The organism is Streptomyces sp. NPDC030798 (assembly GCF_055572275.1).
This window is the reverse complement of the sequence record NZ_JBVIDR010000009.1, coordinates 1-56,069: the sequence shown is the minus strand read 5'-3', so window position 1 is coordinate 56,069 and position 56,069 is coordinate 1. Positions and strand designations below refer to the sequence as shown.

Below are 56,069 nucleotides of genomic sequence, written 5' to 3'. Positions count from 1 at the left end.
CGCCTACCCGGTCGCGCTCACCGAGAGCCTCACGCTGACCTTCGCCGACGGCGACGCCCAGTACAACCGGATCGACCTGGTCGTGCTGCGGGTCTACGACGACTTCTACGACGGCTCCGGCCGCACCGAGGCCGTCATCGAGATCGTCCGCGGCACTCCGGCGGCCACCCCCGCCGCGCCGGCCACGCCCGCCCTCGCGCTGCCGCTGTACGAGGCGCTCATCCCGAAGGGCGCGAGCGCCGCGCAGGCGCCGAACTGGAATACGGCGCTGACCGGCCGCCGTACCGCCACCGTGGCGCTCGGCGGCATCCTGCCGGTCACCACCGACACGACGAACGGCGCCTACCCGGGCCAGTACCGCGACCTGAGCGGTGTGCTCCAGCGCTGGACCGGCACCGCCTGGGCCGACTACCAGACCCCGGTGGCGGTGGAGACCGCCACGACCGGTGTCACCGCGGCCACCGACTGGTCGGTGAACGCCTACGCCGCGCGCCGCACGCACGGGGTGTGCTCCTTCACTCTGGGACTCACCCGCACCGGCGCCACCATCACCGCCACCGCCGCCGGCACCACCAACCCGGGCAATGTGACCGACCAGCTGGTCGCCACCCTGCCGGCGGGCTGGCGGCCGGCCGGCGACACCTACGCGACCGTCACCGACGGATTCGCCGACGGCTCCGTCCGCATCCTCGCCGACGGCTCGGTCTACCTGCTCACCTGGTCCACCAGCGGTGTCATCCAGTCCGGCAACAGCCTGCGGATCTCCGCCTGCTTCGTGCTGTGACGACCGCGCCGAGGAGCTGACCGCCGCATGACCACGACCACTCCCTACCGCGCGATCTTCTGCGATCTGCGCACCGACACCACCATCGACATCCTGCCGCTGCGGGACGTCACCGTGGACGACTACATCGGCAAGGCCGGATCCCTCTCCGGCACCGTCCCCGTGCCCGACGCGGAGGTGGCCGCCCGGGTCCGCCGCATCGAGGAGGGCCGCACCTCCGTCTACCTCCAGCGCGGCACCGACCTGTGGTGGGGCGGCATCGTCTGGACGGCCACCCTGCAGAGCGACGACCGGGGCGTGCTCACGCTCGGCATCCAGGCGGCGACCTTCGAGTCGTACGCGGGACGCCGCCGCATCCGGGCCGACCTGTCGTACCCCGCCCGCCAGTCGGATCCCCCGCCGGACCAGCTGCAGATCGCCCGCGCCCTGTGGCAGCACCTGCAGACCTCGCTGCCCGGCGGGGACATCGGCGTCAGCTACGGCACCGAGACCTCGGGGCAGTACCGATACGTCTCCTACCGCGACGGCGACGAGACCGTCTACCAGGAGGCCATCGAGGCGCTCGCCGCCGTGGACGGCGGGTTCGAACAGCGCATCTCCGTCTACCGCGACCCGGCCACCGGCCGGCGGGTGCGCCGGCTCCAGCTCGGCAGCCCGAAGATCCTGATCGGCACCACCGACCTGGTCCTGGACCGCCCGGGCACGATCCTGTCGTACTCCTTCCCGCGCGACGCCACCCGCGGCGGCACCACCGCCCGCACCCGCGGGGCCTCCGTCAACGACAACCAGGCCGCCGAGTCCCGGCCCCAGTGCTCCGACGAGCAGGTCGCCACGGACCTGATCGACGCGGGCTACCCGCGCCTCGACCTGTCCTCCGACCACACCGACGTCACCGACAGGCCCACCCTGAACTCCCTGGCCCGGGCGGACCTGGCGGAGGCCACCGGGGCGGTGGTGGTCCCGGAGATCACCATCCGCCTCGACGACCTGGTGCCGCCCGCGCTGCTCGGCCGGACCGTACGGCTGCGCATCACCGACGAGTGGTGGACCGAGGGCCTCGACGCCCGCTACCGCATCGTCGGCGTCAAGGTCAGCCCGGCCCAGCGCGGCCGCCCGGACACCGCCGACCTGTATCTGGAGGAGCTCTGATGCCCCAGCTTCCCGAGGACATCATCGACCGGCTGACCCGGATGGAACGCCGGATCCAGCAGCTGTCCACCGCCGTCAACGGCCTGCCGGCCCTCAACAAGGGCTCCGGCCAGAGCGGTTACCTGTCCGTGCGGGCACCGGACAACGGGCCCGAGGTGTTCCGGGTCGGCAAGTGGAGCGGCAGCGAGTTCGGACTCGCGATCCGCCGCCAGACCGGCTCCTACGCCCTCAGCCTCTACAACGGCGACGGCACCAGCACCTCGCAGCAGCCACTGCGGCTGTACGACTCCGCGAACCGGGAGATCTTCTCCGACGACATCGCCACCGGCGGCCTCGCCCGGCCCTGGCTGACCATGCTGCCCCCGCAGGACACCAACACCGCGCGCTGGCCGCAGACCAGCGCGACCACGTGGACCACGATCGCGATGTCGTACAACGTGGTCTGGCAGCCGTACATGCGTCTGCTGGTGAACACCCGGGCCAGTTCCGGCGCCACCGGCTATGTCCGGGTGCTGGTCAACGGCGCCCCGTGGGGCAACACCGTCACCGTCCCGGCGGACTTCAACTTCACCGGACCGGTCGCCTCCGACTTCGCCTCCGTCTTCAGCACGCAGATCAAGGTCGAGGTCCAGGCGTACGTCTCCAGCAGCTCCGGGACCGTCTACGCCAACCCCGTGCTGATGCACGGCAGCCAGACGACCTGACGACCCGAGGAAGGTGCCTATCCATGGACATCGACACCAGCCAGCCCTGGGGGCTCGCCATCGACTACGCCGGCCGCGCGACCATCACGGAGGCCGGCCACACGATCCACGTCAACGTCTCCGACACCAGCCTGAGCAGCGTGATCGGGCCGGACTCGATCACCGGCACCTACTCCCCGGTCACCGTCGACGCCCAGTTCACCGAGACCGGCGCGGACGGTGCCGTGCTGCGCGGCTGGGGGCGGGTGACGGTGATGCCGGTCGGCGCCGACCCGGTCGTCCCGGACCAGACCGCCGTCCAGCGGGCGGTCGCCGCCGCCCTGGACGACTTCGCCGCCCACACCGCCGCGTACGCCGCCCTGTGCGCCCAGTGGCCGCCGGCCCCCGCCGACCCGGGCACCACCACGGAGTCCGACACCGCCGCCTGACCCCCGCCTCCCACAGCAGCCCCCGAGCCGACCGGCCCGGGGTTTTTTCATGTCTGGAGTTCCCATGGCCACACCCCTGTCCGCCGACGCCCTCGTCTCCGCGCTGCGGGCCGAGGGCGTCACCGTCGTCGAAGAGCCCGGCTGGCGCACCAACAACCGCAATCACAAGGGGAGTTGGGGGCCGGTCCACGGAGTTGTCATCCACCACACCGTCACCTCCGGCACCGGCTCCAGCGTCAGCCTGTGCTTCCGGGGCGACGCGGCCCTGCCCGGCCCGCTCTGCCACGGCGTGATCGCCAAGGACGGCACGGTCCACCTCGTCGGCAACGGCCGCGCCAACCACGCCGGCGGCGGCGACCCGTCGGTCCTGCAGGCCGTGATCACCGAGACGTACGGCGACCGGCCCCCGGCCCCGCACCAGCACGAGGGCAGCCCGGGCGCCGTGGACGGCAACTCCCGCTTCTACGGCTTCGAGTGCGTCAACCTCGGCGACGGCCACGACCCCTGGCCCGCCGCCCAGCTCGACGCCATCGAGCGGGTCGCGGCGGCGCTGTGCCGGGCCCACGGCTGGGGCGCCCGGTCCGTCATCGGGCACCTGGAGTGGTCGGACTGGAAGAGCGATCCGCGCGGCTTCTCCATGACCGGCATGCGCCGGCGGGTCGAGGCCCGGCTGTCCGCCGGCACCGGCGGCGGCGGGCAGACCCCCGCGCCCCCGCGAACGCCCCGCCACCAGCCGTTCCCGGGGGTCTCCTTCTTCAAGGACGGCCCTGACTCCCCGATCGTCACGGCGATGGGCCGCCGCCTGGTGGCCGAGGGCTGCGGGCACTACCGCCTGGGCCCCGGGCCGCGCTGGTCCGAGGCCGACCGCGCCTCGTACGCCGCCTGGCAGCGCAAGCTCGGCTACCACGGCGCGGACGCCGACGGCTGGCCCGGCCCGGTGTCCTGGGCCGCGCTGAAGGTCCCCTACAGCTCCTGAACCACCGAGAAGCGAGGTCCACCATGTCAGAGGCCGCCAAGCGCACCCTCCGTACCGCTGTGCAGACCGCTCTCGGCCTGTGCGTCCTGCTGCCGGCGGTCGTCGACGCCGCCGGCATCCCCCGCACGCTCCCCTGGGCCGCCGGGGCGCTGGCCGTCGCCGCGGGCGTGGCCCGGGTGATGGCCGTGCCCGGAGTCCAGGCCCTGCTCCCGGCCTGGCTGCGGACGGACGCCCCGGCCGCCGCGGACGCCGAGCTGCTGTCCCTGGCCCGGCGGCGGCCGGCCCCGAGCACGGAGCGGAGAGACGTATGAGCGAACCCTCCTCCGCCTCCTCCCTCTCCGACCCGACCGCCGTCGCCGTGGAGCTGGAACGGCTGCGCGGGACCGTCGAGGCCGGCTTCGCCCGGGTCGACGGCTCGCTCGCGCTGCTGGTGCAGCGCAGCGACCAGACCGACAAGCAGCTCGCCGACCACGAACAGCGGCTCGACGCCCTGGAGCGCTCCCGCTGGCCGCTGGCGAGCGTCGGCGCGCTCGCCGCCCTGGCGACGGCCGCCGTCACGGCCTGGCAGCTCACCGCCCGTTGACACGCCGAAGGGCGGCCACCCCGGCTCGGGGTGACCGCCCTTCGGATCAAGCGGACGCTCGCTTACTGGTTGTACGGACCGTAGTCGTAGTCCTCCAGCGGGACGGCCTGGCCGGAGCCGGTGCCGAACGGCGAGTAGTCGATGTCGTCGTAGCCGACGGCCGAGTACATCGCGGCCTTGGCCTCCTCGGTCGGCTCCACCCGGATGTTGCGGTAGCGGGACAGACCCGTACCGGCCGGGATGAGCTTACCGATGATGACGTTCTCCTTCAGGCCGATGAGGCTGTCGGACTTGGCGTTGATCGCCGCGTCCGTCAGGACTCGGGTCGTCTCCTGGAAGGAGGCGGCCGACAGCCAGGACTCCGTCGCCAGCGAGGCCTTGGTGATACCCATCAGCTGCGGACGACCGGAGGCCGGGTGACCGCCCTCCTGGACCACACGACGGTTCTCGTGCTCGAACTTCGAGCGCTCGACCAGCTCACCGGGCAGCAGCTCGGCGTCGCCGGACTCGATGATCGTCACGCGGCGCAGCATCTGCCGGATGATGATCTCGATGTGCTTGTCGTGGATCGACACGCCCTGCGAGTTGTAGACCTTCTGGACCTCGCCGACCAGGTGGACCTGGACGGCACGCTGGCCCAGGATGCGCAGCACGTCGTGCGGGTTGGTGGCACCCACGGTGAGCTGCTGGCCCACCTCGACGTGCTCGCCCTCCTTCACCAGGACCTTGGCACGCTTCGAGATCGGGTACGCCGTCTCGTCACTGCCGTCGTCCGGGGTGACCACGAGCTTCTTGGTCTTCTCGGTCTCCTCGATCCGCACGCGGCCGGAGGCCTCGGAGATCGGGGCGACACCCTTCGGGGTACGGGCCTCGAAGAGCTCGACGACACGGGGCAGACCCTGGGTGATGTCGTCACCGGCCACACCACCGGTGTGGAAGGTACGCATCGTCAGCTGGGTACCGGGCTCACCGATGGACTGGGCGGCGATGATGCCGACCGCCTCACCGATGTCGACCAGCTTGCCGGTGGCGAGCGAACGGCCGTAGCACATCGCGCAGGTGCCGACGGCGGACTCGCAGGTCAGGACCGAGCGGGTCTTGACCTCCTCGACGCCTCGGGCGACCAGGTCCTCGATGAGGACGTCACCCAGGTCGGTGCCGGCCGGGGCCAGCACCTGGCCGTCGACCACGATGTCCTCGGCGAGGCAGCGCGCGTACACGGACGTCTCGACGTTGTCCGCCTTGCGCAGCACGCCGTCCGCGCCCCGCTCCGCGATGTGCAGCTTGAGGCCGCGGTCGGTGCCGCAGTCCTCCTCGCGGATGATGACGTCCTGGGAGACGTCGACCAGACGACGGGTGAGGTAACCCGAGTCGGCGGTACGCAGAGCGGTGTCGGCCAGACCCTTACGGGCACCGTGCGTGGAGATGAAGTACTCCAGCACGGACAGACCCTCACGGAACGACGCCTTGATGGGCCGCGGGATGGTCTCGTTCTTGGCGTTCGACACCAGACCACGCATACCGGCGATCTGCCGCATCTGCATCATGTTTCCTCGGGCACCCGAGTCAACCATCATGAAGATGGGGTTCGTCTTGGGGAAGTTCTCGTTCATCGCCTCGGCGACCTCGTTGGTCGCCTTGGTCCAGATCGCGATGAGCTCCTGAGTGCGCTCTTCCTTGGTGATCAGACCGCGCTCGTACTGCTTCTGGACCTTCTCGTCCTGCGCCTCGTAGCCGCGGACGATCTCCTTCTTCGCCTCGGGAACGACGACGTCGGAGATGGCGACGGTGACACCGGAACGGGTCGCCCAGTAGAAGCCGGCCGCCTTCAGGTTGTCGAGCGTCGCCGCCACGATGACCTTGGGGTAGCGCTCGGCGAGGTCGTTGACGATCTCGGAGAGCTGCTTCTTGCCCACGGAGTAGTCGACGAACGGGTAGTCCTCGGGCAGCAGCTCGTTGAAGAGCGCGCGGCCCAGCGTGGTGCGCAGGCGGAACGAGTCGCCCTGCTGCCACTCCGGCTCGCCCTCCTCGCGGGCCGGCGGGGTCCAGCCGCGCGGCGGGATGGTGCCCACCGGGAAGCGGATGTCGATCTGCGACTGCAGCGCCAGCTCGCCGGCGTCGAACGCCATGATCGCCTCGGCCGTGGAGCCGAACGCGCGGCCCTCGCCCTTGGTGTCCCGCAGCTCGCCGTCGGTGGTGAGGAAGAACAGACCGAGGACCATGTCCTGGGTCGGCATCGTCACCGGACGGCCGTCGGCCGGCTTGAGGATGTTGTTCGAGGACAGCATCAGGATGCGGGCCTCGGCCTGCGCCTCCGCGGACAGCGGCAGGTGCACGGCCATCTGGTCACCGTCGAAGTCCGCGTTGAACGCGGTGCAGACGAGCGGGTGGATCTGGATGGCCTTGCCCTCGACCAGCTGCGGCTCGAAGGCCTGGATGCCGAGGCGGTGCAGGGTCGGCGCACGGTTCAGCAGCACCGGGTGCTCGGCGATGACCTCTTCGAGGACGTCGTACACCACGGTGCGGCCGCGCTCGACCATGCGCTTGGCCGACTTGATGTTCTGCGCGTGGTTCAGGTCGACCAGGCGCTTCATCACGAACGGCTTGAACAGCTCCAGCGCCATCGCCTTCGGCAGACCGCACTGGTGCAGCTTCAGCTGCGGGCCGACGACGATCACGGAACGCGCCGAGTAGTCGACTCGCTTGCCGAGCAGGTTCTGACGGAAGCGGCCCTGCTTGCCCTTGAGCATGTCGGACAGCGACTTCAGCGGACGGTTGCCGGGGCCCGTGACCGGGCGGCCGCGGCGGCCGTTGTCGAAGAGCGCGTCGACGGCCTCCTGGAGCATGCGCTTCTCGTTGTTCACGATGATCTCGGGCGCGCCGAGGTCGAGAAGCCGCTTCAGGCGGTTGTTGCGGTTGATGACACGGCGGTACAGGTCGTTCAGGTCGGAGGTCGCGAAGCGGCCACCGTCCAGCTGCACCATCGGACGCAGGTCCGGCGGGATGACCGGGACGCAGTCCAGGACCATGCCCTTGGGGCTGTTGGAGGTCTGCAGGAACGCGGAGACGACCTTCAGCCGCTTCAGGGCACGGGTCTTCTTCTGGCCCTTGCCGGTGCGGATGATCTCGCGGAGGCGCTCGGCCTCCTCCTCCAGGTCGAAGGACTCCAGGCGCTTCTGCAGCGCCGCGGCACCCATCGAGCCGTCGAAGTACGTGCCGAAGCGGTCACGCAGCTCGCGGTAGAGCAGCTCGTCGCCCTCGAGGTCCTGGACCTTGAGGTTCTTGAACCGGGTCCACACCTCGTCCAGGCGGTCGATCTCGCGCTGCGCGCGGTCGCGCAGCTGCTTCATCTCGCGCTCGGCACCCTCGCGCACCTTGCGGCGCACGTCGGCCTTGGCACCCTCGGCCTCGAGCTCGGCGAGGTCCGCCTCGAGCTTCTTGGCGCGGGCCTCCAGGTCGGCGTCGCGGCGGTTCTCGATCTGCTGGCGCTCGACCGAGACGTGCGCCTCCAGGGAGGGCAGGTCGCGGGTACGGCGCTCCTCGTCGACGTACGTGATCATGTACGCCGCGAAGTAGATGACCTTCTCGAGGTCCTTCGGCGCCAGGTCGAGCAGGTAGCCCAGGCGGCTCGGGACACCCTTGAAGTACCAGATGTGCGTGACGGGAGCGGCCAGCTCGATGTGGCCCATCCGCTCACGGCGCACCTTGGCGCGGGTGACCTCGACGCCACAGCGCTCGCAGATGATGCCCTTGAAGCGGACGCGCTTGTACTTGCCGCAGTAGCACTCCCAGTCCCGGGTCGGGCCGAAGATCTTCTCGCAGAAGAGTCCGTCCTTTTCGGGCTTCAGGGTGCGGTAGTTGATGGTCTCGGGCTTCTTGACCTCACCGTGGCTCCACTGACGGATGTCGTCAGCGGTGGCCAGGCCGATCCGGAGCTCGTCGAAGAAGTTGACGTCGAGCACTATGCGTCAATCCCTCTCAGGGTCGAAAGTCTGTGGTCTGAAACGGGGGCCTGGGGGTCGGCGGGGCCCTGTGGGTGAGGGCCCCGCCGGACTCCCGTCAGACCTCTTCGACGCTGCTCGGCTCGCGCCGGGACAGGTCGATACCGAGCTCCTCCGCAGCGCGGAAGACGTCCTCGTCGGTGTCGCGCATCTCGATGGACATGCCGTCCGAGGACAGCACCTCCACGTTGAGGCACAGGGACTGCATTTCCTTGATGAGCACCTTGAAGGACTCGGGAATGCCGGGCTCAGGGATGTTCTCGCCCTTGACGATGGCCTCGTAGACCTTCACGCGGCCGGTGACGTCGTCGGACTTGATGGTCAGCAGCTCCTGGAGGGCGTACGCGGCGCCGTACGCCTCGAGGGCCCACACCTCCATCTCACCGAACCGCTGGCCACCGAACTGGGCCTTACCACCCAGCGGCTGCTGGGTGATCATCGAGTACGGACCGGTCGACCGGGCGTGCAGCTTGTCGTCGACCAGGTGGTGCAGCTTCAGGATGTACATGTAGCCGACCGAGATCGGGTCCGGGAACGGCTCACCGCTGCGGCCGTCGAACAGCCGCGCCTTGCCGGTCGGGAGCACCATGCGCTCGCCGTCCCGGTTCGGGATGGTGTGCTGCAGCAGACCCGCCAGCTCGTCCTCACGCGCACCGTCGAACACCGGGGTGGCGACGTTGGTGCCGGGGGCGACCTGGTCGGCGCCGATGGCCTGCAGGCGCTGGGCCCACTCGTCGGCCAGGCCGGAGACGTCCCAGCCGCGGCTGGCGAGCCAGCCGAGGTGGATCTCCAGGACCTGTCCCGGGTTCATTCGGGACGGCACACCCAGCGGGTTGAGGATGATGTCGACCGGGGTCCCGTCCTCGAGGAACGGCATGTCCTCGATGGGCAGGATCTTGGAGATGACACCCTTGTTGCCGTGACGGCCGGCGAGCTTGTCACCGTCGGTGATCTTGCGCTTCTGCGCGACGTAGACGCGGACCAGCTGGTTCACGCCCGGCGGCAGCTCGTCGCCCTCCTCGCGGTCGAAGACGCGCACGCCGATGACCTTGCCGGTCTCGCCGTGCGGCACCTTCAGCGAGGTGTCACGGACCTCACGGGCCTTCTCACCGAAGATCGCGCGCAGCAGGCGCTCCTCCGGGGTCAGCTCGGTCTCACCCTTCGGGGTGACCTTGCCGACCAGGATGTCACCGGCGATGACCTCGGCACCGATGCGGATGATGCCGCGCTCGTCGAGGTCGGCGAGGACCTCCTCGGAGACGTTCGGGATGTCCCGGGTGATCTCCTCGGGGCCGAGCTTGGTGTCACGGGCGTCGACCTCGTGCTCCTCGATGTGGATCGAGGAGAGGACGTCGTCCTGCACGAGGCGCTGCGACAGGATGATCGCGTCCTCGTAGTTGTGACCCTCCCACGGCATGAACGCCACGAGCAGGTTCTTGCCCAGGGCCATCTCGCCGTTCTGGGTGGCCGGACCGTCGGCGAGGACCTGGCCCTCGATGATCCGGTCGCCCTCGTTGACGATGACCTTCTGGTTGACCGAGGTGCCCTGGTTGGAGCGGGCGAACTTGGCCAGGCGGTACGTGATGTACGTGCCGTCGTCGTTGGCCGTGGTGATGTAGTCCGCGGAGACCTCCTGGACCACACCGGCCTTCTCGGCCTTGACGACGTCGCCGGCGTCGACGGCGGAGCGGTACTCCATGCCGGTGCCGACGAGCGGGGCCTCGGACTTAATCAGCGGCACGGCCTGGCGCATCATGTTCGCGCCCATGAGGGCACGGTTGGCGTCGTCGTGCTCGAGGAAGGGGATCATGGCGGTCGCGACCGACACCATCTGGCGCGGCGAGACGTCCATGTAGTCCACGTCCTCGGGGCCGACGTAGTCGACCTCGCCGCCGCGGCGGCGGACGAGCACGCGGCTCTCCTCGAACCGGAGGTCGCTGGTCAGCGGCGCGTTGGCCTGCGCGATGACGAAGCGGTCCTCCTCGTCGGCGGTCAGGTAGTCCACCTCGTCGGTGACCTGGCCGTCGATGACCTTGCGGTACGGGGTCTCGACGAAACCGAACGCGTTGACCCGGCCGTAGGAGGCGAGCGAGCCGATCAGACCGATGTTCGGGCCTTCCGGCGTTTCGATCGGGCACATACGGCCGTAGTGCGACGGGTGCACGTCACGGACCTCGAAGCCGGCCCGCTCACGGGAGAGACCACCCGGGCCAAGGGCCGACAGGCGGCGCTTGTGGGTGAGACCCGACAGCGGGTTGTTCTGGTCCATGAACTGCGACAGCTGGCTGGTGCCGAAGAACTCCTTGATGGAGGCGACGACCGGCCGGATGTTGATCAGGGTCTGCGGCGTGATCGCCTCGACGTCCTGGGTGGTCATGCGCTCGCGCACGACGCGCTCCATACGGGCGAGACCCGTACGGACCTGGTTCTGGATCAGCTCGCCGACGCTGCGCAGGCGGCGGTTGCCGAAGTGGTCGATGTCGTCGGTCTCGACGACGACCGTCTCGCCGTTGTCACCCGTGGTCTCGGTCTCGCCGGCGTGCAGCTGCACCAGGTACTTGATCGTCGAGATGATGTCCTCGACGGTCAGGATGCCCGCGTCCAGCGGGGTGTCCGTACCCAGCTTCTTGTTGACCTTGTAGCGGCCGACCTTGGCGAGGTCGTAGCGCTTGGGGTTGAAGTACAGGTTCTCCAGAAGCGTCTGCGCGGCCTCGCGCGTGGGGGGCTCGCCCGGACGCAGCTTGCGGTAGATGTCGAGCAGCGCGTCGTCCTGGCCCTGGGTGTGGTCCTTCTCCAGGGTGGCGCGCATCGACTCGTAGTCGCCGAACTCCTCGAGGATCTGCTCGGTGGTCCAGCCGAGCGCCTTCAGCAGCACGGTGACCGACTGCTTGCGCTTGCGGTCGATGCGGACGCCGACCATGTCGCGCTTGTCGATCTCCATCTCCAGCCAGGCACCCCGGGACGGGATGATCTTGGCGGAGAAGATGTCCTTGTCGGACGTCTTGTCGATGGTGGAGTCGAAGTAGACACCGGGGGAACGGACCAGCTGCGACACCACGACACGCTCGGTGCCGTTGATGACGAAAGTGCCCTTGTTCGTCATGAGCGGGAAGTCGCCCATGAAGACGGTCTGGGACTTGATCTCACCGGTCTCGTTGTTGGTGAACTCGGCGGTGACGAAGAGCGGGGCGGCGTACGTGAAGTCGCGCTCCTTGCACTCGTCGATGGAGTTCTTCGGCGGCTCGAAGCGGTGGTCCCGGAACGTCAGCGACATCGACCCGGAGAAGTCCTCGATCGGGGAGATCTCCTCGAAGATCTCCTCGAGGCCGGACTTGGTGGGGACGTCCTGACCGTTCTCAAGAGCCTCCTCGACCCGAGTCTGCCAGGCGGTGTTGCCGAGCAGCCAGTCAAAGCTCTCGGTCTGCAGCGCGAGCAGGTTCGGAACCTCGAGGGGCTCCTTGATCTTTGCAAAGGAGATGCGCAGCGGGGCGGTGCTGGCGCCGTTGTTCGTATTCGCGGTCGAGGCAGTGCGCGAGGCGGCCAAGAGGGGGTCCTTCCGAGGGCTCGGACTCACTACGCGCGTACCGGCCCCTCTCCCGCACACAGAGACAGAAACCCCAGGTCAGAGAGGCTCGGTCATCGGTGCTCGAGTGAGGGCAGACCCCTGGTGACGGGCAGGGGACAGCTAACAGGCAGCGCAAAGGGTCAGTGTAGCCACTTGGCACACTGATGTCCAGCGCGGGCTTTTCGAGACCCTCGTTGTGCTCACCGCTCTCGTCAACGCCCTCGGCATACCTGCCCTCAACGCACGTTGATACTGCCCTCTTCGTCGCCGATCCATGCCTCGGATTCGGATCCTTGTGACGACGCGTCCTGAGAATTGCGCGCTGCGTGCGGTTCGTCAAGGCCCCACAGCCCAAACGAGGCCGTCCGGAGACACGACGAAGATCACCATACCCCTCGCCGTCGCGAGTGCAAGGCAACCGCGGACGCACCCCCGGACAAGCCGAAGAGCGACCACCCGGATGGATGATCGCTCTTCGGTGCGTTCGCGTTACAGCCCTGGAGAGCTGTTCCCGCAGCGCGGCCGGACTCGGGGAGCCCGGAAGGTCTTACTTGACCTCGACGGAGGCGCCGGCGCCCTTGAGGGCCTCGGCGGCCTTCTCGGCCTGCTCCTTGTTGACCTTCTCGAGGACCGGCTTCGGGGTGCCGTCGACGAGGTCCTTGGCCTCCTTCAGACCCAGCGAGGTCAGCTCACGCACGACCTTGATGACCTGGATCTTCTTGTCGCCGGCGCCGGTGAGGACGACGTCGAACTCGTCCTTCTCCTCCTCGGCAGCGGCCTCGGCGCCACCGGCGGCACCGCCGGCAACGACGACCGGGGCAGCGGCGGCAGCGGTGACGTCGAACTTGTCCTCGAAGGCCTTCACGAACTCGGAGAGCTCGATGAGGGTCATCTCCTCGAACTGGGCAAGCAGCTCGTCCTGGGTGAGCTTCGCCATGATGGCGGTCCTTCCACTCAATCGGCAGGTGCCGGATGTACTGGGTGAGGCGGGCGTACGTCGGCCCGCTGCGACCCGTGCCGCCTCATGCGGCGCGGATCAGAAAGCGAGCCGAATTACTCGGCACCGCCCTGCTCGGCCTGCTTGGCGCGCAGCGCGTCCACGGTGCGGACGAGCTTCGACGGCAGCGCCTGGAAGACGGAGGCAGCCTGGGACTGCTTCGCCTTGAAGGCACCGGCCAGCTTGCTGAGCAGAACCTCGCGGGACTCGAGGTCCGCAAGCTTCTTGATCTCGTCGGCGGACAGCGCCTTGCCGTCAAGGACACCGCCCTTGATGACGAGATTCGGGTTGTCCTTGGCGAAGTCACGGAGACCCTTCGCCGACTCCACCGGGTCACCGGTGACGAAGGCGACAGCCGTCGGACCAGCGAAGAGCTGGTCGTCCAGCGTGATCCCGGCCTCGTTGGCCGCAATCTTGGTCAGCGTGTTCTTCACCACGGCGTACTGGGCGTTCTCACCGAGCGACCGGCGCAGCGTCTTGAGCTGCGCCACGGTGAGACCGCGGTACTCGGTCAGCACGGCGGCGTTGGAGCTGCGGAACTTGTCCGTCAGCTCGGCAACCGCGGCAGCCTTGTCGGGCCTCGCCATAGAGCCTCGGCCTCCTTCCGGGTGATTCTGACCGCGCGGACCCGAAGGAGGACTGGGTAAACGAAACGCCCCGGGCGCAGGCGCACGGGGCGGACTCGACCGGCCGCACACGCCACCAGGGCGCGTGTTCCGGGAGTTCTTCCACAGTCACCTGCGCGGGTCGCCCACTTGTCAGCGGATCCTTCGGCCACCGCGCCCTCGTACAAGCGCGCGGCAACGACCAGCGGTCTTTGGCTTCTGCAAGAGAGTACGGGACCGGGGCGCTGTCGAGCAAATCGGGCTCCGCGGCCCGACAGGGCTCAGCCCCGGTCCGTCCGGTTCACGGTGTCAGGAGCTGATCCCGGAGCCGCTCGCCGCGTCACCGCCGGCGGACTTCATCAGGTCCTTGAAGTCCTTGGTGTCACCGGCCGGGGGCGCCACGGCGGTGACCTTCACGCCGTAGTCGCTGTAGTACGCCGTGCTGGTCATGGCGCCGGTCGCCATCTGGGCCTTCTCGACCTTCTTGACCAGCAGGTCCTGGTCGTTGATCCAGATGTCGACGGTCTCGGTGGTGACGCCCGCCTGGCTGAGCTGCTTCTTCAGGTCGGAGAGCTGGCTCGCGCTGAGGTCGCTGTTCTTGCCGGCGAGGTCCGCGACGTCGACCGTGCCGGAGTAGTGGGTGGCGTGGACGCCGGAGACCGTCTCCTCGCCGACCTTCTTCACGTCCCCGGACGCCAGCAGCAGCTTCACCGACTGGTTGGGCGTGGTGTTCTGCATCTGGTCCTTCATGTACGCCCCGGAGCCGCCGCCGAGCTTGGCGAGGTCGTCGTAGCCGTACCGGATCCAGTGCTTGCCGCCGGACTGCTCGGCGAACTGCTCGCTCATCTTGGCGTAGTAGGCGTCCGGCAGATACCGGGCCTGCATGGACGCCGTGCCGGCCTTGCGCATCGCCTCGGCCAGCTTGCCGCCGGTGTAGGTGATGGTCAGGTTGCCCTTGAGGCCGTCGCCCCAGGTGAGGGCGCCGTTCGCCGTCATCGACATGGTGTCGCCGATGGTCGTGCTGGAACGGACCTTCGCGGACTCCGCCTTGTCGGTGGACTGCTCGGCCGAGCGCAGGGCGGCCAGGGGGCTCACGTGCGTGACGCTCTTGCCGACCGCCTTGTCGGCCTTCCCCTCGGAGCCGCAGGCTGCCACGCCGCCCAGCGCGGCCACCAGCGTGACGGAAAGGGTCACCCGGCGTGCGGTCGTGCTCTTCATGTCGTCATACCCCCATACGAGTCCTGTGCCTGCACCGTAGCCCAGGCCACTGACAGTGGTGCGAAAAGCCGCACAAAGAAAGGACGGGCCCGGCAACCGGAAGGTTGCAGGGCCCGTCCTCTGCTTGCGCGCAGGACGCGGCTACCGGGGTGAGCGCGGGGCTCAGACGGCGGCCGGGTCCTCCTCGACGAGGAGGTTGCGGGTGCGGTTCGGGTCGACCGGGATGCCGGGGCCCATCGTGGTGCTGATGGCGGCCTTCTTGATGTAGCGACCCTTCGCGGCGGACGGCTTGAGACGCGTGATCTCCTCGAGCGCCGCGGCGTAGTTCTCCACCAGCTTGCTGTCGTCGAACGACGTCTTGCCGATGATGAAGTGCAGGTTCGAGTGCTTGTCGACGCGGAACTCGATCTTGCCGCCCTTGATCTCGGTGACGGCCTTGGCGGTGTCCGGGGTCACGGTGCCGGTCTTGGGGTTCGGCATCAGACCACGGGGACCGAGCACGCGGCCGAGGCGGCCGACCTTGCCCATGAGGTCCGGGGTGGCGACGACGGCGTCGAAGTCCAGACGCCCCTTCGACACCTCGTCGATCAGCTCGTCGGCACCGACGATGTCGGCGCCCGCGGCACGCGCGGCCTCGGCACGGTCACCGGTCGCGAAGACCAGGACCCGGGCGGTCTTACCGGTGCCGTGCGGAAGGTTCACGGTGCCACGGACCATCTGGTCGGCCTTGCGCGGGTCGACACCCAGACGGAAGGCGACCTCGACGGTGCCGTCGAACTTGGTCGTGGAGGTCTCCTTGGCGAGACGGACGGCCTCGAGCGGGGCGTAGAGCTTCTCCCGGTCGACCTTGGCGTCCGCAGCGCGGAGAGCCTTGCTGCGCTTGCTCACAACTGCTCCTGTGTGTTCTTGATAAGGAGTCGTGGTACGGGCCGAGCAGGCCCTGCCACGGTGTTCTTGCCTACGGGGGTGGAGGTCAGCCCTCGACCGTGACGCCCATGGAACGCGCGGTGCCGGCGATGATCTTCGCGGCGGCGTCCAGGTCGTTCGCGTTCAGGTCGGGCATCTTGGTCTGGGCGATCTCGCGGACCTGCGCCTCGGTGATCTTGGCGACCTTGGTCTTGTGCGGCTCGCCGGAGCCCTTCTCGATGCCCGCGGCCTTGAGGATCATCTTGGCGGCCGGCGGCGTCTTGGTGATGAAGGTGAAGGAGCGGTCCTCGTAGACCGTGATCTCCACCGGGATGACCCAACCGCGCTGCGACTCGGTCGCGGCGTTGTAGGCCTTGCAGAACTCCATGATGTTGACGCCGTGCTGGCCCAGCGCCGGGCCGACCGGCGGGGCCGGGTTGGCGGCGCCGGCCTGGATCTGGAGCTTGATGAGCCCCGTGACCTTCTTCTTCTTGGGAGGCATAGCTCTCCGGGTCCTTTCCATTCGGGTCCTGCCGGCATCCGGGGGCCACCCGGACGCAGGCATACCGCACAACGATAACGGGTATAGATGCGCGGCCAAAAACCGTGCAGGTCAGGCGGACGCTCGCGAGCGATCGCCTGACCTGCGCGGAAGCGATACGGCCAGAACCTTCTAGTTCTTCTGGATCTGGTCGAAGGACAGCTCGACCGGCGTCTCCCGGCCGAAGATCTCCACGAGGCCCTTGACCTTCTTCGAGTCGGGGTTGATCTCGTTGATGGTCGCCTGCAGCGTGGCGAACGGGCCGTCGGTGACGGTGACCGAGTCGCCCACCTCGAAGTCCAGGACCTGGACCTCGACCTTGCGCTGCGGAGCCGGCTTGCCCTCGGCCTCAGCGGCCTCGCGGGCGGCCTTCTCCTCGGCCTCCGGGGCGAGCATCTTGACGATCTCGTCCAGGGTCAGCGGGTACGGGTCGTAGGCGTTGCCCACGAAGCCGGTGACGCCCGGGGTGTTGCGGACGACGCCCCAGGACTCGTTCGTCAGGTCCATGCGGACCAGGACGTAACCCGGCAGCTTGTTCTGCTTGATCGTCTTGCGGTCGCCGTTCTTGATCTGGACGACCTCCTCCTGCGGCACCTCGGCCTGGAAGATGTAGTCCTCGACGTTCAGCGAGACGGCGCGCTGCTCCAGGTTGGTCTTCACGCGGTTCTCGTAACCGGCGTAGGTGTGAATGACGTACCACTCGCCGGGCAGCGTGCGCAGTTCCTCGCGCAGGGCCTGGACCGGGTCCACCGGCTCGGCCGGCTCCTCCTCGGCGGCTTCCTCCGCCTCGGCGGCCTCGTCCCGGGCCTCGGTGTCCTCGTCCTCGTCCTCGACGTGCAGGGCGGCCTCCTCGGCCGGCTCCCCCGCCTCGGCCTCGGCAGCCTCGAACTCGTCCTGCTCGTCCGCGCCCTCGACGATGTCGAGCTCGTCGTCCACCGTCTCGGCGGCATTCTCGCGAGGCTCGGTGGCGTCGTTCAGGTTCGGGTCAGACACGATGGCTGCTTCTTCCTGGATACATAGGGGTGGAACATGCGAAAACGGGCGCCGGTACCACGGCGCCCTTCGCTCTTGGCTCAGCCGAAGACGTACTTGGCCGCGTGGTTGAGCCCATAGTCAATCACGGTCACCAGCGCGATCATGATGACGACGAAGAAGATCACCACGGTGGTGTACGACGTCAGCTGGTTGCGAGTCGGCCAGACGACCTTGCGGAGCTCCGCGATGATCTGGCGGTAGAAGGTGGCCAGGCGCTTCAGCGGGCCCTTCTTGGCGCGCTTACCACCCTTGCGGGCCTTCTTCTTGGGCTCGGACAGCTCATCCTGGGCGTCAGGCGTGTCGATGGAGCCCACGGCGTCCGTCATTCGTCCTCACCTGGTCCCGGGTCGTGGCCGTGCCGCGCCCGGTTTCTGAGCCGCACGGCGGTGCATTGCTGTACGTACATGCGCACACATCCTGGCGGTGTGTGTAGCAGGGCCGGAGGGACTTGAACCCCCAACCGCTGGTTTTGGAGACCAGTGCTCTACCAATTGAGCTACGACCCTTTGTGTGTCCCCAACGTACCGCATCCGGCCGGGTGCTCGGTGTGCACCGGCTGGGCAGCGGCCGCCGAAGGCCAACGAGGTGAGAGTGTACGTGGTCCACGGCCCGGCGTCGAACAGAAAGTGCCCGCACGGGGCGACGGCCCCGAAGATCGTCCTGGCCGGGGGCCGGATTCGGACACAGGTTCACGCCTCGCCCGCAGGGGTGCGGTCCGCCGTCCGCACATCGGCCGCGCCCGCCCGGCCGGTGACGGACCGTCGCACCGTCCGCCGCCGCCCGCCGCGCCGGCGTCGTCCGCATCCGCGCTGGTGAGCGCGGGGCGGGCGACCGGGCCGCCGCCGGTGCGCCCGGTGACGCGAACCGGCCGGCGCAGGCCGGGAACGCGTCCCGGGACCAGCCGGTTCGTGCCCTTCCGGTTCACCAGATGAAACCGGCGTGCCCCATGGGTTTCCGGTCTGAAACGATGGGCCCATGAGCGCTGCAACCCCTCCCACCGAGCGCCGGGTCTCCGCCCGAGTCGGCGCGATCTCCGAGTCCGCCACCCTCGCCGTGGACGCCAAGGCCAAGGCCCTCAAGGCCGCCGGGCGTCCGGTGATCGGCTTCGGCGCCGGTGAGCCCGACTTCCCGACTCCGGACTACATCGTCGAGGCGGCCGTCGAGGCCTGCAGGAACCCCAAGTACCACCGCTACACGCCGGCCGGCGGCCTGCCCGAGCTGAAGGCCGCGATCGCCGCCAAGACGCTGCGCGACTCCGGCTGGGAGCCCGACGTCTCCCAGATCCTCGTCACCAACGGCGGCAAGCAGGCCATCTACGAGGCCTTCGCCGCGATCCTCGACCCGGGCGACGAGGTCATCGTCCCGGCGCCGTACTGGACGACGTACCCGGAGTCGATCCGCCTGGCCGGCGGTGTCCCGGTGGAGGTCGTCGCCGACGAGACCACGGGCTACCGGGTCACCGTGGAGCAGCTGGAGGCGGCGCGCACGGAGAAGACCAAGGTCGTCCTCTTCGTCTCCCCGTCCAACCCGACCGGTGCGGTGTACTCCGAGGCCGAGACCGAGGCGATCGGCCGCTGGGCCGTGGAGCACGGCCTGTGGGTGCTCACCGACGAGATCTACGAGCACCTGGTCTACGGCGACGCCTCCGCCGTCTCGCTGCCGGCGCTGCTGCCCGAGCTGCGCGAGAAGTGCGTCGTGGTCAACGGTGTGGCCAAGACCTACGCGATGACCGGCTGGCGCGTGGGCTGGGTCATCGGCCCGAAGGACGTCGTCAAGGCGGCCACCAACCTGCAGTCGCACGCCACGTCGAACGTCTCCAACGTGGCCCAGGTGGCCGCCCTCGCCGCCGTCTCCGGCGACCTGGAGGCCGTGGCGGCGATGCGCGAGGCCTTCGACCGGCGCCGCAAGACCATCGTGCGGATGCTCAACGAGATCGACGGCGTGCTCTGCCCCGAGCCCGAGGGCGCCTTCTACGCCTACCCGTCGGTGAAGGCCCTCCTCGGCAAGGAGATCCGCGGCAAGCGCCCTGAGAACACCGTGGAGCTGGCCGCGCTGATCCTGGAGGAGGCCGAGGTCGCGGTCGTCCCGGGCGAGGCCTTCGGCACCCCGGGCTACCTGCGGCTGTCGTACGCGCTCGGTGACGAGGACCTCGTCGAGGGCGTCAGCCGGATCCAGAAGCTGCTCGCGGAGGCGCGGGACTAGTTCCCGGGTCCACGCGCGCGTGCGGGCCGTTTCCCTCCGGGGAGGCGGCCCGTTCGCCTGTGCAGGGAGCGGCGGCCCGCGCGCGCGTGCGAGCAAGACCACGTTCGGGGAAAGGCCTACCGGGACGCCGGGGACGTGCGGCAGGATCCTTGGATGGAGCCTGTACGTGATCTCTCCGAGCTGCCGAAAGCCCACCTGCACCTGCACTTCACCGGCTCGATGCGGCCGGGCACCGTCCTGGAACTGGCCGACAAGTACGGCGTACGTCTGCCCGAGACCCTGACGGACGCGCTGACCAGCGGGGAACCGCCCAGGCTGCGGGCCACGGACGAGCGGGGCTGGTTCCGCTTCCAGCGGCTCTACGACGCGGCCCGTTCCTGCCTGCGCGAACCGGACGACATCCGGCGGCTGGTCCGGGAGGCCGCCGAGGAGGACCTGAAGGACGGCTCGCACTGGCTGGAGATCCAGGTCGACCCGACGTCGTACGCACCCCGCCTGGGCGGTCTGATCCCGGCTCTGGAGATCATCCTGGACGCGGTGGAGACGACGTCCCGGGAGACCGGCCTCGGCATGCGCGTGCTGGTCGCCGCGAACCGCATGAAGCACCCCCTGGACGCGCGCACGCTGGCCCGGCTCGCGGTGCGGTACGCCGACCGGGGCGTGGTCGGCTTCGGGCTGTCCAACGACGAGCGGCGGGGCATGGCCCGGGACTTCGACCGTGCCTTCCACATCGCACGCGAGGGCGGCCTGCTGTCGGCGCCGCACGGGGGCGAGCTGACCGGCCCGGCGTCGGTGCGGGACTGCCTGGACGACCTGCACGCCTCCCGGATCGGGCACGGCGTGCGCGCGGCGGAGGACCCGCGGCTGCTGAAGCGGCTGGCCGACCGGGGCGTGACCTGCGAGGTGTGCCCGGCGTCGAACGTGGCGCTCGGCGTGTACGAGAAGCCGGAGGACGTCCCGCTGCGCACCTTCTTCGAGGCGGGTGTGCCGATGGCGCTCGGCGCCGACGACCCGCTGCTCTTCGGCTCCCGGCTGGCCGCCCAGTACGAGATCGCCCGCCACGACCACGGCTTCACGGACGCGGAACTCGCCGAGCTGGCCCGGCAGTCGGTCCGGGGGTCGGCGGCCCCGCAGGAGGTCAGGTCGCGGATGCTGGCCGGGATCGACGCGTGGCTGGCCCGCCCGGCGGCTTGACCCGGCTGCAGGGCGGATGCGGCTTGTAGCCGATCAGCACTTCGAGGGGGTGCCCGCCGCCGGGTGGCTGGACCAGCTGAGAGGAAGAGGGTGCCGGCGTGGGTGGCGTGCCGCAGCTCCTTCCGGAAGTCAGCGCGCTTGCACCGCTCCCGCCAGGCGGCGGCGTCCCGCGCGGTGCGCGCCTCGTCGGTGCGGACGGTGAGCGGGGTGCCCGTGGTGAGCTTGCGGCGCAGTGCGGGCCATCGGCTGGGGCGCAGGCCGAGCGTGTGGTGGGCGAGGACGAGGCCGACCCGCTCGCCCAGGCCCTCGTCGGGCGGGACGCCGTCGCGCAGGGGGACGTGGACGATCGTGTGCCGGGAACCGGCGGCGAAGGAGAACAGGCCGGCGAGCCGGCCCAGTCCGTCGTGGTCGCCGAGGAGCAGCCCGATGGGTTCGGGCGCCCGCAGGGAGGTGTGGCGCAGCGGCTGCCGGGGCTGGACGACCCGGTGTTCGTACGGCCCCGTCCGCGGCCTGAACTCGCGCAGTCTCAGCCTCATGGCAGCAGGGTCGCGGCCGGCCGCCGTGGTCCGCAACGGAGATTCGGGCGGGCGCCGGGCCGGTGGGCTACAGGGTCACGCCGACGGTCACCGGCTCGTTGACCAGGGTGATGCCGAAGGCCTCGCGGACTCCGGCGACGACCTCGCGGGCCAGGGCCAGCAGGTCCTCGGTGGTGGCCTCGCCCCGGTTGGTGAGGGCGAGCGTGTGCTTGGTGGAGATGCGGGCGGGCCCGGTGCCGTAGCCCTTGGTGAACCCCGCCTTGTCGATGAGCCAGGCGGCCGAGGTCTTCGTACGGCCCTCGCCCGCCGGGTAGGCGGGCGGCTCGACGCCCTCGCCCAGCCGCTCCCGCACGCGCGCGCGGAACGCGGCGAACTGCGCGTCGGTGAGGATCGGGTTGGTGAAGAAGGACCCGGCGGACCAGGTGTCGTGGTCGGCGGGGTCGAGCACCATGCCCTTTCCGGCGCGCAGCTTCAGCACGGTCTCGCGGGCGGCGGCGAGCGGCACTCGCCGCCCCGGTTCGACACCGAGCGCGCGGGCGGCCTCGGCGTACCTGACGGGCGCCGACAGCCCGCCCGCGTCCTCCAGCGCGAAGCGGACGCGCAGCACGACATGGCGGTCGGGGTCGGCCTTGAAGCGGCTGTGCCGGTACGAGAAGGCGCACTCCTCGTTCGTCAGCGTGACGGTCTCGCCGGCCCGGCGGTCGTAGGCGATCACCTCGGTGATCGTGGCCGAGACCTCCTGGCCGTAGGCGCCGACGTTCTGGATCGGGGTGGCGCCCGCGGAGCCGGGGATGCCGGCCAGGCACTCGATCCCGGCGAGCCCGGCCTCGACGGTGCGGGCGACGGCGTCCGTCCAGACCTCGCCGGCCGCCAGCTCCAGCGTGGTGCCGCGCAGCTCGACGCCGCGCGTCGCGATGCGCAGGGCGGTGCCGTCGAAGCCCTTGTCGCCGATGACCAGGTTCGACCCGCCGCCGACGACCAGCAGCGGTGTGCCGCTGCCGTCGGCCTCGCGGACGGCGTCGATCACCTCGGCGTCGGTCGAGGCGGTGACCAGCCGGGTCGCGGGCCCGCCCAGCCGGAAGGTGGTCAGTGGGGCGAGGGGGGCGTCGTGGAGTACCTGCACGGCCCCAAGACTACGAGACGGCACCGACAGCCCCGCGCCGCCGGGCGGGACCGGGCTGCACGCGCGCGTGGGGCCCCGTCGTCGAGGACGGGGCCCACGCGCGCGTGTCGTGAAGGGCGGCACCGGGTGGCCGTGCGCCGCTGTGGTCAGTGGGCGGCGCCCTGCAGCGCGGGCGCGTCCTCGCCGGCCTGGTCGCCGGTCACCGGGGCGGAACGGGAGGCGCTGCGGCGGGACGGGATCAGCAGCGCTGCGACCGCTGCCAGGGCGACCACCGCGGAGCCGGTGACGAGGGCGGGGCGCAGGCCGTCGACGAAGGCCTGGGCGGACTGGTAGCCCCCCTGTGCGGAGAAGATCGAGGACATGATCGCGATGCCGAGCGCGCCGCCCACTTCGCGCAGCGCGTTGTTGGCGCCGGAGGCGATGCCCTGTTCCTGCGGGCGGACGCTGGACATGACCAGGTTGGCGGCGGGCGCGAAGTACAGGGCCATGCCGATGCCGCTGATGATCAGGGCCGGGAGCTGGGCCGCGTAGGAGGCGTGCGCGGTGGCGACGTAGGCCATGGAGCCGAGCCCGGCGGCCTGCAGGAACAGTCCGGCGGCGACGACGGGACGGCCGCCGATGCGGTCGGAGAGCATCCCGGCGAGGGGCGCGACGATCATGGGCATGCCGGTCCAGGGCAGCATCCGGAGGCCCGCCTCGGTGGGCCCGTAGCCGAGCACGCCCTGCATGTACTGGCTGAGCAGGAAGATCGAGCCGAACATGCCGACGAACATCAGCAGGCTGGCGGCGTTGATCCCGGAGAAGGCGCGGGAGCGGAAGAGCCGCATCGGAAGCATCGGGTTCTCGGCCCGCGAGCTGTACAGGACGAAGCCCACGAGCAGGGCGCCGCCCGCGAACAGGGCGGTCAGCACCACGGTGTCGGTCCAGCCGTCGGCGGGCCCGCGGACGAGGCCGTAGACGATGCCGAAGAGCCCGCCGCTGGCCAGCAGCGTGCCGGGGAGGTCGAGCCGGGCGCCGGTGCCGTAGGACTCGGCGAGGCGGAGACGGGCGAGCGGCAGCACGGCCAGGCCGAGCGGCACGTTCAGCCAGAAGATCCAGTGCCAGGAGACGTGCTCGGTGAGGCTGCCGCCGATGAGCGGCCCGGAGGCGACGGCGAGCCCGTTGACGGCGCCCCAGATGCCGTACATGGTCCCGCGCCTGGCGGCGGGCACGGCCGCGGTGAGCAGGGTGAGGGTGAGCGGCATCATGACGGCCGCGCCGACGCCCTGGACCGCGCGGGCCGCGATCAGGGAGCCGATGCCGGGCGCCATGGCCGCGGCGGCGGAGGCGCCGGTGAAGACGGTGAGTCCGGCGATGAAGAGCCGGCGGCGGCCGAACCGGTCGCCCAGCGCGGCGCCGGTCATCAGCAATACGGCGAAGGTGAGCGTGTAGGCGCTCACGGTCCATTCGAGGTCGTCCAGCGCGCCGCCCAGGTCCTTGCGGATGGAGGGCAGGGCGGTGGTGACGACGAGGTTGTCCAGGGCCGCCATGAATCCGGCGACGCTGGTGATGACGAGGGCCCAGACGGCTCCCCCGCTCCGTGCGCTCTGCTGTGTCATCGCTCCCCCAGAGGCGATCGTTCCGCTTATTAGTTATTGCTTACTAACTTTTCCGGGCAGAAAAAGGCGCCACGCCTCCAGCCCGGGATCTACTCGGCAGCCGCGGGGCTCCACCCCGGACGGGCGATCCGGAAGCCCTCCCAGACCTGATGCCCGGGTGGGAACCCCATGGCGGCAAGGGTGTTGATGAGCATCCCGTACGCCAGGAAGCTCGTCGTCCGGTCCACGTCGGCGCCCAGCGGCAGATGGACGGTGTCCCACAGCCGCATCCAGCCCCTGCGCACCATCTCCCCGAACTCGCCGTCCCCCGCCGCCTCGGCGGACGCGACCGCGAGATAGGTCTGCAGCTGCATCCGGAGCCGCTCGGGCTCCTCCGAGATCAGCAGTGAGTACGCCGCCGCCATGGCCCGCAGGGCTTCCTCACCCTCCAGCCCGTCGGCGGCCTCCTCGAACATCCGGCACATGTCGTCCATGCAGCGTTCCGCCGCCGCCAGGAAGATGGCCTTCTTGCCCGGGAAGAGCCGGAAGAGGTAGGGCTGCGAGACACCCACACGCCTGGCGATCGCCTCGGTGGAGGTGCCGTGGTAGCCGCTCTGCGCGAACTCGGCGATCGCCGCGCGAACGACGCTCTCGCGCCTGTCCTCCGCACTCATCCTGGCCATGCGTATAAGTTAGTGCTCAATCACTAACTACGTCAAGGGGGGGCCGCCGGCACTCGCGCGAGGGGCGCCGCACCGTGGTGTGCGCCCCTCACGCGGGTCTGCCGTCAGGCCAGCCGTACGACCGCCCGGGACATGCCGAGCACCTTCTGACCGTCGCTCGTCGCCGTCAGGTCCACGCGCACCGTGTTGTCGTCGAGCTTGGCCGCGACCTTGCCGCTGACCTGGATCTCGGCGCCCTTGTCGTCGTTGGGCACGACGACCGGCTTGGTGAAGCGGACGCCGTACTCCACGACCGCCCCCGGGTCGCCGGTCCAGTCGGTGACGACGCGGATCGCCTCGGCCATGGTGAACATGCCGTGCGCGATGACGTCCGGCAGGCCCACCTCCTTGGCGAACTTCTCGTTCCAGTGGATGGGGTTGAAGTCCCCGGAGGCGCCCGCGTACCGCACGAGGGTGGCGCGGGTCACGGGGAAGGCCTGGGCCGGCAGCTCGGTGCCGACCTCGACGTCGTCGTACGCGATCTTCGCGGTCATCGGTCGCTCACGCCTCCTCGGCCGCGCGGGCCACGAGCTTGGTCCAGGCGGTCACCACGTGCTCGCCCGCCTCGTCGTGCACCTCACCGCGGATGTCCAGGATGTCGTTGCCCGCGAGGGACTTGATGCCCTCGATGGTGGAGGTCACGGTGAGCCGGTCGCCGGCGCGCACCGGGCGGGTGTAGGCGAACTTCTGGTCGCCGTGCACCACGCGGCTGTAGTCGAGACCGAGCTGCGGGTCCTCGACGACCTGCCCGGCGGCCCGGAAAGTGATGGAGAACACGAAGGTCGGCGGGGCGATCACATCGGAGTGACCGAACGCCTTGGCGGCCTCCGGGTCCGTGTACACCGGGTTGGCGTCGCCGATCGCCTCGGCGAACTCGCGGATCTTCTCCCGGCCCACCTCGTAGGGCGCGGTGGGCGGATAGCTCCGCCCCACGAAGGACTGGTCGAGCGCCATGGCCCGGCACCTCCTGGTCTCAGCGGCGTGTCTGGTCGCAGCAGCGTCTTCAGCGGCTGTGAAACGACGTGAGGCCGCCCCCCGGTCTCGCGGGGGCGGCCTCACGTACGAGCCTGATTTATCGCGTCTCGCGGTGCGCGGTGTGCGCGTTGCAACGCGGGCAGTGCTTCTTCATCTCAAGACGGTCCGGGTTGTTACGCCGGTTCTTCTTGGTGATGTAGTTCCGCTCCTTGCACTCCACGCAGGCCAGCGTGATCTTCGGGCGGACGTCGGTGGCAGCCACGTGAGTGCTCCTTGACGAACGGGTGGGTTATTCAACGCAAGAAAGAGTAGCCGATCGAAGGACCGACCCCACAATCGGCTACTGTCAGTAGCGGTGACCGGACTTGAACCGGTGACACAGCGATTATGAGCCGCTTGCTCTACCGACTGAGCTACACCGCTTTGATGAGATCGGCCCCGCCTCGCGGCGGGAACCTCTCACACCAGAGCCCCAATACGGAATCGAACCGTAGACCTTCTCCTTACCATGGAGACGCTCTGCCGACTGAGCTATTGGGGCGAGCGATGAAGACATTACACGGTCCGCCGCCGTTCACCCAAATCCGTATTCAGGGGGCCGGCGCCCGCCCCGTGGACAGCGCTGCGGGCCCCGCTCCCAGCCGCCTGCCGAGCCCCGGAGGACACCTCCACGCGCGCGTGGACGCGGGTCATGCGGGCAGGCAGCGCGCGTACCGCACCGGGCGGACCACGCCGGTACGACTATTGCGCTCCTCCGCGCCCCGCACGGCTCGCCGCCCTAGGCTCGTGTCACTCTGCGTGATCTTGAGTCCGTCGTGATCACACGCCGCTCACGCGGCCCGTCCCGAACCCCGGCCCGACCCCTGGAGTCCGATGCCCGACAGCCAGCCGCAGCCGCCCCCGTGGCCGTCGCACTCGTCGGGGTCCTCCGGACAGCCCGACCCGGCCCCCCTGCTGCTGTGCGGGGCCCGGCTCACCGACGGCCGTGCGGTGGACGTACGGCTCGGCGGCGGGCGCATCGAGGCGGTCGGCACGGCCGGCAGCCTGACGCCCGGGCCGGCCCGCGCGGGCGCCACGCGCGTGGACCTCAGCGGCTACCTGCTCCTGCCGGCCCCGGCCGAGCCGCACGCCCACGGCGACACCACCCTGTCCGCCGAGGACCCCGGACCGGTGTCCTACGCCCCCGAGGACGTCCAGCGCCGGGCCACCGAGGCGGCGCTGCTGCAGCTCGGCCACGGCGCGACGGCGGTGCGCGCGCACGTGCGCGTGGGCGACGTCCAGGGCCTCGGCGCGCTGGGCGCCGTGCTGCAGGCCCGGCGCTCGCTGCGAGGGCTCGCCGAGCTGACCACGGTGGCGATGCCGCGCCTGCTGACCGGAGTGGCCGGGGCGGACGGGCTGGCGATGCTGCGGGACGCGGTGAAGATGGGCGCCTCCGTCGTGGGCGGCTGCCCGGACCTGGACCCGGATCCCGCGGGGTACGTGGAGGCCGTCCTGGAGGTGGCCTCGGAGCACGGCTGCCCGGTGGACCTGCACACCGACGCCGCCGACCCGGCCCGGCTGTCCCGGCTCGCGGCCATGGCGGGCGGTCTGCGCCCCGGCGTGACGGTCGGCCCGTGCGCCGGGCTCGCGCGCCTGCCCGGCGAGTCCGCCGCCCGGCTCGCGGACCGGCTCGCGGCGGCCGGGGTGACGGTGGTGTGCCTGCCGCAGGGCGGCTGCGGCGCCGCCGACCGGCGCGGTACGGCACCGGTACGGCTGCTGCGCGCGGCCGGGGTGCGGGTGGCGGCCGGCAGCGGCGCGCTCCGGGACGTCGCCAACCCGGTCGGCCGCGGCGACCCCCTGGAGGCCGCCTACCTGCTCGCGTCCGTCCACGGGCTGCGCCCCGAGGACGCCTACGACGCGATCAGCGCCGCCGCCCGCGCGGTCCTGGGCCTGCCCGAGGTCCGCGTGGAGGCCGGCTTCCCCGCCGAGCTCCTGGCCGTGCGCGGCGACCGCCTCGCCGGCGCGCTGTCCCTCGCCTACAGCCGCATCGTGGTGCACCGGGGACGCGTGGTGGCGCGCACGAGCGCCGTCCGGGAGTACTGCAACTCGGCGGCGGCGGCCGAGCTGGGGCTTCCGCGCCAGGGGCGGGGCGAGTTGTCCTGAGAGCCGTGCGGCGGATGCGTCCCTTCGGGCGTACGGTCGGACTCATGCGCATTGTCATCGCTGGTGGTCATGGTCAGATCGCGCTGCGGCTGGAGCGGCTGCTCTCCGCGCGCGGGGACGAGGTCGCGGGGATCATCCGCAATGCCGAGCAGGGCGACGATCTGCGTGAGGCCGGCGCCGAACCGGTCCTGCTCGACCTGGAGTCCGCCTCGGTGGAGGAGGTCGCGGCGCATCTGCAGGGCGCCGACGCGGCCGTCTTCGCGGCGGGCGCGGGGCCGGGCAGCGGTACGGCGCGCAAGGACACGGTGGACAAGGGCGCGGCGGTGCTGTTCGCGGAGGCGGCCGTGCGCGCGGGGGTACGCCGTTTCGTGGTCGTCTCCTCGATGGGCGCGGATCCCGCGCACCCGGGCGACGAGGTGTTCGACGTGTACCTGCGCGCCAAGGGCGAGGCCGACGCCTACGTCACCCGGCAGGAGGGCCTCGACTGGACGATCCTGCGCCCCGGTTCGCTCACGAACGACGAGGGCACGGGCCTGGTCCGCCTGGAGGCCCACACCGGGCGCGGCGCGATCCCGCGGGCCGACGTGGCGGCCGTGCTGGCGGAACTGGTGGACACCCCGGCGACGGCCGGGCTGACGCTGGAGCTGATCAGCGGCTCCACGCCGGTGTCGGTGGCGGTGAAGTCGGTGGCGGGGAACTGAGCTTCTCAGAAGAGCGGCAGCTGCCCGGGGAAGTCCGGCACGACGTACCCGTCCAACGCCGGCTGCACCGCCGCGAGTTGCGCCGGCTGCCGTGACCCGGCGCAGGAGACGAGCCCGCCGCTCTCCCGTGCCCCCGGCGGATCGTGCCGGGCGAACCGCCCGGCGACCACCGCGATCTCACGCCGGCACACAGGACACCTTCTACGACGAGACCCCATGCGGCCAGTGTGCCCCGACCCGCCCCTCACCGACGGCCACGACGGAACGCCCTTCGACTGGGGCGGGCGACATGGCACCGACGTTGCACGTTCACCACAGTCCGTGAATCTGCCGGTTCCGCCTACGCAGGTTCGCATGGATCTCCGCCGGCACGCTCGACGGCCTTGCCGAAGTGGGCCCGACGCCATACGGGGCCGTGATCACTCGCGCCGAAGCAACTCCCGGCCAAAGTGCCTACGCCGACCGCCTGGACACCTACATCGTCCGCGTGGTCAGGCAGAAGGGATGACCGGCCGGATCCGTGAGCACCCTCCACCTGTCGCCACCCGGTTGATGCTCGGGCTTGGCCGCGCCCAACTCCAACAACAGAGCCTCGGCCTCGTCGAGGTCGTCGACTGCGAAGTCGAGGTGGATCTGCTGCGGCACGGTCCGATCAGGCCAGCGCGGAACCTGATGGTCGTCGACCCGTTGGAAACCGATGAAGAGCCCGTTTGCGCCATTGAGTCCAGCGAAGTCACCGTTGGACTCCGGGTGGGGCTCAAGCCCGGTGGCCTGCCGATAGAACGCGGCCAGCGCCTGAGGGTCAGGGCAGTCGAGTGTTATCGCCGTCAGCTTCATCTGCGGTGGCATCGGCACACCATAGCGAGACTGCCGATCTTGTGATCAGGGCCACGCCACCGTGCGCCTCGAGTGCCAGAACGAGCGGGGAGCAGCGGGGGACGGCGGAGAGAGGGGGCAGCCGACAAAGAGATCGGCCCCTGACCAAACGCGCTGGTCAGGGGCCGATACTACCCAGTGTGGCGGCGCCAGGATTCGAACCTGGGAAGGCTGAGCCGGCAGATTTACAGTCTGCTCCCTTTGGCCGCTCGGGCACACCGCCGGGTTGTGCTGCCGCTCGCACCCGCTTTCGCCGGTGCTCCGTGGCAACGACGTAAACAATACCCGATGCCGAGGGGTGCTTCGCCACCCGATTGATCTCCACCTCCCGGGGCGCGGGGTGGCTAGGCTGGTGCGGATGCGGCCCGGCACCACGCCGGGCGCGGCCGCCGCCGCCTCGCACGTCGGCACCCAGCCGATACGCACCCGTTTCGCACCCCGATACAAGGAGCCACAGGACATGGCCGACTCCAGTTTCGACATCGTCTCGAAGGTCGAGCGGCAGGAGGTCGACAACGCCCTCAACCAGGCCGCCAAGGAGATTTCGCAGCGCTACGACTTCAAGGGCGTGGGTGCCTCGATCTCGTGGTCCGGTGACAAGATCCTCATGGAGGCGAACTCCGAGGACCGGGTGAAGGCTGTCCTCGACGTCTTCCAGTCCAAGCTGATCAAGCGCGGCATCTCGCTCAAGGCGCTGGACGCGGGCGAGCCGCAGCTGTCCGGCAAGGAGTACAAGATCTTCGCGTCGATCGAGGAGGGCATCTCCCAGGAGAACGCGAAGAAGGTGGCGAAGATCATCCGTGACGAGGGCCCCAAGGGCGTGAAGGCCCAGGTCCAGGGCGACGAGCTGCGGGTGAGCTCCAAGAGCCGCGACGACCTGCAGGCCGTGATCGCCCTGCTCAAGGGCAAGGACTTCGACTTCGCGCTGCAGTTCGTGAACTACCGGTAGGACACCGGTAGGACATCAGCAGGACACCGGCAGGGCTTTCCCGGGACGGCACCGGGAGCAGTCGCGCAGGAAGGGTGGGACCCGGGTCCGGGTGCCCACCCTTCGGCGCTCTCGCGGTCGTACCGCTGCCCGCTCAGTCGCGCGAGTTGCCGAACAGGACGCGGTAGACGATCAGCAGGACGAGCGAGCCGCCGATCGCGGCGGCCCAGGTCGCACCGTCGTAGAAGTGCTTGCTGACGGGGTGGTCCAGCCAGCGGGCCGAGATCCAGCCGCCGATGAAGGCTCCCGCGATGCCGATGAGGGTCGTTCCGATGAAGCCGCCCGGGTCCCGGCCCGGCAGCAGGAACTTGGCGATGGCTCCGGCCAGAAGCCCCAGGATGATCCAACCGATGATGCTCATGCCCTGAACCTGCCCTTCCGCGCTGTGTCCGCACTGTCCGACCCTTGAGAGTTCGGTGAGGACCGGCTGTCCGCCGCGCGTCTTCGTGCCATGTTGATGAAGAGGACGCCTCCGGTCCACCGCGCGGTTGCGCTGCTCAGTAGGGTGCGGCGCATGACACCCACCGGCGCCGGCCTGCGGCGCACCCTCGGCCTACGGGACGCCGTGGTCGTCGGCCTCGGCTCGATGGTCGGGGCCGGTGTCTTCTCCGCCCTGGGGCCGGCCGCCCGCGCCGCCGGGCCGGGGCTGCTGGTCGGCCTGGCCGTCGCCGCCGTGGTGGCCTACTGCAACGCGCTGTCCTCGGCCCGGCTCGCCGCGCGCTACCCCGCGTCGGGCGGGACGTACGTGTACGGCAGGGAGCGGCTGGGCCCGTTCTGGGGGTATCTCGCCGGCTGGGCGTTCGTGGTCGGAAAGACGGCCTCCTGCGCGGCCATGGCGCTGACCGTCGGGTCGTACGTGTGGCCGGGGCGGGAGCACGCGGTGGCGGTGGCGGCCGTGGTCGTGCTGACCGCCGTGAACTACGGCGGCATCCAGAAGTCGGCGTGGCTGACCCGGGTGATCGTGGCCGTGGTCCTGGCCGTCCTCGCGACCGTGGTGGTCGTGTGCCTGGCCTCCGGGCGGGCCGGTGCAGGGCGGCTGGACATCGGGCTGTCCTCGGGGGCGGGCGGGGTGCTGCAGGCGGCCGGTCTGCTGTTCTTCGCGTTCGCCGGGTACGCGCGGATCGCGACCCTCGGCGAGGAGGTACGGGACCCCGCGCGCACCATCCCCCGCGCCATTCCGCTCGCTCTCGGCATCGCCCTCGTCGTCTACGTCGCGGTGGCGGTGGCCGCTCTCGGCGTCCTCGGCGCGGGCCGGCTGGGGCACGCGGCGGCTCCGCTGGCCGACGCGGTGCGGGCGGCCGGGGCGCCGGGGCTCGTGCCCGTGGTGCGGGTCGGCGCCGCGGTGGCCGCGCTGGGGTCGCTGCTGGCGCTGATCCTCGGTGTGTCCCGGACGACGCTCGCCATGGCTCGCGACCGCCATCTGCCCGGGGCGCTGGCCGCCGTGCACCCGCGGTTCCAGGTGCCGCACCGGGCGGAGCTGGCGGTGGGCGCGGTGGTCGCCGTGCTGGCCGCGACCGTGGATCTGCGCGGTGCGATCGGCTTCTCCTCCTTCGGCGTCCTGGCCTACTACGCCGTGGCCAACGCCTCCGCCTGGACCCTGAACCCCGCCCCGCGCGCCCGTGCCGTACCGGCCGTCGGGCTGCTGGGCTGCACCGTCCTGGCCTTCGCGCTCCCGGCGCTCTCGGTCGCCACGGGCGCGGCCGTTCTGGCGCTCGGGGTGGCGGCCCATGGCGTACGGCGCCGGTGGGCGGGCCGTAACGCCGCGTGAGCCCCGGGACCGCTCGCGGGCCCGCCCGGTCAGCCCTCGACCAGGTGCTCCTCCGCGGAGGCGGGGGGCTGTGCCGTGCCGGCCGGGGTGGCCGGGAGCCGGACGGCGCACAGCAGCAGTCCGGGTACGACCGTGATGACCGCCATGACCAGCACCGTCGTCGTGTAGCGGTGGGCGGCGAGGAGCGGCCCGGCGACCAGGGAGCCGAGAGGGATGGCGCCCAGCATCAGGGTCCGCATCAGGGTCATGGTGCGGGCGAGGAGTTCCGGGGGCGTCCGGGCGTAGCGGACCACCTGGGAGGAGACGGTGGCGAGGGCGCTGCCGGCGCCGAACACCACCTGGCCGGCGAGGACGGCGGGCAGATGTCCGCCCAGGAGGAGCAGGAGGCCGGTGCCGGCGAGGAGCTGGCAGGCGCCGATGCGCAGCATCGGGCGGGTCGCCGCGTCGAGGGTGCCGCCCGCGAACGAGCCGAGCAGCTCGGCCGCGGCGAGGCCGGCCACCAGCAGGCCGAGGACGCCCGCGCCGTCCCGGAGCCGCTCGTGGGCCAGCCACGGCTGGACCACCATGAGCATGCCGGCGGCGGTGTTGAGGGCGCTGAAGGCGACGGTGATGACGAGCAGTGCCCGGTCCCGCAGCACCAGCCGGACGACCGGCCCCCAGCTGCTGCGGGACGCGTCGGCACGGGCGCCGGCCGTGCCGGACGGCCGGGGCAGCCGGTGGTCCATCCGCAGCACGAACAGCGGGAAGACCAGGAAGGTCGCCGCGTCCAGGACGAGCACGGCCTGGGCACCGAACAGCGGGATCAGCGCGCCGCCGATCGCCGGTCCGACGAGAGCGGCCACGCCCTGGGCGATCGTCTCCAGGGCGGTGCCCGCGGCCAGCCGGTCCTGGGGGACGAGCTCGGGGACGACCGCCGGGGTGATGGCGATCGGCAGGATCTTGAAGAAGCCGCAGACGGCGGCCGCCGCGTAGAGCTGCCACAGGTGGAAGAGCCCGGCGAGCGCGAGCAGCGGAACGGCTGCCATGGCGCCGCCCCGGCACAGCGAGTCCACGATCAGCAGCATGCGGCGGGAGCAGCGGTCGACGACCACGCCGCCGAGCACTCCGCCGACCAGAATGGGCGCCGTGTAGCACAGGCCGAGCAAGGAGAGCGAGGCCGCTCCGCCGTGCGTGACGGCGAGCCAGGCCATCGCGGTCCAGCTCGCTCCGTCGCCGAGCAGGCTCAGCGTGGAGCCGGTCCACAGCCGCCGGAAGTCGGCGATCCGCAGCACGTCGAGGTACTTCCGCATGGCCCTCCTCAGGACGGCGGGCCCACGGGGGCACCGCCTCCCTGGGCCGCTTCGTCCGCAGACAGTACGAAGAATCTATCCTGCGTTCCGTCAACTCCCCGTCGTGGGCTCGGAGTTGACGATGAGTTCCCGTACGGTGCGGCCGGTGCGGGTGCGCAGCGCGACGCGGGGGCGGGGCCCGTCGAGGAGCTGCAGAGTCCGCTCCTGGCTCCAGCCGGCGAAGCGGAACTCCTGGTCCGCGATGTGGACGAGGGGGAAGGCCTGGCCGGGGGCGACCCGCAGCTCCACGCCGCCGGGCGTGACGGCGATCTCGGCCGGGACGCGTTCCGGGGTGTCCGGGAACTCCCCCTCCTCCTCCCAGTCGGCGAAGGGCGGCGGCACCTCGAAGCGGCACGCCAGCCGGCGGGCATCGCCGGTGAACGGGGTCTCCGGGCGGTTGAACAGCACCTCGCCGTGGGCGAGGTAGGCCTGCCACTCGGCGGGGAACACGGCGGCCAGTTCCGGCACCGTCAGACAGTCGACGACCATGTGGACGCGTGACTGCGAGCCCGTGTTCTCCACCTTGTGCATCCGGGAGAAGTCGCCGAACCAGAACTCCCCGGGCTGCCACCGGTGCGTCACCCCGTCCAGCACCAAGGTGGCCTCGTCATGGGTGGTGAGGGGCACGTGCAGGCGGGCCACGCCCCACGCCGGGCCGTACTTGGTGTCGTTGTGCACGTCGCTCACGGCGCCCGGGCCGAGGGCCATCAGCCGGACCGCGCGCAACGGAGCGGGAACCGCCGCGAGCACCTCACGCAGATAAGGGGTCCGGGCCAGCCATTCCGTCTCGGCGCACTCCTGGCTTCCGGGGCCGCCCGGGTCGGTGCGGGAGGGGTCGCCGCCGGGACTGCGCAGCGGCAGGATGCGCCAGTCGACCTCGGCCTGCGCGCCCACCCCGTCCCCGAAGTAGCGCTGCAGCTTCCACTGGTGGGTGCGGACGGCGTCGAGGTCGGCCAGGAGCCGGTCGGGGTCGAAGTCGGCCGCCAGCCGTGCGGCCTCTGCGGGCATCGTGGGGGCGGCGCTGTCGGTCACGGTCATGCGGTGTCTCCGGATCGGTGCGGGTGGCGGGCGGGCCGGACGTGCTTGCGGGCGAACTCGACGGTGGCGGCGATCTGCCGGATGCGTTCGTCGGCGACCAGGGAGCCGTGCCCGGCGTCGTAGCGGTAGACCTCGTGCTCGAGTCCGAGAGCGGCGATGCGCGCGACGTAGGTGTCGATCTGCCGGATCGGGCAACGGGGATCGTTCTCCCCGGCGATGATCAGCAGGGGTGCGGTGACCCGGTCGGCGTAGGTGAGCGGGGAGGAGGCGCGGTACCGCTCCGGGACCTCCTCGGGCGAGCCGCCGAACAGGGAGCGGTCGTACGCGCGCAGCTCCTCCATCTCGTCCTCGTAGGCCGTCGCGTAGTCGGCCACCGGCATGGCGGCGACACCGACGGCCCAGTGACCGGGGCGGGTGCCGAGGCCGAGCAGCGTCAGGTAGCCGCCCCAGGAGCGGCCGGTCAGCACCAGGCGGCGGGGGTCGGCGAGGCCGGACTCCACGGCCCAGGCACGCACGGCGTCGATGTCCTCCAGCTCGGTCAGTCCCGGGCGTCCCTCGATGGCGTCCCGCCACTGGGCGCCGTAGCCCGTGGAGCCGCGGTAGTTGACCTGCACCACCGCGAAGCCGTGGTCGACCCAGGCGGCGACGGAGGGGTCGAAGATGTCGGCGTCGAAGCCGATGGGGCCGCCGTGCACCTCGAAGACGACGGCGCCCGGGGCGGACCAGCCGGGCGGCCGGGACACCAGGGCGTGCACCGGGCCGCCGGGCCCCTCCACCCAGACGTCCTGCACCGGGACGGAAGGCGGGCAGGGCGGTCCGGGCGGGGTCAGGAGGACGCCGGTCGCCGTGGAGCGCACCACGGGAGGCTGCGCCGCCGACGACCAGGCGTACTCCACGGAGCCGTCGGGGCGCACGGTGGCGGCGTCGGCGATCCGGTCCAGGGGGACGCCGATCGAGCCGGGCGGTGTGGGGATCCGGGTCAGCTCTCCCGACCGCAGGTCGTAGCGGTACAGCTCGTCACGCGCGTGCCGGGTGTGCGAGACGAGCAGCGCGGAGCCGTCCGGATACCAGTCGGCGGCCGTTTCCCCCGGCAGGCCGAGCACGATCTCCCGGCTCTCTCCGGTGCGCACGTCCCAGAGCAGGGGCTCGGTCCGGCCGCGGCGCTCGTGCTCCACCAGGAGGCGGCCGTCCCCGGCGGCGGGTGCGAACGCGCAGGCGGTGAGTCCGCGGCCGGGACCGTCCCAGAGGTCGGCGACCGTGCTCCCGTCGGTGCGCAGTACGCGCAGGGCGGGGTGGCGGCTGTCGCCGTGCTCGCCGTGGGCGACGGCGATCAGCGTGCCGTCGCGCGACAGTGCGGCCACCCGGGCGTCCCCCGGATACGCGCAGACGGACACCGGATCGGCGCCGGGGCGGCAGAGGTGGACCGAGGTGCCGTCGTCGGTGGTACGGCCGACCACGGCGAGCCCGTCGGAGCCGAGGGCGAGGCCGGCGGGATAGGCCGGGCCCAGGGGGGTGGCGGGCTCGTCGGGGCCGCCGTCGAAGGGCCGGCGCATCCACACCCCGAACTCGCCGCCGTCACGGTCGGCGAACCACCAGATCCAGGCGCCCTCGGGGTCGACCGCGCCCGTCCAGGTGCCGTGCGGGCGGCTGGTGACCTGGCGGTGCGTGCCGGCGGCCCGGTCCCAGGCGTACAGCTCCCAGGTGCCGGAGGCGTTGGACCGGTACAGGCAGCGGTCCGGGGCGTCGCGAGCCCACCGGGGCAGGGTGACGCGGGGCGCACGCACCCGGGCCTGCCAGCGCTGCGCGCCGGGATCCGCCGTCGTGGGCGGGGTGCCGGTCACCGGATGACTTCCGCCGGGAGTTCGGCGAGCGTACGGACGGTCGCCAGGCGCTTGTGCACGGCGGGCCCGGTCAGCCGGATTTCCATGCCCCGTTCGGCGAGTACGGTCAGCAGTTCCCGCAGCAGCAGGTGGGCGAGCATGGATCCGGTGCAGGCGTGGGCGCCGTATCCGAACGAAAGGTGGTGATGGGACTTTCGGTTGAAGTCCAGGCGGTCCGGATCACTGAATTGCGCCGGGTCCCGGTTCGCCGCGGCGAAAAGCATCAGCATTCCCTGACCGCGGCGCACGGGGACGCCGGAGAATTCGGTGTCGGTAACCGCGAGCCGGGTCGTGCCCTGAATCGGCGCCTCGAACCGGAAGAATTCGTGCGGCGCCCTTTCCAGGACCTCCGGGCTGTCGAACAGTTCTTTCGGCGGTGCGTCCAGCCGGGCGAGGGCGTTCAGCGCGTTCCCGAGCGAGGCGGGAACCGCGGTGAAGCCGTTGACGACCAGGGTGCGCAGCGAGTTCATCGTGAGCCCGTGCGCGACGCCCGCCGCGTCGGCCCGGTCGACGAGGTCCCGGATCGGTGCGCCGGGCGCCATGCCGGCGACCCAGCCGTCGATGAGGGCGGCCAGTCTGCGCTGGGCGGCGACGCCGGGCTCGCGGGTCTCGGGCACCAGCCCGGAGTCCATGGCGCGGGTGATGGCCTCGGCGATGGGGCGGATCTCGGTGAGGTCGAACTGCGGCAGGCCGACGGCCTCGGGGATGAACCAGCGGGCGAGCGGCTCGGTGAACCCGGTGATCAGGTCCACCGGGCCGGGCGGCAGCGCGTCGAGGCGGTCGGAGATGTGGGTCCTGACCCGGGCCGCCAGGGCGGGGGACGTCATGTCGCGCAGGGCGTCGGCGAGCACGCCGTAGATCGCCGTGTGCTCGGGCGGATCGACCGTGTGCACGTCCAGGGCGGGCTCCGGCACGGTCTCGCCGGCCCGCCGCCAGTCCGCGGCGAAACGCTCGTGGTCGAGGAGCACCTGGCGGCAGTCGGCGTAGGAGGTGAGGACCCAGCTGTCCAGCCGTTCGCTCCACAGCGGGGTGCCGGCCGCCCGCAGCTGCGCGTACACCCGGTAGGGATCGTCCAGGGTGGCCGGGTCGAGGGGGTTGTACTCCGTGGTCGGCTCAGGCATGGACGGCGCTCCCAGCGGGTCGGAGGGTGACGGGCAGTGTGTCGGGGTAGCGAAGGGTGGCCCGCAGGGCGCGGGTCGGCGCGGCGGCCGGCCGCATCGGTGCGGGCGCCTTGAGCAGGGCGGCCACCAGGGCCCGGATGATCAGGCGGGCCAGGATCGCGCCGGAACAGGCGTGCGGGCCCCAGCCGAGCGACAGGTGCCGGTTCGGGCTCCGGTCGAGGACCAGCGCATCCGGGTCCACGAAGCGCTCGGGGTCACGGTTGGCGGCGGCGAACAGCGCCAGTACGACCTGGCCGCGCTCGATCACGACCCCGCCGATCTCGGTACGGGTCACGCAGGCGCGGCTCGTGCCCTGCACCGGGCCGTCGTAGCGCAGCAGTTCGTCCACCCCGGTCGCGAGGAGCGCGGGGTCCCGCATGCGTTCGAGCGCCTCGGGGTGCTCCAGCAGGGCGAGGACGGCGTTGGCCGCGGCGCCCACGGTGGTGCTGAACCCGGCGAGGAACAGGACCCGGACGCTGTTCCACACCGCCTCCTCGGACACCCCGGCCGCTCCGGCGCCCGCCAGGACCTCGCGCAGCAGGCCGGGCCGGGGCGCCTCGTGGTGCCAGGAGGCGATCAGCTCGTTGATCTGCCGGCGGGCGGCGAGGGCCGGCTCGAGCACCTCGGGGAGGAGACCGGCGTCCATACCGCGCACCAGTGCGTCGGACAGGGCCGCGAACGACGAGACGGGCGGCTCGTCGACGCCGATCAGACGGCAGACCGCGGACAGCGCGACCGGGCGCGCCACCTCCGCGGTGAAGTCGAACGAGGGCCGGCCGGCGCATCGTTCGAGTGCGGTGATCGCCTCGGCGGCCGCGCGCTCGCCGAGGGCGTCGAGGTCCTGGTCACGGAACGCCGTGGTGAACAGGCGACGCAGCGGGGTGTGGTCGGGCGGGTCGAGCTCCTGCATGCTGGCGACGGCGGCGGGGCCCTGGTCGTGCCCGGCGCGACGCCAGTCGGCGGCGAACCGTTCGGTGTCGCCGAGCACCCGGTGGCAGTCGGCGTAGCGGGTCAGCACCCAGGAGTCCAGCCGCTCGCTGAAGAAGACGGGCGTGCTCTCCCGGAGCCGGCGGTACACCGGGTGGGGGTCGGCGACAGTCGCCGGGTCGAGAGGGTTGTATCCGTCCATGCCGTGGCCCCATGAATTCGTTTGACATACCAGGTGGGTATTGCGTGTCTCCGGCACTCGGCAGAGCAGCGGCCCGGATCTGGAAAAGACCCGGGCCGCCCGCAGCTCTTATCAGTAGGCGTAGCGCATGGCGGCACCTCCAGACGAATTCTGGTTCACACCGGGACCCGCCGAGCAGCGAGCCGAAGTGAATGTAAGTAGCCGACATGACCCCGTCAACGGCAGTCGATGATTTTCAGCAGGCTCCGGATCGACCCGTTTGTCCCGTTGCCCTCGGCGACCCGACGGTCCATTCCCCCTCGAATTCCGCTGAGCGGGGAATGTGGCCGAAAAAGGCGGCGCGTGAACGTTTAACCAACTGCCGGCGGCTGAAGCGGCCCGGCCGGTACGGCCCCCTGCTCCTGGCGGCGGGACGTGCACTCTCGGCAGTGGCAGTGCGGGAGGGGCTCCTGTGCATGGTGAGGCGTAGCGGGGTCCACGGACTCGAGAGGCGTCCGCAGTCAAGGGCGCGGAGTAGCCGCTTCGGCACCCGCCCCGCACACGCTCTGTGCCGATTTCCGCCTGCCGTGCCCACGCGGAGCGGCCGCCTCGGCGGCATTCGTGCCGGATGCCCCGGTTCCAGCAGGTCCGGCGGGGAGCCGGAACGCGCACAGGCGTGTTGCCTGCTGAGCGGTCGTGTCCGAAATTGGGCTGCCGAGGAGGATACCGATCGGGTCCGGGGGTGCCGCGTTCTGCCCGCCCTGCGGGACCGGCTGATACTGGTGGCAGCAGGGCATGCCGACGGAGCGACCTGGAAAGGTACCGATCATGAAGGTGTTCAACCTGCTGCTCAACGTGCTGTGGCTCGTCTTCTGCGGCTTCTGGATGGCGATCGGTTACCTGATCGCCGCGGTGATCTGCTTCGTCCTGATCATCACCATTCCGTTCGGCATCGCGTCGCTGCGCATCGCCGGGTTCGTGCTGTGGCCGTTCGGCCGGACCACCGTGGACCGGCCGGACGCCGGGGCGGGGTCGTTCCTCGGCAACGTGATCTGGGTGATCTTCGCGGGCTGGTGGCTGGCGCTGGCCCACCTCGTGACGAGCATCCCGCTGTTCCTGTCGGTCATCGGCATCCCGTTCGGGTGGGCCAACCTGAAGCTCATCCCCATCTCGCTCATGCCGCTCGGCCGCGAGGTCGTCCCCTCGGACCAGGGCTTCGGAGCGCGCTGACCCTCCGGCCGCGGTGCGCGCTCCTCATCGCGCCGGCGCCGTCCGGCGCTCGGGCCGGCTGACCGGGCCGGCCTCAACGGGGAGGCAGGGGGCGGTTTCAGCGGGGAGGCAGGGGGCGGTTTCAGCAGGGCCGCTTCAGCGGTTGCGTCCCGCCATCTCTTCGAGCCGGGCGATGCGGTCCGCCATGGGCGGGTGCGTGGAGAACATCTTGGACAGGCCCTGGCCGGCGCGGAACGGGTTCGCGATCATCATGTGGCTCGCGGTCTCGATCCGGGGCTCCGGGGGCAGCGGAAGCTGCTGGGTACCCGTCTCCAGCTTGCGCAGGGCGCCGGCGAGGGCGAGGGGGTCCCCGGTGAGCTGGGCGCCGGAGGCGTCCGCCTCGTACTCGCGGGAGCGGCTGATGGCCAGCTGGACGAGGCCGGCGGCGAGCGGGCCCAGGATCATGATCAGCAGCATGCCGAGCAGGCCGGGACCGTCGTCGTCGTCCGAACGGCCGACCGGGATGAGCCAGGCGAAGTTGACCAGGAACATGATCACCGAGGCGAGGGCGCCGGCCACCGAGGAGATGAGGATGTCGCGGTTGTAGACATGGCTCAGCTCGTGGCCGATGACACCGCGCAGCTCGCGCTCGTCGAGCAGGCGCAGGATGCCCTCCGTGCAGCACACGGCCGCGTTGCGCGGGTTGCGGCCGGTGGCGAAGGCGTTGGGCGCCTCCGTCGGGGAGATGTACAGGCGGGGCATGGGCTGGCGGGCCTGCGTGGACAGCTCACGCACCATCCGGTACAGCGCGGGGGCCTCGAACTCGCTCACCGGGCGGGCCCGCATCGCGCGCAGGGCCAGCTTGTCGCTGTTCCAGTACGCGTACGCGTTCGTGCCCAGCGCCACCACCACGGCCACGAACAGCCCGGTACGGCCGAAGAAGCTGCCGATGACGATGATGAGTGCGGACAGCCCCCCGAGGAGTACTGCGGTCCTCAGCCCGTTGTGCCGGCGGTGCACGGTACGCCCTCCAAGTCGTGCATCAGGGGAACGCTTTGGTCCAGTGGACCCTCCCGCTCTGGTCAACGCCAGGCGGCCGCCGCGAGTTCCCTGGTGCGGGCGGCCGCGCGCGTCGGCCGTCCGGGTGACGTGCGCCTACGGCCCTCCGCGCGCGTGAGAGCACGAGTGCCCCACACGCGCGTGGCGAGTCCTCGTGACATGCGCGTGGCGAGTCCTCGCGACATGCGCGTGGCGCGTCCTCGCGGGCGCCAGGCCGGTCCGCTGGCGGCCCGGAACCGTCCGGGGACGGCTCGGTCCCGGGGCGACTCGGTCCAAGGTGTCCCGTGGCGGCGCGGTCCGGTGCGGCTCAGAACAGTCCGGTGGCGGCGAAGCGCAGGACCAGTTGGGGTGCGCCGGAGAGGGCCACGCCGAGGACGCCGGTGAGGGCGAGCGCAGCGGTGAGGGGGGCGGGGACGCGGTGCCGGACAGGCTCGCCCTCGGGGGCGCGGAACAGCAGGGCCGCCCACTGCAGGTAGTAGAAGAGGGCGATCACCACGTTGACGGCCATGACGACGGCCAGCCAGCCGAGGCCCGCGTCCACGGCCGCCGAGAACACGGTGACCTTGGCGAACAGGCCGATGACGCCGGGCGGCAGACCGGCGAGGCAGAGCAGGAAGAAGGCCAGGAGGAGGGCGGTCAGCGGGTTCGTGGCGTACAGGCCCCGGTAGTCGCTGATCCGGTTGACGGTCCTGGTGCGGCCCACCAGAGCGGCGACCGCGAAGGCGCCGAAGTTCACGGCGGCGTACATCAGGGCGTAGGCGACCGTGGAGCCGATGGCCTTCTGGGCGTCCTTGGTGTATCCGGCGGCCGCGATCGGTACGAGGAGGTAGCCGGCCTGCCCGACGGAGGACCAGGCGAGCAGGCGTACGGCGCTGTACGCGCGCGTGGCCTGCTGGCGCAGGGCACCGACGTTGCCGACGGTCATGGTGAGCGCCGCCAGGGCGGCCAGCGCGGGCCCCCAGACGCCGGCGTACGAGGGGAAGGCGACGACGGTGACGAGGATCAGGCCGGAGAAGCCGACCGCCTTGCCGACGACCGACAGGTAGGCGGCGATCGGCAGGGGCGCGCCCACATAGGTGTCGGGCACCCAGAAGTGGAAGGGCACGGCGGCGGTCTTGAAGGCGAAACCGACCAGGGTGAGGACGACGCCGGTCTGGGCGAGGGTGTGCAGTTGCCCGTCGACGTGCGGGAGGCGCTGGGCGACCTGGGTGAGGTAGAGGGTGCCGGTGGAGGCATAGACGAAGCTGATGCCCATGAGGCTCACCGCGGTGGCGGTGACCGAGGACAGGAAGAACTTCAGCGCGGCCTCGGAGGACCGCTTGTCGCCGTGGCGGATGCCGACCAGGGCGAAGGCGGGCAGGGAGGCCACCTCCAGGGCGACGATCAGGGTGGCGAGGTCGCGGGAGGCGGGCAGCAGGGCGGCGCCGGCCGCGGAGGAGAGCAGCAGGAACCAGAACTCCCCCGCGGGGACGCGCCGGTGCTCGTCCTTCAGGTTCGTCACCGACAGCAGCGCCGCGAGCAGGGCGCCGCCGAGGACGAGGAACTGGATGACGAGGGTGAAGTGGTCGGCGGTGTAGCTGCACACGCGCGCGTGGCCGGTCAGGCAGAAGGTGCTGCGGTCGCCGTCGAGCAGGGGCAGCAGCAGGAGGGTGGACGCGGCGAGCCCGGCGACCGAGACCCAGCCGAGCACGGCCTTCTTCGCCTCGGGCACGAACAGATCGGCGACGAGGACGGCCAGGCCCACGAGGGCCGTGAGGGTGGGCGGGGCGATCGCGAGCCAGTCGACGGACTGGACGAGCGACGCGGCAAGCGGCTGGGCGCTCATCGGGTGCCTCCTGCGAGGAGCTGCTGCACGGCCGGATCGGTGAGACCGAGCAGAGCCCTCGGCCACAGTCCGGCGACGACGGTGAGGGCGACGAGCGGGGTCCAGGCCGCGAACTCGTACCCGTGCACGTCGGCGAGTTCCGGCGTCTCCCGCTCCACACCGCCCATGCAGACCCGGCGGACCACGATCAGCATGTACGCGGCCGTCAGCAGGGTGCCGAATGCGCCGATGGCCATGAAGGTGAGGAACGCGGGCCGGCTGAGGCCGGCGGCGGGCTCGAAGGCGCCGAACAGCGCGAGCATCTCGCCCCAGAACCCGGCGAGGCCGGGCAGGCCGAGCGAGGCGACGGCACCGAAGGCGATCAGTCCGCCGAGCCGCGGGGCCTTGCCGTAGAGCGCGGCGCCGGACTCCTCGGCGAGGGTGTCGAGGTCGGTCGTGCCGGTACGGTCCTTCAGGCCTCCGACCAGGAAGAACAGCAGACCGGTGATGAGGCCGTGGGCGATGTTGGCGAACAGGGCGCCGTTCACGCCGGTCGGGGTCGTGGTGGCGATGCCCAGCAGGACGAAGCCCATGTGGCCGACGGAGGAGTAGGCGATCAGCCGCTTGAGGTCGCCCTTCGCGCCCCGCTTGGCCAGGGCCAGGCAGGCCAGGGACCCGTAGATGATCCCGACGACGGCGAAGGCGGCGAGGTAGGGCGCGAAGGTGTGGAAGCCCTGCGGCGCGACCGGCAGCAGGATGCGCACGAACCCGTACGTGCCCATCTTCAGCAGGACGCCGGCCAGCAGCACCGAGCCGACGGTCGGCGCGGCGGTGTGGGCGTCGGGCAGCCAGCTGTGCAGCGGCCACATCGGCGTCTTGACCGCGAGACCGATCCCGATCGCCAGAACGGCGATGACCTGCACGGACGTGGTCAGAGACCGGCCGTTGTCAGTGGCGAGTGCCACCATGTCGAAGGTGCCCGCCTTGATCCCGATCAGGAGCAGGCCGAGCAGCATGACGACGGAGCCGAGCAGCGTGAACAGGATGAACTTCCACGCGGCCCGGGTCCGGCCCTCGCCGCCCCAGCGGGCGATGAGGAAGTACATCGGGATGAGCACGGTCTCGAAGGCGAGGAAGAACAGCAGCAGGTCGAGGACGGCGAAGGTGGCGAGGGTGCCGGACTCCAGCAGGAGCAGCAGCGCGACGAACGCCTTCGGGGACGGGCCCGCCGGCAGCTTGAAGTACGAGTAGAGCGCGCAGAGGAAGGTCAGCAGCGCGGTCAGGACCAGGAGGGGGAGGGAGATGCCGTCGACGCCGAGGTGGATCCGCACGTCGAGTGCGGGGATCCAGCTGATGTCGGTCGTGGCCTGCATCCTCGACGGGTGGCCGTGGTCGAAGCCGAGCGCGAGGACGATCGCGGCGATGAGGATCACGCCGGTCACGGTCACGCCGTGCCGCAGCACGGCCTGCTCGGGCGACTTCCCCTTCAGCCCGGGCGGCGCGGGCAGGAGAGCGGCGGCGGCGCCGAGGAGCGGGCCGACGACGACGAATGCCAGAAGGAACTGCATCACGGACTCGCTGATATCGATCACGCCTGCTCACGCTCCCGTGGCGACGAGGAGGACGGCGACCGCCAGGACGACGGTGCCGGCGAGCAGCGCGCTCACATAGGTCTGCACATTGCCGGTCTGCGCGCGCCGCACGGCGGCCCCGAGCAGCCGGGGCAGGGCGGCCGCGCCGCGTACGTAGGTGTCGACGACCTCGCGGTCGAGGAACCGGACGAGGCTCGCTCCGGCCTGGACCGGGCGGACGAACAGCGCCGAGTAGACGGCGTCCAGGTGGAAGCCGGCGGCCGCGTGCCGGTGCAGCGGGCCGAGCAGCAGCCGTCCGGGGTCGGCGGGGTCGGGCGCGTAGGCGATGTCGCCGTAGGCGGGCTCGTGGCTGGCGATGGCCTCGGCCTCGACCAGGCCGGCGTCGCCCTCGGGGTGGGCGGCGACGGCGCCGAGCGGCACGCGGGCGGCGAGCGCTGTGGTGCGCTGCCAGGCGCCGTAGGTGAGCAGCCCGCCGACGAGGGCGAGGCCCGTGCCGAGGATCGAGGTGAGGAGGGTCGGGGTCAGGTTGCGGCCGTCGAACCAGCCGGGCAGCGAGCGGTAGGCGAGCCCGCCGAAGGCGAGTGACGGCACGGTCAGCACCCACAGCACCACGGTCATGGTCAGCGGCTGACGGCCGTGGTCGGGGGCCTCGGCGCCCCGGCCGCGGAAGGCCAGCAGCCACAGCCGGGCGGCGTAGGCGGCGGTGAGCAGGGCGGTCACGAGACCGGCGACGAGGACGATCCAGCCCGCCGCGCCGGGCGCGTGGTCGGTGTGACCGTCGGCCACCCGCTCGGCGGCGCCGAGGACGGACTCCTTCGAGAAGAAGCCGCTGAACGGCGGGATCGCGGCCAGCGCCAGCAGGGCCACGGTCATCGTCCAGTAGGCGTCCGGAACGCGCTCGCGCAGGCCGTGCATGCGGGACATGGCGGCGAGCGAGTTGGTGCCGGCCGCGTGGATGATCACGCCGGCCGCGAGGAACAGCAGCGCCTTGAAGGCGCCGTGGGACAGGAGGTGGAAGACGGCGGCGCCTCGGTCGCCGACGGCGAGGGCGCCGGTCATGTAGCCGAGCTGGCCGATCGTGGAGTAGGCGAGGACGCGTTTGATGTCGTCCTGGGCGAGCGCCGCGAGGCCGGAGCCGGTCATCGTCACGGCGGCCATGACGGCGAGGACCGCCATCGCGGCCTGTGAGGCCTCGAAGAGCGGAAGGAGACGGGCGACGAAGTAGACACCGGCGGCGACCATCGTCGCGGCGTGGATGAGCGCCGAGACGGGCGTCGGGCCGGCCATCGCGTCGGGGAGCCAGGTGTGCAGCGGGAACTGCGCCGACTTGCCGGCCACGCCCGCGAGCAGCAGCAGGGCGATCAGCGTCGGGTGGTCGATGCCGCCGCTCGCCACGGCGCCGAGCACACGGGTGATCTGGAACGACCCGGCCTCGGTGGCGACGGCGAACAGCCCGATGAGGAACGGCACGTCGCCGAGCTTGGTGACCAGGAAGGCCTTCAGGGAGGCGGCGCGGGCCTCGGGGGTCTCCCAGTAGTGGCCGACGAGGAAGTAGGAGCAGATGCCCATGACCTCCCAGCCGACCAGCAGCACGATCAGGTCGCCGGAGTAGACGACCAGGAGCATCGCGGAGGTGAACAGGGAGACGAGGGCGGCGTAGGAGGGGTAGCGCGGGTCGTCACGCAGGTAGCCCGTGGAGTAGATCTGCACACAGCTCGCGACGAAGGCGACCAGCACGGCGACGAGCGCGGCGAAGCCGTCGAGGTGCAGGGCCAGTTCGATCGGTACGGAGCCGGTGGGCGTCAGCTCGGTGTGGGCGTCGACGGCGGGTCCGCCGCCCTGCTGTACGGCGACCAGCGCGGCCAGGACGAGCGCGGCCAGGCTCGGCAGCACGGCGAGCGGGCGGACGAACCCGGGCGCGGTGCGGCCGAGCAGCAGTCCGGCGGTGGCGCCCAGGAACGGCAGCAGGGGGACGAGGACGGCGAGGGTGGTCGTGGTCACGCGGTGGCCTCAGCCTTCTCGGCCGCGGAGGTGTCGCCGTCGGGGCCGTCGCTGCCGTGGCCCTCGGCGGTGTCGCGGAGCTTGTCGATGTCGGAGGTGCCGCGGTTGCGGTACACGGCGAGCACGATCGCGAGGCCGATGCCGATCTCGGCGGCGGCGATGGCGATGGTGAACAGGGTCAGCGCCTGGCCGGAGTGCAGGGTGTCCCGGGCGGTCCGGCTGAGCCAGACGTCGAAGGCGACCAGGTTGAGGTTGACGGCGTTGAGCATCAGCTCGACCGACATCAGGACCAGGATCGCGTTGCGCCGGGCGAGGACGCCGTACAGGCCGGTGCAGAACAGCAGGGCGGAGAGGACGGCGGGATAGGCGAGGTGCATCAGCGGGCGCCTTCCTGCTCGGCCTCACTCGTCCGGGTGATCCGGGCGGTGTGCGGGGCGGAGGGGGAACTCTCGGCCCCGGCCAGGGAGTTCTCGGATCGTGGTGGTTGCTCCGCCTTCGCCTTGCGGGACAGGACGATCGCGCCGACCAGGGCCGCGAGGAGCAGGACGGAGAGGGCCTCGAAGGGCAGGACCCAGTTCCGGAAGAGGCTCTCGCCGGTGACGCGGGTGCTGCCGGCGGCCGGGCCGTTCAGATCGATCCAGGTCGTGCGGAAGGCGTCGACGACGACCCAGACCAGGGCGCCGGCGGCGGCGACCGCCACGGTCAGGGCGGCCCAGCGGTTGCCGGAGTCGGCGTCCGGGGACCGGCCGATGGGGGCCTTGGTGAGCATCAGACCGAACAGGAGGAGGACGACGACGGCACCGACGTAGATGAGGACCTGCACCCAGGCGATGAACTCGGCGGTGAGCAGCAGGTATTCGACGGCGAGGCCTCCCAGCGCGACCACCAGCCACAGGGCGGCGTGCACCAGCTGCCGGGTGGTGACGGTGACGAGCGCGGCGCCGAGGGTGAGCAGGCCTACCAGGAGGAAGGCGATCTCGACACCGGTCGGGGACAGGAAGCCGTGGGCTGCGGCGGCGACAGTCACGCGTCCGCCTCCTCGGGTTCCGCCCGGGCGGCGGCGAGCTTCTCGGCGGCCTTGCGGGCGGCGGCGATCTCCTTCGGCTCCTCCGCGCCCGGGTCGAGGGCGGGCGGGGCCGGAACGGTCCACATCCACTCGCGCAGCTTGTCCCGCTCGTGGGTGAGGTCGTGGATGTCGGTCTCGGCGTACTCGAACTCCGGGGACCAGAACAGGGCGTCGAAAGGACAGACTTCGATGCAGATACCGCAGTACATGCACAGGGAGAAGTCGATCGCGAACCGGTCGAGGACGTTGCGGCTGCGCTCGCGGCCGCCGGGCGTGGCCGCCGGGACGGTCTCCTTGTGGGAGTCGATGTAGATGCACCAGTCCGGGCACTCGCGGGCGCACAGCATGCAGACCGTGCAGTTCTCCTCGAACAGGCCGATCACCCCGCGGGTACGGGGCGGCAGCTCGGGGAGCGCGTCCGGGTACTGCTCGGTGACGGTCTTCTTCGTCATCGTGCGCAGGGTGACGGCCAGGCCCTTGGCCAGGCCACTGCCGGGAATCGGAGCCATGGCTACCGGATCACCACCTTGACGAGGCCGGTGAGGGCGATCTGGGCGAGGGAGAGGGGGACGAGCAGGGTCCAGGAGAGCTTCTGCAGTTGGTCCTCGCGCAGGCGGGGGTAGGTCACGCGGAGCCAGATGACGACGAAGGCGAGGATCGCGGTCTTCAGCAGGGTCCACAGCCAGCCCAGGCCGTCGGCGCCCCAGGGGCCGTGCCAGCCGCCCAGGAAGAGGACGGTGGTCAGACCGCACAGGACGACGATGCCGGCGTACTCGGCGAGCAGGAACAGGGCGAAGCGCAGGCCGGTGTACTCGGTGTACGCGCCGAAGATGATCTCGGAGTCGGCGACGGGCATGTCGAAGGGAGGACGCTGCAGCTCGGCCAGGCCGGCCACGAAGAACACGAACGCGCCGACGATCTGCCAGGGCAGCCACCACCAGTGGAAGGCGTGCAGGATGCCGGGGAGGGAGACGGTTCCGGCGGCCATGGCCACGGAGGCTGCGGCGAGCAGCATCGGAAGCTCGTAGGCGAGCAGCTGGGCCGCCGTGCGCAGGCCGCCGAGCAGGGAGAACTTGTTGGCGCTGGCCCAGCCCGCCATCAGCGAGCCGAGGACGCCGACGCCCATCACCGCGAGCACGAAGAACACGCCCGCGTCCAGGACCTGACCGACGGCTCCCTCGCCCGGGCCGATCGGCACGGCGAGCAGGACGAGCAGGTACGGCAGCAGGGCCACGGCGGGGGCCAGCTGGAAGACGCGGCGGTCGGCGTCCGCCGGAACCACGTCCTCCTTCTGCGCGAACTTCACGCCGTCGGCGATGAGCTGGGCCCAGCCGTGGAAGCCGCCCGCGTACATCGGGCCGAGGCGGCCCTGCATGTGGGCCATCACCTTGTGCTCGGTCTGGCCGACGATCAGGGGGAAGGTGAGGAAGACGACGAACACGGCGAGGAGTCGCAGGGCGACGTCCAGCGCGTCGTTCACTGCGGGCCTCCAGGGGGGTCTTCGGGTGTTCGGGGGTCGGGGTCGGGTGGTGCGGTGGGGCTGGGCTGCGGGGTGGCGGCGGCCTCGCCGGCCTCCGCGTCGCTCGCCGTCACGGGCTCGCCGGCCTCGGCAGCCTCGCTGGGCTGTGGCCCGGAGGACTCCTGAGGCTGAGCAGGCCCGGGAGTCTCAGGCGCCACCTCGTCCTCTCTCGGCCTCTGGGCCCCAGCAGCCTCCTTCGCCTCGGCCTCGGCAGGCTCCTTGTTCTCCGGTGCCTTGGTCTCCTCAGGCTCCTCGGCCGCCGTAGGCGCCTTGGTCTGTGCAGCCCCGTCGGCGGCCTCCGGCTCCCCGGCGCCGGCCTCCTTGCCGTCCGGCTCAGGCTTCTGGCTCGGCTCCTCGAAGGCCGGGCGGGCGTGGTGCCAGGGGGCGTCGGAGCTGCGGGCGGGCGTGCGGCGGGCGCTGTCCGGTTGCGTCGGGGCGCCCGGCGCCGTCGGCCGAGTGCCTTGCGAGGCCGAGCCCTCCGAGGCGCTGCGTGCGCGGCGCGGGCGTACCGGCGCCGGAGCCGTACCGGGCTCGTGCGCGGCCGAGGCCTCGGCGGCCGGGCCGGGGGCCGCCGAGGCCCGGGTGGCGTCGCCCTCGGCCGCCGCCTGCTTCTGCTCGGCCGCGTCCTCGCCGGGGGCTGCCGTCTGGCTCACCGAGCCCTGGCTCGCGCTCCGCGTCCGGCGCGGACGCGCACCGGCAGCACCGGCGGCCGCGCCGGTGACCTCGCCGGCGTCGGTGGCCTCGGCAGGCGCGGTCGTCCCGGACGGGGCGGACTGGCTTGCCGAGCCCTCCGCGGCCGTGCGGGTGCGCCGTACCGGACGTTCGCCGGCCGCCGGGCGGGCCGGGCGCTCGCCCGCCGCTCGGCCCGCGCCTCGGGCCGGGCGGGCCGGGGCGGCGGGCAGCCGGCCCTTCAGCGGGCCCCACTCGTTGGGGTCCGGGACGCCCGGCGGCAGCATTTGGCGGCGCTTGGGGCCGCCGTGGTCCGACTCGCCCGGCTCCTTGGCCCCGGGCCAGGCCTTGGCCACGCGGGCGGCGAGGACGAAGTCCTTGCGCAGCGGGTGGCCCTCGAAGGTCTCCGGGAGGAGGAGGTGGTCCAGGCCGGGGTGGCCCTCGAAGGCGACCCCGAACATCTCGTGGGTCTCGCGCTCGTGCCAGGCCGCGCCCGCGTAGACGCCGACGGCGGAGGGCAGGGTCGGCGCCTCGTGCGGGACGGTCGTCCGCACGAGGAGGCGGCGTACGGGGTGGAGGGCGACCACGTGGGCGCAGACGCGCAGGCCCGTGCCGGGTTCGTCGACCGCGCTCAGCCAGTCGAAGTAGGTGCAGGACAGGTTCGTCCGGGCGGTCTCCAGGGCGGTGAGCCAGGAGGAGGCCGGGACGTCCACGGTCAGGACCTCGTACGCCTCCTCGGCCGTGGCCTCCGTACCGAAGAGTTCCTCGACCGGGGCGGGCAGCCAGCCGACAGCCGGGCTCATCGCGCGTCCCCCTCGGAAGAGCCGGAGGCAGGGGCAGCAGCCGGGGCCGGGGGCTTCACCAGGTCGCTCTGCAGGGCGGCGGCCGACGGCCGGGCAGGCGTCCCGTACCGCTCGCCCAGCGACTCCCGGGCAATCTTCTCCTGGAGCTTGAGGATGCCCTGGAGCAGCGCCTCGGGGCGCGGCGGGCAGCCCGGTACGTACACGTCGACCGGGATGATCTGGTCGACGCCCTTGGTGACGGAGTACGAGTCCCAGTAGGGGCCGCCACAGTTGGAGCAGGCGCCGAAGGAGATGACGTACTTCGGCTCGGGCATCTGCTCGTAGAGGCGCTTGACGGCCGGGGCCATCTTGTCCGTCACCGTGCCGGAGACGACCATCAGGTCGGCCTGGCGGGGACCCGGCGCGAACGGGATGACGCCGAGGCGGATGAAGTCGTGGCGGGCCATCGACGCGGCGATGAACTCGATCGCGCAGCAGGCGAGGCCGAAGTTGAAGACCCACAGCGAGTAGCGGCGGCCCCAGTTGAGAACCACCTTCATCGGTTCCGGAGCGAGCCGGGCGAGCGCCCCCAGCCGCTTCGGCTCGGGGAGCAGCAGGGGCTCGGGAGAGGACGGGTTCACGTCCATGCCAGGACCCCCTTCTTGTAGGCGTACAGCAGGCCCACGGCGAGGAAGCCGAGGAAGATGAACATCTCCACCAGGGTCGCCGCACCGTAGCCGGGGTCGGCGAAGACCGTGGCCCACGGGAACAGGAAGATCGAGTCGACGGCGAAGACGACGTAGAGGAAGGCGTAGACGTAGTAGCGGACCTGGGTGTGGGCCCAGCCCTCGCCGACGGGGTCGACACCGCACTCGTAGGTCAGCAGTTTCTCGGGCGTGGGCACGACCGGGCGCAGCAGCCGGCCCGCGCCGAAGGCGACCGCGACGAAGAGCACGCCGACCAGCGCGAGCAGTCCCACGGCCGAGTAGGACCGGAAGTAGCCGCCCGCGACGTCCACCGCGGCGACCGTCGAGCCCCCCAACGTCTCCCGCACCGTCCGCCCTCGCTCCCTGACCTCGTGATTGTGCCGAACTCTGTGATGCGACCGATTCGAGGATCTGTACGCACGGGAGTCTAGGCCCTGATAAAGACACGGTAAGCAGGCAGTCACGCCATGAGACGCGGGGGCCCCGGGGCGCGGGTGTCGCCTGGCCGGGCACGTGGGGTTTTCCCCAGGGCACGGCGGCGGCGAACCGCATGGCGCGGCAGGTGCCGCGCACGGCAGGCTGGCCCGTATGACCGCTCCCGCTTCCGCCGCCGGCCGGACCGACGGCCCCGACCGCCTGCCGGACGGCCCGGACCGCCTGCCTCCCGTCCGGCTCGCCTTCGAGACGCACACCTGGAGGGAGATCGGGCACCTCCTGCTGAACCTGCCGGTGTCGCTGTTCGGCTTCACCTATGTGATGACGGCGGTGCTCGTCAGCGGGCTGCTCACCCTCACGGTGATCGGGCTCCCGTTGCTGGCCGCCTGTCTGCTGGGCGCTCGGCAGCTGGGCAAGCTGGAGCGGGCCCGGTCCAGGACCCTGCTCGGGCTGCGTATCGAGGAGCCGACGCCGCTGCCGCTGGTCAGGAGCGGCGGGCCGACGCAGCGGCTGTGGCTGGCGCTGAAGGACCCGGTGGGCTGGCGGACGCTGCTGTACGACTTCATCCGGCTGCCCTGGGGCATCCTCACCTTCTGCACGGTGCTGACCTCGCTGTTCGTGCTGTGGCCGGTCCTGCCGTACATCGCTCGGGGGCTGGCGAACGTGGACCGGGCGATGGTGCGGGGTCTGTTGTCCCCCTCCGACGAACTGGAACGCCGTATCGCCGAACTGGAGTCCGACCGCGGGGTCGTGGTCGACACGGCCGCCGCCGACCTGCGCCGCATCGAGCGCGACCTGCACGACGGGGCACAGGCCCGGCTGGTGAACCTCGCCATGGGGCTCGGCCTGGCCAAGGAGAAGCTGCTGGAGGGGCAGGCCGACGACGACGTGGCGGCGATGGTCGAGGAGGCGCACGGTGAGGTGAAACTGGCCCTGCAGGAGCTGCGGGAGCTGGCGCGCGGCATCCATCCCGCCGTACTGACCGACCGCGGCCTGGACGCGGCCCTGTCCTCGGTCGCCTCCCGTTGCACGGTGCCGGTGAAGGTGACGGCGGACCTGCCGTCCCGGCCGGCGGCGGCCATCGAGGGCATCGCGTACTTCACCGTCTCCGAGCTGCTGCAGAACATCAGCAAGCACAGCGGGGCGCGCTCGGCATCGGTCGACGTGTGGCGTTCCGAGGACCGGCTGCTCATCCAGGTCCGCGACGACGGACGCGGCGGCGCGGATCTGAACGGCGGCAGCGGCATGCGGGGGCTCGCGGAGCGCCTCGGCGCGGTGGACGGCCTCTTCGTCGTCGACTCCCCGCCGGGCGGCCCGACGGTGGTCACGGCGGAGCTGCCGTGGCGGGACCGCAAGGAGTAGCGGGCCGGCCAGGGACGAGACGGTGGGGAAAACCCCCGCTCCAAGAGACCGACGGCCTCCATGGCCTGCGCCGACGCCGGACACCACCCTGGACGGGCGGGCGGCAGCACCGCCGCCAGGACGAGGAGAACGGGACGACACCGATGGCCACGGAGTACGGACAGGGGTACGGGCGGGATCAGGGGCAGGACCACCGACGGAGCTACCGCCAGGACCACCGCCAGGACTACGGGCGGGGACCCGGGCAGCCGGCCGGATCCGGCCTCGCCGGCCCCGGCGGGCAACGGCGCCACCTGCTCCCCGCCGCCCTGCGGGCCCCCGTCGAGGCGCGCGCCTGGCGCGAGTTCGGCTATGTGCTGCTGAGCCTGCCGATCGCCGTCGCGCTGTTCTGCTGGACGGTCACGATGGTCTCGCTCGGCGCCGGCCTGCTGGTGACCTTCCTCGGCATTCCAGTGCTGGCGGCGGCGCTGGCCGGCTGCCGGGGCTTCGGCGTGCTGGAGCGCACCCGGGCCCGCGCCCTGCTCGGCCTGGAGGTGGCCGACCCCGAGCCGCTGCGGACGAGCAAGCCCGGGATGTTCGCGTGGATGGGCGCGGTGCTGAAGAGCGGCACCTCGTGGCGCCACCTGCTGTACGCGCTGCTGCAGTTTCCCTGGGCCGTGTTCTCGTTCAGCGTGGCGATCAGCTTCTGGACCTACGGCTGGGCTCTGCTGACGTACCCGCTGTGGTTCTGGGTGTTCCCGGTGTACGCCGGCCGGGGCGGCCTGCAGCTCTACGGCGACCAGCACCACAGCGTCTACCTCGACAACCCTTTCGAGATCACCGTGACCGCCCTGGTCGGCCTGGTGTTCACGCTGGCCACGCCGTGGATCGTCCGGGCGCTGACGACGGTGGACGGACTGCTGGTGCGCGGGCTGCTCGGGCCGACGCGGCTGTCGGCGCGGGTCGTGGAGCTGGAGTCGGACCGGGGTGTCGTGGTCGACACGGCCGCCGCCGACCTGCGCCGCATCGAGCGCGACCTGCACGACGGGGCGCAGGCCCGGCTGGTGAGCCTCGCCATGGACCTGGGCCTGGCCAAGGAGAAGCTGCGGGAGGATCCGCAGGCGGCGGCCCGGATGGTGGAGGACGCGCACGGCGAGGTGAAGACGGCCCTCGAGGAGCTGCGCGACCTCGCGCGCGGCATCCATCCCGCCGTGCTGACCGACCGCGGCCTGGACGCGGCCCTGTCCTCGGTCGCCTCCCGCTGCACGGTGCCGGTGAGGGTGGAGGTCGATCTCCCGGCCCGCCCCGCCCCGGCCATCGAGGGCATCGCCTACTTCACCGTCTCCGAGCTGCTGCAGAACATCAGCAAGCACAGCCGGGCCCGCTCTGCCTCGGTCGACGTCTGGCGCTCGGAGGACCGGCTGCTCATCCAGGTCATCGACGACGGCGTCGGCGGTGCGGAGGCCTCCCGGGGCTCGGGCCTGGCGGGGCTGGCCGGCCGGCTGGACGCGGTGGACGGGGTCCTGGTGGTGGACTCCCCGGCGGCCGGCCCCACCCGGGTGATCGCCGAGCTGCCCTGGCGGACCTGAGAACCCCGGCCCACTGACGCAGCGTGCACGTGGTCCGCCGACGCCGCGTCCACCCGCTCCACGGACGCCTCACCCACCTGGTCCAGCCACGCGGCACGGAACCCGATGCACCGGCTCCTGCGCACGCCGACCCGAATGCTGGAATGCTGGACTTCCGTACGAGACGCCGTCGGAAGGTCGGGCTGTGGGGGGCCGGGAGATCGTGGAGGACAGGGTGCGGGTGGTCATCGCCGAGGACTCAGTGCTGCTCAGGGAGGGCCTGACCCGGCTGCTGACCGACCGCGGGCACGAGGTGGTGGCCGGTGTCGGCGACGCGGAGGCGCTGGTCAAGACGATCGCCGACCTGGACGCACAGGGCGCGCTGCCCGACGTCGTGGTGGCGGACGTGCGGATGCCGCCGACGCACACCGACGAGGGCGTGCGGGCGGCCGTACGGCTGCGCAAGGCGCACCCGGCGCTGGGCGTGCTGGTGCTGTCGCAGTACGTGGAGGAGCGCTACGCCACCGAACTGCTGGCCGGGTCGAGCCGGGGTGTGGGGTACCTGCTCAAGGACCGGGTCGCCGAGGTACGGGAGTTCGTCGACGCCGTGGTGCGGGTGGCGCAGGGCGGTACGGCGCTGGACCCCGAGGTGGTCGCGCAGCTGCTCGGGCGCAGCCGCAAGCAGGACGTGGTGGCGGGACTCACCCCGCGCGAGCGCGAGGTGCTCGGGCTGATGGCCGAGGGGCGGACGAACTCGGCGATCGCCCGGCAGCTGGTGGTCAGCGACGGAGCCGTGGAGAAGCACGTCAGCAACATCTTCCTGAAGCTCGGGCTGTCCCAGAGCGACGGCGACCACCGGCGTGTTCTGGCGGTTCTGACGTATCTGAACTCCTGACGGGCCGACACTTGCCGGGGTACCCGGACGAGAGGACACAGGAGGGCGCCGGCTGGTCGATCGAAGCTGATTGATCGAAGCTGTAGCGGCGCGGGGAATCATGAGAAGTCAGCGCGAGAGGCCGTCTCGAAACGCCGTCCATCATGCGGATGGCCGCGGGAAGGCGACCCTAACCGACGTAGGGTTGATCCTGGGATGGTCCGTGGGACGACCACACCCGGACAGCCGCCTCGAAGGAGGTCCAGTTCAGTGACCAGCCAGGTCAGCAGCCCAGCGGAGCAGGCCGACGGAACCGTCGTGGGAGAGCAGCGCAAACCGGGCGGAGCCAAGGACGTCCGGCGCCTGGACCGGGTGATCATCCGGTTCGCCGGTGACTCCGGTGACGGCATGCAGCTCACCGGTGACCGCTTCACCTCGGAGACGGCCACCTTCGGCAACGACCTCTCCACCCTCCCGAACTTCCCCGCCGAGATCCGCGCCCCCGCCGGCACCCTGCCCGGCGTCTCGTCGTTCCAGTTGCACTTCGCCGACCACGACATCCTCACCCCCGGCGACGCGCCGAACGTGCTGGTGGCGATGAACCCGGCCGCGTTGAAGGCCAACGTGGGCGAC

51 protein-coding genes, 4 tRNA genes and 1 pseudogene (1 of these 56 running past the window's edge) are annotated in these 56,069 nt (G+C 71.4%); 18 read left to right on the top strand and 38 right to left on the bottom strand.

Going from position 1 to position 56,069, the window contains the following annotated elements; genetic code table 11:
• The 7 genes from ACZ404_RS21270 to ACZ404_RS21240 form a co-directional block, all read left to right on the top strand.
• On the top strand, window positions 1–784 hold the 3' portion of the coding sequence (locus tag ACZ404_RS21270; RefSeq protein ID WP_468442125.1) for a hypothetical protein. Its footprint begins 236 nt before the window's first position; the window shows 784 of its 1,020 coding nt (coding positions 237–1,020); the start codon falls outside the window, past its left edge; the stop codon is at window positions 782–784.
• Between the two features lie 27 nt (window positions 785–811).
• Entirely contained in the window at window positions 812–1,933 is a 1,122-nt protein-coding gene (locus tag ACZ404_RS21265) for a hypothetical protein (RefSeq protein WP_468442123.1), read from the top strand.
• Complete coding sequence (locus tag ACZ404_RS21260; protein ID WP_468442121.1) at window positions 1,933–2,637, top strand: hypothetical protein; 705 nt, start codon at window positions 1,933–1,935, stop codon at window positions 2,635–2,637. The genes ACZ404_RS21265 and ACZ404_RS21260 overlap by 1 nt, the downstream gene beginning before the upstream one ends.
• 23 nt (window positions 2,638–2,660) lie before the next feature.
• On the top strand, window positions 2,661–3,065 hold the full coding sequence (locus tag ACZ404_RS21255) for an ATP-binding protein (protein ID WP_468442119.1): 405 nt from the start codon (window positions 2,661–2,663) through the stop codon (window positions 3,063–3,065).
• A 64-nt stretch (window positions 3,066–3,129) separates the two neighbouring features.
• On the top strand, window positions 3,130–4,041 hold the full coding sequence (locus tag ACZ404_RS21250; RefSeq protein WP_468442117.1) for a peptidoglycan-binding protein: 912 nt from the start codon (window positions 3,130–3,132) through the stop codon (window positions 4,039–4,041).
• Window positions 4,042–4,064: 23 nt separating this feature from the next.
• Window positions 4,065–4,352 carry a hypothetical protein gene (locus ACZ404_RS21245; RefSeq protein WP_468442115.1) on the top strand — a complete coding sequence of 96 codons (288 nt, stop codon included), beginning with the start codon at window positions 4,065–4,067 and terminating at the stop codon, window positions 4,350–4,352.
• On the top strand, window positions 4,349–4,624 hold the full coding sequence (locus ACZ404_RS21240; protein WP_468442113.1) for a hypothetical protein: 276 nt from the start codon (window positions 4,349–4,351) through the stop codon (window positions 4,622–4,624). Before ACZ404_RS21245 ends, ACZ404_RS21240 begins: the two co-directional genes overlap by 4 nt.
• 62 nt (window positions 4,625–4,686) lie before the next feature.
• Here ACZ404_RS21240 and ACZ404_RS21235 read toward each other — a convergent pair whose 3' ends face one another.
• From ACZ404_RS21235 to ACZ404_RS21190, 10 genes are all read right to left on the bottom strand, one after another.
• Window positions 4,687–8,586 (bottom strand): DNA-directed RNA polymerase subunit beta', encoded by a 3,900-nt coding sequence (locus ACZ404_RS21235; protein WP_468442111.1) that lies wholly within the window; start codon window positions 8,584–8,586, stop codon window positions 4,687–4,689.
• A gap of 97 nt (window positions 8,587–8,683) precedes the next feature.
• Window positions 8,684–12,169 (bottom strand): DNA-directed RNA polymerase subunit beta, encoded by a 3,486-nt coding sequence (rpoB, locus tag ACZ404_RS21230; RefSeq protein ID WP_468442109.1) that lies wholly within the window; start codon window positions 12,167–12,169, stop codon window positions 8,684–8,686.
• 568 nt (window positions 12,170–12,737) lie between these two features.
• Window positions 12,738–13,127, bottom strand: a complete 390-nt coding sequence (rplL, locus tag ACZ404_RS21225) for a 50S ribosomal protein L7/L12 (RefSeq protein ID WP_468442107.1) — start codon at window positions 13,125–13,127, stop codon at window positions 12,738–12,740.
• A 116-nt stretch (window positions 13,128–13,243) separates the two neighbouring features.
• The gene (gene rplJ / locus ACZ404_RS21220) at window positions 13,244–13,774 is read right to left on the bottom strand and encodes a 50S ribosomal protein L10 (RefSeq protein WP_030641169.1); all 531 of its coding nucleotides are present in this window, start codon (window positions 13,772–13,774) and stop codon (window positions 13,244–13,246) included.
• A gap of 327 nt (window positions 13,775–14,101) precedes the next feature.
• Window positions 14,102–15,010, bottom strand: a complete 909-nt coding sequence (locus ACZ404_RS21215; RefSeq protein WP_468442105.1) for an SCO4651 family lipoprotein — start codon at window positions 15,008–15,010, stop codon at window positions 14,102–14,104.
• 162 nt (window positions 15,011–15,172) lie between these two features.
• Window positions 15,173–15,898: a 50S ribosomal protein L1 gene (rplA, locus tag ACZ404_RS21210; protein ID WP_313742801.1), complete on the bottom strand. Its 726-nt coding sequence runs from the start codon at window positions 15,896–15,898 to the stop codon at window positions 15,173–15,175.
• Window positions 15,899–15,983: 85 nt separating this feature from the next.
• A complete protein-coding gene (rplK, locus tag ACZ404_RS21205) occupies window positions 15,984–16,418 on the bottom strand; it encodes a 50S ribosomal protein L11 (RefSeq protein ID WP_030345386.1) in 435 nt (144 codons plus the stop codon).
• 171 nt (window positions 16,419–16,589) lie between these two features.
• The gene (nusG, locus tag ACZ404_RS21200; RefSeq protein WP_468442102.1) at window positions 16,590–17,450 is read right to left on the bottom strand and encodes a transcription termination/antitermination protein NusG; all 861 of its coding nucleotides are present in this window, start codon (window positions 17,448–17,450) and stop codon (window positions 16,590–16,592) included.
• An 80-nt stretch (window positions 17,451–17,530) separates the two neighbouring features.
• Window positions 17,531–17,818: a preprotein translocase subunit SecE gene (gene secE, locus ACZ404_RS21195; protein ID WP_468442100.1), complete on the bottom strand. Its 288-nt coding sequence runs from the start codon at window positions 17,816–17,818 to the stop codon at window positions 17,531–17,533.
• Window positions 17,819–17,925: 107 nt separating this feature from the next.
• Window positions 17,926–17,998 (bottom strand) — tRNA-Trp (locus ACZ404_RS21190).
• Window positions 17,999–18,467: 469 nt separating this feature from the next.
• Between ACZ404_RS21190 and ACZ404_RS21185 the strand changes: the two genes are divergently transcribed.
• Together ACZ404_RS21185 and ACZ404_RS21180 are read left to right on the top strand one after the other, a co-directional pair.
• The gene (locus ACZ404_RS21185; protein ID WP_468442098.1) at window positions 18,468–19,694 is read left to right on the top strand and encodes a pyridoxal phosphate-dependent aminotransferase; all 1,227 of its coding nucleotides are present in this window, start codon (window positions 18,468–18,470) and stop codon (window positions 19,692–19,694) included.
• Window positions 19,695–19,847: 153 nt separating this feature from the next.
• Window positions 19,848–20,888, top strand: coding sequence for an adenosine deaminase (locus ACZ404_RS21180; protein ID WP_468442096.1), 1,041 nt, complete (start codon window positions 19,848–19,850; stop codon window positions 20,886–20,888).
• 603 nt (window positions 20,889–21,491) lie between these two features.
• Here ACZ404_RS21180 and ACZ404_RS21175 read toward each other — a convergent pair.
• The 8 genes from ACZ404_RS21175 to ACZ404_RS21140 form a co-directional block, all read right to left on the bottom strand.
• Complete coding sequence (locus ACZ404_RS21175; protein ID WP_468442094.1) at window positions 21,492–22,547, bottom strand: UDP-N-acetylmuramate dehydrogenase; 1,056 nt, start codon at window positions 22,545–22,547, stop codon at window positions 21,492–21,494.
• Window positions 22,548–22,693: 146 nt separating this feature from the next.
• A complete protein-coding gene (locus ACZ404_RS21170; protein WP_468442092.1) occupies window positions 22,694–24,145 on the bottom strand; it encodes a DHA2 family efflux MFS transporter permease subunit in 1,452 nt (483 codons plus the stop codon).
• Window positions 24,146–24,234: 89 nt separating this feature from the next.
• Window positions 24,235–24,807: a TetR/AcrR family transcriptional regulator gene (locus ACZ404_RS21165; RefSeq protein ID WP_468442090.1), complete on the bottom strand. Its 573-nt coding sequence runs from the start codon at window positions 24,805–24,807 to the stop codon at window positions 24,235–24,237.
• A gap of 104 nt (window positions 24,808–24,911) precedes the next feature.
• Window positions 24,912–25,340 (bottom strand): MaoC family dehydratase, encoded by a 429-nt coding sequence (locus ACZ404_RS21160; RefSeq protein WP_468442088.1) that lies wholly within the window; start codon window positions 25,338–25,340, stop codon window positions 24,912–24,914.
• Window positions 25,341–25,347: 7 nt separating this feature from the next.
• Window positions 25,348–25,800 (bottom strand): FAS1-like dehydratase domain-containing protein, encoded by a 453-nt coding sequence (locus tag ACZ404_RS21155; RefSeq protein WP_468442086.1) that lies wholly within the window; start codon window positions 25,798–25,800, stop codon window positions 25,348–25,350.
• Window positions 25,801–25,918: 118 nt separating this feature from the next.
• The gene (gene rpmG / locus ACZ404_RS21150; RefSeq protein WP_003948671.1) at window positions 25,919–26,083 is read right to left on the bottom strand and encodes a 50S ribosomal protein L33; all 165 of its coding nucleotides are present in this window, start codon (window positions 26,081–26,083) and stop codon (window positions 25,919–25,921) included.
• Window positions 26,084–26,171: 88 nt separating this feature from the next.
• Window positions 26,172–26,244, bottom strand: a tRNA-Met gene (locus ACZ404_RS21145).
• A 45-nt stretch (window positions 26,245–26,289) separates the two neighbouring features.
• Window positions 26,290–26,362 (bottom strand) — tRNA-Thr (locus tag ACZ404_RS21140).
• Window positions 26,363–26,694: 332 nt separating this feature from the next.
• Between ACZ404_RS21140 and ACZ404_RS21135 the strand changes: the two genes are divergently transcribed.
• Window positions 26,695–27,963: an amidohydrolase family protein gene (locus tag ACZ404_RS21135; protein ID WP_468442084.1), complete on the top strand. Its 1,269-nt coding sequence runs from the start codon at window positions 26,695–26,697 to the stop codon at window positions 27,961–27,963.
• 44 nt (window positions 27,964–28,007) lie between these two features.
• A complete protein-coding gene (locus tag ACZ404_RS21130) occupies window positions 28,008–28,664 on the top strand; it encodes an SDR family oxidoreductase (RefSeq protein WP_468442082.1) in 657 nt (218 codons plus the stop codon).
• 5 nt (window positions 28,665–28,669) lie between these two features.
• On the opposite strand, the gene ACZ404_RS21125 is transcribed toward ACZ404_RS21130, so the two are convergent.
• The 3 genes from ACZ404_RS21125 to ACZ404_RS21115 form a co-directional block, all read right to left on the bottom strand.
• Window positions 28,670–28,882 carry a hypothetical protein gene (locus ACZ404_RS21125; protein WP_468442080.1) on the bottom strand — a complete coding sequence of 71 codons (213 nt, stop codon included), beginning with the start codon at window positions 28,880–28,882 and terminating at the stop codon, window positions 28,670–28,672.
• Window positions 28,883–29,138: 256 nt separating this feature from the next.
• Window positions 29,139–29,513 (bottom strand): VOC family protein, encoded by a 375-nt coding sequence (locus tag ACZ404_RS21120; RefSeq protein ID WP_468442078.1) that lies wholly within the window; start codon window positions 29,511–29,513, stop codon window positions 29,139–29,141.
• Window positions 29,514–29,681: 168 nt separating this feature from the next.
• A tRNA-Tyr gene (locus tag ACZ404_RS21115) sits at window positions 29,682–29,763 on the bottom strand.
• 237 nt (window positions 29,764–30,000) lie between these two features.
• On the opposite strand from ACZ404_RS21115, the gene ACZ404_RS21110 reads away from it, so the two are divergent.
• Complete coding sequence (locus ACZ404_RS21110) at window positions 30,001–30,489, top strand: YajQ family cyclic di-GMP-binding protein (RefSeq protein WP_019756392.1); 489 nt, start codon at window positions 30,001–30,003, stop codon at window positions 30,487–30,489.
• A gap of 133 nt (window positions 30,490–30,622) precedes the next feature.
• On the opposite strand, the gene ACZ404_RS21105 is transcribed toward ACZ404_RS21110, so the two are convergent.
• Window positions 30,623–30,889, bottom strand: a complete 267-nt coding sequence (locus ACZ404_RS21105) for a GlsB/YeaQ/YmgE family stress response membrane protein (protein WP_468442075.1) — start codon at window positions 30,887–30,889, stop codon at window positions 30,623–30,625.
• 153 nt (window positions 30,890–31,042) lie between these two features.
• On the opposite strand from ACZ404_RS21105, the gene ACZ404_RS21100 reads away from it, so the two are divergent.
• A complete protein-coding gene (locus ACZ404_RS21100; RefSeq protein WP_468442073.1) occupies window positions 31,043–32,296 on the top strand; it encodes an APC family permease in 1,254 nt (417 codons plus the stop codon).
• A gap of 29 nt (window positions 32,297–32,325) precedes the next feature.
• On the opposite strand, the gene ACZ404_RS21095 is transcribed toward ACZ404_RS21100, so the two are convergent.
• From ACZ404_RS21095 to ACZ404_RS21075, 5 genes are all read right to left on the bottom strand, one after another.
• Window positions 32,326–33,585 (bottom strand): MFS transporter, encoded by a 1,260-nt coding sequence (locus tag ACZ404_RS21095; protein ID WP_468442071.1) that lies wholly within the window; start codon window positions 33,583–33,585, stop codon window positions 32,326–32,328.
• Window positions 33,586–33,675: 90 nt separating this feature from the next.
• Complete coding sequence (locus tag ACZ404_RS21090) at window positions 33,676–34,662, bottom strand: aspartyl/asparaginyl beta-hydroxylase domain-containing protein (RefSeq protein WP_468442069.1); 987 nt, start codon at window positions 34,660–34,662, stop codon at window positions 33,676–33,678.
• Window positions 34,659–36,503 (bottom strand): S9 family peptidase, encoded by a 1,845-nt coding sequence (locus ACZ404_RS21085; RefSeq protein ID WP_468442067.1) that lies wholly within the window; start codon window positions 36,501–36,503, stop codon window positions 34,659–34,661. The genes ACZ404_RS21090 and ACZ404_RS21085 overlap by 4 nt, the downstream gene beginning before the upstream one ends.
• Window positions 36,500–37,663, bottom strand: a complete 1,164-nt coding sequence (locus tag ACZ404_RS21080; protein ID WP_468442065.1) for a cytochrome P450 — start codon at window positions 37,661–37,663, stop codon at window positions 36,500–36,502. The genes ACZ404_RS21085 and ACZ404_RS21080 overlap by 4 nt, the downstream gene beginning before the upstream one ends.
• Complete coding sequence (locus ACZ404_RS21075) at window positions 37,656–38,831, bottom strand: cytochrome P450 (RefSeq protein ID WP_468442063.1); 1,176 nt, start codon at window positions 38,829–38,831, stop codon at window positions 37,656–37,658. The genes ACZ404_RS21080 and ACZ404_RS21075 overlap by 8 nt, the downstream gene beginning before the upstream one ends.
• An 807-nt stretch (window positions 38,832–39,638) precedes the next feature.
• Between ACZ404_RS21075 and ACZ404_RS21070 the strand changes: the two genes are divergently transcribed.
• Window positions 39,639–40,040: a YccF domain-containing protein gene (locus tag ACZ404_RS21070; RefSeq protein ID WP_468442061.1), complete on the top strand. Its 402-nt coding sequence runs from the start codon at window positions 39,639–39,641 to the stop codon at window positions 40,038–40,040.
• A gap of 135 nt (window positions 40,041–40,175) precedes the next feature.
• Here the strand turns inward: ACZ404_RS21070 and htpX are convergent, their stop codons facing one another.
• From htpX to ACZ404_RS21015, 11 genes are all read right to left on the bottom strand, one after another.
• Complete coding sequence (htpX, locus tag ACZ404_RS21065) at window positions 40,176–41,039, bottom strand: zinc metalloprotease HtpX (protein WP_468442059.1); 864 nt, start codon at window positions 41,037–41,039, stop codon at window positions 40,176–40,178.
• Between the two features lie 346 nt (window positions 41,040–41,385).
• Window positions 41,386–42,903, bottom strand: coding sequence for an NADH-quinone oxidoreductase subunit N (locus ACZ404_RS21060; protein ID WP_468442057.1), 1,518 nt, complete (start codon window positions 42,901–42,903; stop codon window positions 41,386–41,388).
• Entirely contained in the window at window positions 42,900–44,474 is a 1,575-nt protein-coding gene (locus tag ACZ404_RS21055; protein WP_468442055.1) for an NADH-quinone oxidoreductase subunit M, read from the bottom strand. The genes ACZ404_RS21060 and ACZ404_RS21055 overlap by 4 nt, the downstream gene beginning before the upstream one ends.
• 6 nt (window positions 44,475–44,480) lie before the next feature.
• Window positions 44,481–46,475 (bottom strand): NADH-quinone oxidoreductase subunit 5 family protein, encoded by a 1,995-nt coding sequence (locus tag ACZ404_RS21050; RefSeq protein ID WP_468442053.1) that lies wholly within the window; start codon window positions 46,473–46,475, stop codon window positions 44,481–44,483.
• The gene (nuoK, locus tag ACZ404_RS21045; protein ID WP_468442051.1) at window positions 46,472–46,852 is read right to left on the bottom strand and encodes an NADH-quinone oxidoreductase subunit NuoK; all 381 of its coding nucleotides are present in this window, start codon (window positions 46,850–46,852) and stop codon (window positions 46,472–46,474) included. Before nuoK ends, ACZ404_RS21050 begins: the two co-directional genes overlap by 4 nt.
• Entirely contained in the window at window positions 46,852–47,502 is a 651-nt protein-coding gene (locus ACZ404_RS21040) for an NADH-quinone oxidoreductase subunit J family protein (protein ID WP_468442049.1), read from the bottom strand. Before ACZ404_RS21040 ends, nuoK begins: the two co-directional genes overlap by 1 nt.
• Complete coding sequence (locus ACZ404_RS21035) at window positions 47,499–48,050, bottom strand: NuoI/complex I 23 kDa subunit family protein (protein ID WP_468442047.1); 552 nt, start codon at window positions 48,048–48,050, stop codon at window positions 47,499–47,501. The genes ACZ404_RS21040 and ACZ404_RS21035 overlap by 4 nt, the downstream gene beginning before the upstream one ends.
• Before the next feature lie 2 nt (window positions 48,051–48,052).
• Window positions 48,053–49,021 carry a complex I subunit 1/NuoH family protein gene (locus ACZ404_RS21030; protein ID WP_468442045.1) on the bottom strand — a complete coding sequence of 323 codons (969 nt, stop codon included), beginning with the start codon at window positions 49,019–49,021 and terminating at the stop codon, window positions 48,053–48,055.
• Window positions 49,018–50,532 carry an NADH-quinone oxidoreductase subunit C gene (locus ACZ404_RS21025; protein ID WP_468442043.1) on the bottom strand — a complete coding sequence of 505 codons (1,515 nt, stop codon included), beginning with the start codon at window positions 50,530–50,532 and terminating at the stop codon, window positions 49,018–49,020. The genes ACZ404_RS21030 and ACZ404_RS21025 overlap by 4 nt, the downstream gene beginning before the upstream one ends.
• Complete coding sequence (locus ACZ404_RS21020) at window positions 50,529–51,158, bottom strand: NADH-quinone oxidoreductase subunit B (RefSeq protein WP_468442041.1); 630 nt, start codon at window positions 51,156–51,158, stop codon at window positions 50,529–50,531. The genes ACZ404_RS21025 and ACZ404_RS21020 overlap by 4 nt, the downstream gene beginning before the upstream one ends.
• Window positions 51,149–51,565: an NADH-quinone oxidoreductase subunit A gene (locus ACZ404_RS21015; protein ID WP_468442039.1), complete on the bottom strand. Its 417-nt coding sequence runs from the start codon at window positions 51,563–51,565 to the stop codon at window positions 51,149–51,151. Before ACZ404_RS21015 ends, ACZ404_RS21020 begins: the two co-directional genes overlap by 10 nt.
• Before the next feature lie 241 nt (window positions 51,566–51,806).
• Here ACZ404_RS21015 and ACZ404_RS21010 point away from each other — a divergent pair, with 241 nt between their 5' ends.
• The 4 genes and pseudogenes from ACZ404_RS21010 to ACZ404_RS20995 form a co-directional block, all read left to right on the top strand.
• Entirely contained in the window at window positions 51,807–53,015 is a 1,209-nt protein-coding gene (locus tag ACZ404_RS21010) for a sensor histidine kinase (protein WP_468442037.1), read from the top strand.
• A 143-nt stretch (window positions 53,016–53,158) separates the two neighbouring features.
• A complete protein-coding gene (locus ACZ404_RS21005) occupies window positions 53,159–54,583 on the top strand; it encodes a sensor histidine kinase (protein WP_468442035.1) in 1,425 nt (474 codons plus the stop codon).
• Between the two features lie 214 nt (window positions 54,584–54,797).
• The gene (locus ACZ404_RS21000; RefSeq protein WP_468442631.1) at window positions 54,798–55,457 is read left to right on the top strand and encodes a LuxR C-terminal-related transcriptional regulator; all 660 of its coding nucleotides are present in this window, start codon (window positions 54,798–54,800) and stop codon (window positions 55,455–55,457) included.
• A gap of 249 nt (window positions 55,458–55,706) precedes the next feature.
• Window positions 55,707–56,069, top strand: a pseudogene (locus tag ACZ404_RS20995) (2-oxoacid:acceptor oxidoreductase subunit alpha); the annotation flags it as partial.

Excerpts from the sequence above, each read along its gene's own strand:
- ACZ404_RS21265 (WP_468442123.1), top strand. The coding sequence starts at position 812 with ATGACCACGACCACTCCCTACCGCGCGATCTTCTGCGATCTGCGCACC.
- ACZ404_RS21260 (WP_468442121.1), top strand. The coding sequence starts at position 1,933 with ATGCCCCAGCTTCCCGAGGACATCATCGACCGGCTGACCCGGATGGAA.
- ACZ404_RS21255 (WP_468442119.1), top strand. The coding sequence starts at position 2,661 with ATGGACATCGACACCAGCCAGCCCTGGGGGCTCGCCATCGACTACGCC.
- ACZ404_RS21250 (WP_468442117.1), top strand. The coding sequence starts at position 3,130 with ATGGCCACACCCCTGTCCGCCGACGCCCTCGTCTCCGCGCTGCGGGCC.
- ACZ404_RS21245 (WP_468442115.1), top strand. The coding sequence starts at position 4,065 with ATGTCAGAGGCCGCCAAGCGCACCCTCCGTACCGCTGTGCAGACCGCT.
- ACZ404_RS21240 (WP_468442113.1), top strand. The coding sequence starts at position 4,349 with ATGAGCGAACCCTCCTCCGCCTCCTCCCTCTCCGACCCGACCGCCGTC.
- rplL (WP_468442107.1), bottom strand. The coding sequence starts at position 13,127 with ATGGCGAAGCTCACCCAGGACGAGCTGCTTGCCCAGTTCGAGGAGATG.
- rplJ (WP_030641169.1), bottom strand. The coding sequence starts at position 13,774 with ATGGCGAGGCCCGACAAGGCTGCCGCGGTTGCCGAGCTGACGGACAAG.
- ACZ404_RS21215 (WP_468442105.1), bottom strand. The coding sequence starts at position 15,010 with ATGAAGAGCACGACCGCACGCCGGGTGACCCTTTCCGTCACGCTGGTG.
- rplK (WP_030345386.1), bottom strand. The coding sequence starts at position 16,418 with ATGCCTCCCAAGAAGAAGAAGGTCACGGGGCTCATCAAGCTCCAGATC.
- secE (WP_468442100.1), bottom strand. The coding sequence starts at position 17,818 with ATGACGGACGCCGTGGGCTCCATCGACACGCCTGACGCCCAGGATGAG.
- ACZ404_RS21185 (WP_468442098.1), top strand. The coding sequence starts at position 18,468 with ATGAGCGCTGCAACCCCTCCCACCGAGCGCCGGGTCTCCGCCCGAGTC.
- ACZ404_RS21180 (WP_468442096.1), top strand. The coding sequence starts at position 19,848 with ATGGAGCCTGTACGTGATCTCTCCGAGCTGCCGAAAGCCCACCTGCAC.
- ACZ404_RS21170 (WP_468442092.1), bottom strand. The coding sequence starts at position 24,145 with ATGACACAGCAGAGCGCACGGAGCGGGGGAGCCGTCTGGGCCCTCGTC.
- ACZ404_RS21165 (WP_468442090.1), bottom strand. The coding sequence starts at position 24,807 with ATGGCCAGGATGAGTGCGGAGGACAGGCGCGAGAGCGTCGTTCGCGCG.
- ACZ404_RS21160 (WP_468442088.1), bottom strand. The coding sequence starts at position 25,340 with ATGACCGCGAAGATCGCGTACGACGACGTCGAGGTCGGCACCGAGCTG.
- ACZ404_RS21155 (WP_468442086.1), bottom strand. The coding sequence starts at position 25,800 with ATGGCGCTCGACCAGTCCTTCGTGGGGCGGAGCTATCCGCCCACCGCG.
- ACZ404_RS21135 (WP_468442084.1), top strand. The coding sequence starts at position 26,695 with ATGCCCGACAGCCAGCCGCAGCCGCCCCCGTGGCCGTCGCACTCGTCG.
- ACZ404_RS21130 (WP_468442082.1), top strand. The coding sequence starts at position 28,008 with ATGCGCATTGTCATCGCTGGTGGTCATGGTCAGATCGCGCTGCGGCTG.
- ACZ404_RS21125 (WP_468442080.1), bottom strand. The coding sequence starts at position 28,882 with ATGGGGTCTCGTCGTAGAAGGTGTCCTGTGTGCCGGCGTGAGATCGCG.
- ACZ404_RS21120 (WP_468442078.1), bottom strand. The coding sequence starts at position 29,513 with ATGCCACCGCAGATGAAGCTGACGGCGATAACACTCGACTGCCCTGAC.
- ACZ404_RS21110 (WP_019756392.1), top strand. The coding sequence starts at position 30,001 with ATGGCCGACTCCAGTTTCGACATCGTCTCGAAGGTCGAGCGGCAGGAG.
- ACZ404_RS21105 (WP_468442075.1), bottom strand. The coding sequence starts at position 30,889 with ATGAGCATCATCGGTTGGATCATCCTGGGGCTTCTGGCCGGAGCCATC.
- ACZ404_RS21100 (WP_468442073.1), top strand. The coding sequence starts at position 31,043 with ATGACACCCACCGGCGCCGGCCTGCGGCGCACCCTCGGCCTACGGGAC.
- ACZ404_RS21095 (WP_468442071.1), bottom strand. The coding sequence starts at position 33,585 with ATGCGGAAGTACCTCGACGTGCTGCGGATCGCCGACTTCCGGCGGCTG.
- ACZ404_RS21090 (WP_468442069.1), bottom strand. The coding sequence starts at position 34,662 with ATGACCGTGACCGACAGCGCCGCCCCCACGATGCCCGCAGAGGCCGCA.
- ACZ404_RS21080 (WP_468442065.1), bottom strand. The coding sequence starts at position 37,663 with ATGCCTGAGCCGACCACGGAGTACAACCCCCTCGACCCGGCCACCCTG.
- ACZ404_RS21075 (WP_468442063.1), bottom strand. The coding sequence starts at position 38,831 with ATGGACGGATACAACCCTCTCGACCCGGCGACTGTCGCCGACCCCCAC.
- ACZ404_RS21070 (WP_468442061.1), top strand. The coding sequence starts at position 39,639 with ATGAAGGTGTTCAACCTGCTGCTCAACGTGCTGTGGCTCGTCTTCTGC.
- ACZ404_RS21060 (WP_468442057.1), bottom strand. The coding sequence starts at position 42,903 with ATGAGCGCCCAGCCGCTTGCCGCGTCGCTCGTCCAGTCCGTCGACTGG.
- nuoK (WP_468442051.1), bottom strand. The coding sequence starts at position 46,852 with ATGCACCTCGCCTATCCCGCCGTCCTCTCCGCCCTGCTGTTCTGCACC.
- ACZ404_RS21035 (WP_468442047.1), bottom strand. The coding sequence starts at position 48,050 with ATGGCTCCGATTCCCGGCAGTGGCCTGGCCAAGGGCCTGGCCGTCACC.
- ACZ404_RS21025 (WP_468442043.1), bottom strand. The coding sequence starts at position 50,532 with ATGAGCCCGGCTGTCGGCTGGCTGCCCGCCCCGGTCGAGGAACTCTTC.
- ACZ404_RS21020 (WP_468442041.1), bottom strand. The coding sequence starts at position 51,158 with ATGGACGTGAACCCGTCCTCTCCCGAGCCCCTGCTGCTCCCCGAGCCG.
- ACZ404_RS21010 (WP_468442037.1), top strand. The coding sequence starts at position 51,807 with ATGACCGCTCCCGCTTCCGCCGCCGGCCGGACCGACGGCCCCGACCGC.
- ACZ404_RS21005 (WP_468442035.1), top strand. The coding sequence starts at position 53,159 with ATGGCCACGGAGTACGGACAGGGGTACGGGCGGGATCAGGGGCAGGAC.